This is a genomic window from Paenibacillus terrae (assembly GCF_005217525.1).
GTDB classification, from domain to species: domain Bacteria; phylum Bacillota; class Bacilli; order Paenibacillales; family Paenibacillaceae; genus Paenibacillus; species Paenibacillus terrae_C.
The window spans coordinates 771-52,848 of sequence record NZ_PNXQ01000009.1 but is presented as its reverse complement, the minus strand read 5'-3'; the positions used below and the strand labels follow the sequence as shown (position 1 = coordinate 52,848).

Below are 52,078 nucleotides of genomic sequence, written 5' to 3'. Positions count from 1 at the left end.
ATTCGCTATATTCATCCCCATCATCATACCCGCCATATCCGAAGCAGCGCCGCCGCCTTTTACGTTGCCAGATGCAATACCGTCCGTCATTGTGACCTGTTGATACTTTTGCAAATTACCGATCATTTCATGAGAAGCCGTCTTCGTAATCATATCCTGAATTTCTTGAGGATAATTGAAGCTCATCACGTGAAAGCCTGTAATCGTCATCCCGTTGTCCATCACTTGCATATCCAGATCCTCTTGAATGCCTTTGGAAATATCGGAAGCATTCGCTTGCAGATTGAACATGTCTTTCCCTTCTCTGCTGATCCACTTCATTAACAACTGATCCAGCACAGAAGTAATCCGGATTTTAACATCCTCCACCAGATAGCTGTCTTTCATCCCGGCAACCTTATCTATGAGCGTAACATAATCGTCCACCTTAAAATTAAACGTGCCGTTGGCACGGATAGGCATCCCGCCCGGTAGCTGGGGAGTCGGGATCAACACCGGATTCTGCGTCCCCCATTTGACAGTAAACTCCTTCGTATTAACGAATAAAACCTCTACCCTCATACCACTGTTAAAGCCAAATTTAAACCCTTTTAACGTGGACAAGAACGGAATAATCTCAGAATCTATATTGTAGGATCCTTCATTCTCGAAAATCCCCTCGATCTTGCCGTTATTTACGAAAATCGCGTCTTGGCCGGAGCGGATCATTAACTTGCTTCCTTTTTTAATCTCACGGTTGCCCCATTTCCAAAAAATCATATCATCTCTAAATTCTTCCCACTCTACCACATTCGCAAATTGGTTTCTGAAGAATCCCATTCTATTCCCATCCCCTCAGTTAAAATGAACCTCTGCTGCCGCTATGCGAATGACCGCCACTGGTGGTTCCGCCCCCGCTTGAGCCGCTGCTACTGCTACTCTTTTCAATCTTCCGTTTCGTTGTTGTTGTGTGGAGGTATTGATCCCGATGCTCCAAAATCCCCGAAGTGCTGGCATCCTCATAGGTCTGCCGATTGACCGTAACACGGCCGCCGGAATTGGAAACCATCTTCCCCACGATAATCCCCGCCAATACCAGTGAAGCCACCAATTGAAACGCAATACTATAAAATATACTGTCCGGGTTCACCCCTGGTCGGATTCCCAAATACCTGTGCGCACTTAAAATATATTTTTGGAATGCAAGCTCATAGTTACTGCTCGTCAAGTACGGGCTAATCTCGTCACGTATTTTATCCAGTCTGTCGTCATCCAGATACCGCTCTGCTTTGTAAAATCCGGCCAAATAAATCTCTCTATTTCGCATGTCCAGCGTTAAAATAACCGCATTTCCATGAGACCTGTCATATCCAGGTCCATGATCATCATAAAAGTCCTGCGTCATTTTCATAACATCCATATTATCGGGGTTACTGGAGGTAAAAATAATAATATCCGTCTCTCTTTCGGCCCCGTATTGATTAGCCATCGTGTTCAGCTCATCATACTCTGTCTGATTAAGCAGACCCGCTTCATCATAAATCAATGGTTTCCATTCCGTTGTAGCCGCTTCGGCCTTTATTTCCACAGGAATGGCTAGAAAAGCAGCGAAGAAAAACAAGATTGCCAGGATCAGTCCAACCCTTTTCATTAAAACATCCCCCCCATAATCACCCAAGTGATTAGCTTCAATGAAAGGAAAGAGACACCGGAAATGCCTGCAAACCAGGCAGTCACTTTGAGCTTGCTAATCGGAGGCTTGCCAACTACCTTGCCCGTCTGACCGTTCATGGCAAACGTATGCTCCAACCTATTATAGTCATAGTGTATTACCCATACCGGGAGCAGGACGTAATCAGCTTGTTTTAATGTGGTATCAATTTGCTTATCCGTATAGTCCACAGCAGTATACTCTGACACCGATGACTGAATATAAGCATCAATATATTCCTTCACTTTTTCTTTCACTCGCGGGAAAAGCTCCTCGTCGTTATAACTGTATTTCTCCGCAATGTAGCCGGCGAGATACGGAGTTTTAAAGCTTTTTAGCTGATCGTATGGAAAAGGCTCCAATTTATCCATCAGCTCGTCGTTCATTTTCTCCGCGGCATCAATCGGAACCTTCACGTAATTGAGACGAATTTTCCGGTATACATCAAAATGCTGCGTTTCCGTATACTCGTAGTCCCCACTCGTATAGGTTCTCACTTTTTTGCCCTGACCCTGAACCTCAATTTCATTATGTAATTCATATAACCAAAAAGGCACATACATCCCGGTGATTCCCTTGATTCGATCTGCTGTCATGAACCGATTCGGCGTCAGACGGCCATTCTTACACCATTTTCGGAAGGCTTGCATAGCTTCTTCCTTACTGATCGAAAAAGGAATGACCTGCGCCGGGGCCAGTTCCCCAGTCAGTCGATCGCCGAGAACTACCGCTGATCCGCAAAAGCTGCAAACCGTGGCGCTTGTCTCCATTTCAGTCATAATGACTGCTCCGCAGCTGGTGCAATGATACTCCTGGGCCTCGTCTTCTAGAAAAACTTGATTCGTCAGAGGATCTGGAAAATACTCGATATTGTCCTTTCTTCCGCAACTATGACAGGATAACATTCCTGTTTCACTGTCAAAGACCATGCCACTGCCGCAGTTTGGGCATTTGTATTCGATAACCGGCATCTGCTCACCTCTATCATAAAGAACTGTTATTTCCGATCTTTCAGTTTTTCTTTGATTGCAGCCAATTCGTCCTCTGCACTCGTGCTTTTCTCATATTGTGCTAATAAATCATCCAGATCGTCCTGCGTCCCTGCTCTAAGCTCGGCTATAGCCATTGCTTCATCATAAGCCCGATTAACCTTCTCTTCCATAGCTTCGAATACGGAATCCTGACCGCCCATGGCGTTCAATGATTGCTGTACTTTGGCAACAACCATTTTCCCTTTTAGATTGATGCGCCGTGCTTCCAATTGGTCCATATCGGACACCAGTTTATCCTGCATTTGTTTCATACTTGCGGTGTTTGATGAAGCCAAGTCATAAGCGGTTTCGAATTGTCCCCGTTTCTCCACCTGCGTTACCTTTCTCTCCAGAAACTTTCGAGCGTTCTCGTCATTGCCAGCTTCCACTGCCTTCATAGCATAGTGCTGGAGCTTTTTGATCTCCGCTCTGCATTCATCCAAAGCTCTTTTCGCTCTTCTCTCATCCGCCAACACCGAAGCGGTTTCTGCTTTCACTCTGCCCAGGTCAATGTTCAGGTTCTGCATGTAATCGTCAATTGTCTTCTCCGGATCTTCCACCTTGTCTAATAAGGCGTTAACATTCATTTTCATAATATCCCTAAATCTCGACAGAATCCCCATCATGGTCTCCCTTCGAAAAGACTGCATTCCTACCATATAATACATCAAATTCGGAAAAAAGGGTTCAATTCCCTGACATTTGAGTGTTTGACCTACAGTCCATTTACAATCTAGTTCATGAAACAGAAAAAGCCCGCTCTCTGAGTAGGCTAATCAATTGGAGAGGAGTCTATCCTTCCGCATTATAATTCTTCATAAGCTTTGGGGTCCTGCCCCCATATCCGTCCTCACTGCTGAACTTCGAAATCACATTCATTTCCTCTTCCGACAACTCAAAATCAAAAATCTCCAAATTCTGAGTTTGGTGCTTTAAAGAAGAATGCCTTGGGACATCCTCTTTATTTCTTTAATCCTGATTCAGTACGAGCGAATTCCTTCGAACGCATTCATTACTAATTGTCGCACATAGGAATCGTCTAATGGATCACTAGTTACCAGCAATCGATAAAAAATCGGTCCGTAAATGAGATCTATACTTAATTCAATATCGAGATTTTTCTTCAATTCCCCGCGCTCCATCCCCCGCTCCAAAAGGAGCCTGGCTTCGAGTCGCCGAGGATGAAAATATCGGGTTCGATATGCCTCCGATAATCCTGAATCAAGCTGCCCCTCACCTATTAACTCTGTAATGATTTTACCCTCTCGACTTATTAAGAACCTTACTAAATTCGTGGCATGAATGAGAATATCATCTAGTACAGAACCCGTGTCGGGCACGGGCAATCTCGCTATGGTAGCTGATAAAAAACCATCCATCACCACGGCAGCCTTGTTAGGCCACCATTTATAAATGGTCGCTTTGCTAACTTTGGCTCGCTCGGCAATTTTTTCTACCGTAACTGCCCCAAAGCCATGCTCCAACAGTAGATCATAGGAAGCGTTAAGGATAGACTTTTGCGTCTCGACATTACGCGGACGTCCTCTTTTACTCTGCACTGGAATCCCCCCTTCCTCCATAGATGTAAGTAAACAAAAAATAAACTGTACGTTCAGTATATCAAATATTGAGAAAAAATAAAACGAATTTACCTATTTACAAAACCAAACGTTCAGTATATTATTTGATTATCAAATTAATGAACTATACGTTCAGTATTTATTTTCTCTGGTAGCACTGAAATAATGAGTGTTGTTGCAAATTACTAAACAAATCATGAGGAGGATTATCATGCAAAGAGAACAACAAACCATAGAAAGTAATCGTATTTCAAATTGGATGATGTTTCTGTTGGCGGCCGCATGCGGCCTGATCGTTGCCAATCTTTATTATGCTCAAACCCTGGTAGGCCCTATCCATGTTGCTATGGGCCTTTCTTCCACAGCAGCGGGCTTCATTGTCACTTTAACTCAAATCGGTTATGTTGTGGGATTACTGTTTATCGTACCGCTCAGTGACATTATTGAAAATCGACGCCTCATGGTCGTATCGTTAGTGATTACAGTCGGTGCATTGCTCGCAGCCGCATTCGCCCCCAATGCACCGTTGTTCCTGACCGCATCTCTGTTCATTGGAATTGGATCGGTGGTAGCCCAAATACTGGTGCCATATGCCACGTACTTAGCATCTGAAGAGCAGCGCGGCCGCGTTGTCGGGAATGTAATGAGCGGACTGTTGCTAGGCATTATGTTTGCACGACCAGTGGCAAGCTTTATAACCAGCATCTGGGGATGGCAAGCCATATTTATTTTGTCAGCGATTGTTGTGACGCTGTTGACGATTTTGCTCTCGCGAGTTCTTCCTGAACGCAAGCCTGCGCCTACGGTTGCTTACGGAAAATTAATTTTCTCTCTAGGCACTCTTTTAAAACAAACACCCGTATTACGCCGCCGCGCCCTATATCAAGCCTGTCTATTTGGAGCCTTCAGCCTATTCTGGACTGTCGTTCCTCTACGATTAGCGGATGATTTCGGAATGTCCCAGCAAGGTATTGCATTGTTTGCTTTAGTAGGCGTGGGCGGTGCAGTAGCAGCTCCGATAGCCGGAAGATGGGCTGATAAAGGCTGGAGCAAATTCTTAACCGGGCTAGCCATGATCATTGCCGCCTTGTCTTTTTTACTAATCTATCTTGTTCAAAACCATTCGACAATTGCTCTTATACTGCTCTTTCTTTCAGCGATTACACTGGATATGGCCGTATCGGGAAATCTTGTACTTGGGCAGCGTGTGATTTATTCCTTGGGAAGTGAAGCGAGGGGGCGTCTAAACGGACTCTTCATGTCTATTTTTTTCATAGGCGGTGCCATTGGATCATCTATAGGCGGTTGGTCTTATGCGCAAGGAGGTTGGAATTTCAGTGCTCTGATTGGAGTCGCGCTGCCGCTGCTAGCTTTGCTTTACTTTTTAACTGAGAAAGAAACGAATGAAGACGCACGAAAAAAAACTTCGACACAATAACCATACAACATAAAGTTAACCCCTGTTCGTCTGAGTAGTTAAAGATACACAAGACGAATAGGGGTTGTTGTGTTCTAAAGGTTCATAGTCTTTTATTTAAGTATTGCATCAATGGAATATGAGCCTGCCCCTGTCAATGCGATACCGACTACGACTGCAATCAGAACTAGCGGATATTCATAGCCATTAGCTGTTGCCCAAATCCCGTTTTGGCCGTGTACTTTGAAAATCGCCCCAAGCATAGTCAGGGTAATGAACAATGCAGCCAATGGAGTGAGTACTCCCAAAGCAAATAGGACTCCTCCCAGCAATTCCATCAACCCAGCGGACACGGCCATGAATACTCCTGGTTTAATTCCGACCGATTCCATCCAACCGCCAGTACCTTTTGGACCATAACCACCAAACCATCCAAAAAGTTTCTGAGCTCCGTGCCCAACCAACAACAGTCCAACCACCAAACGTACCAGTAACAATCCACTTGCCAACATAAAAATCACTCTCCATATCATATATTTTAAGATTATCAAATTTAAGATATTCAACAAAAAATTAAATTTATTGTTTAACTATTTGGGCCTGTTCTTTTTTCAGCTTTTCAGGAGTAATATCGTCTCCATGCGGATCATAAATAGTAGCATTCAGGAGAATGCTTTTTATAGAACCCCGGAAGATTTGAAGGTATTCTTTGCGAAGATCGTTTTGTTCAGTTATTTCAATTTCAGTTAACCCGACTTCTTTTGCTTTTTGAGCAAGCTGATTAATTCTTTTTAAAATTGCAATCATATCTATGCCTCCATATTTAATATTTTCTTAATCAGTTATATCTTTAATTTATTTATCTTGATATAAAGATATAATACTTTTCTATCCGTGTCAATACTTATTCAAAAGAAGAGAAGATCAACCCTTGGTTTGCCTTCAGAGATAAAATCCACCGCCGCAATACTTAGCCTATTTTAGGGAGGTAGTATGGACCCCAATCCATTTATGAGGTAGCATAGGCAACATCATATCAGCAGCTAAAACAAAAGGTTATCCTGAAACAGTCCTTTCCAACTGTTTCAGGATAACCTTTGACATATAGCTCCGCTGTTACACATGAATTATATCAGGTAAGACATTAGTCCAAGGAACCCACGAGATTCTTAACTTGTGGATGAAGGCTCAATGCATTCAGCATAATTGTTAGAGCCTCAGCGCGAGTGGCATTGCCCTGTGGATCAAATACGCCATCACTCTTGCCAGTGATAATACCCGCTTCTGCGACATCCTTAATTGCGTTCGTTGCATAGGAGCTTGCACTCGATAAATCTGTAAAGTTACCTTTGGAATCATCTTTATTCACACTACTCAAATTCACAATACGGGATAGGATGATAACTATTTCTTCACGGCTAATCGTTTGGTTCGGTTTGAAGGTTCCGTCGCCATATCCACCAATTACTCCCGCGCTGGCGAGCTTCTCAATAGCTCCCTTAGCCCAGTGACTGCTGATATCGCTCATAGCTGCGGAATGGTCAGCATCGCCGCTAATATCGAATACGCGAGAGACAAGCATTGCGAACTCCGCACGTGTAATATTACCATTAGGCTTGAACTGTCCATTCTCATAACCTTTGATAAACTGCAATTTCACGAACGTATTGATCGCCTTTTCAGCCCAGTGCCCTTTAATATCAGCTAATTCAGTCTTAACATTTGCTTGCTTTGCTTCCGCTACCTTGGACTCAATAGCCTTAACTGAGCTTGCTACATTAACAATGCTGCTCTTGAATACATCAACAGTAGGCTGCGCAGGTTCAGGAGTTGGTGCCGGAGCAGGCGACGTGGTCTGTGTTGGCGATATAGTCGATGTAGAAGACTCAGATGATGTATCCGTTACGGATTTATCTCTGTTTCTGGATGGCGCTGTTGGCGTGACTTCCTTGGAGACAGCGGAAGCTGCACTGCTACCTGCACCATTTTCAGCTTTCACCGTAAACGTATACGTGGTGTCATTTGACAGCCCCGTTACCGTGATCGGACTTGCCGTCCCTATTGCGGTAATATTCCCTGGTGAGGCTGTGACCTCGTAGCGTGTTATTGGGCTTCCTCCATTTTCGACAGGGGTATTGAAGCTGACGGTCGCTTGTTTATCACCTGCTGTCACAGTTACATCCGTTGGCGATGACGGCACGGTTTTGGGCGTTTCGCTCACTTCATTGGAAGCAGTGCTTTCTCCTGCTGGATTCGTTGCTTGGACGACAAAATAGTATGTGGTGCCATTCGCCAATCCTGTTACATCATAGCTGTATACCGAACCACTTACCGTGGTTTCTTCTGCCCCATAAGCCCCGGAAGTCGTACTTTTGAATATTTTGTACCCCGTGGAATCGATCATCGGATTCCAAGTTAAACTTACTCGCGAATCTCCCGCTGTGGCGGGCAGCAATACCGGCACTCCAGGTACTGAAACTTGAGGCGTTGCACTCGCTTCATTGGAGTTGTCGCTGTTGCCTCCTGCGTTGCTTGCCTTGATTACAAAATAATACGTCACACCGTTCGTTAAACCTGTTTCCGTGTAGCTATAAGTCGCCCCGCTCACGGTCGCAACCGGAGTTGACTCGTAGGACCCCAATGTTGTTCCCTTGTAAACATCGTAGGTGACAGCTCCGGCAACACTGTTCCAGCTTAACGCTACTTGTCTGTTAATGGCTGTCGCTGTGAGTCCTGTTGGTGCCGCAGGCGGGTTAATATGTGGCTTTGCGCTCACTTCATTCGAGAAAGAGCTTTCCCCGTGTTCGTTATTAGACTTAACCGCAAAGTAATAAGTTGTACCATTGGTCAGCCCTGTTACTGTTGCAGTTGTGCCGTTGACTGTCGCTACCGGAGCTGCATCGTATATACCTGGCGATGTTCCTTGATACACTTTATAACTCGTTGCATTCAACACGCTGCTCCAGTTTAACGTTACTTGCTCATCACTTGCTGTAGCTGCAACGTCGGTTGGCGCATCCAGCGTGGTATTGTATAGTTGGAATTCTGTAATGTCAGGAAAAAAAGACCACGAATTAATCGTAACCTTCACATATCTTGCACTGACAACTTGAGGCAATGTTTTATTGATAGTTACACTAGTATTTCCAGATACTGTATCCAATACAGTCCAAGTTGAATCATCATTGCTTGTTTCTAATGTGATCGCACTGTTGTACCGATCTGACAATGTCTGTACCATATAACTATTAAATTGTGTTACCGAGCCTAAGTCAACCTTGAGCCAAGGAGAACCGCTTGCGGTTGAAGGTCCCCACTCACTACGTGGATTCCCGTCGACTGCATAACTTGGAAGAGAACCGAACCATATACTGCTAGCTGTTGCCGTTTTATTTAACGCCAAGTTAGTAGCGGCTGCATGTACAGGGGTCACTCCTGCAATAAGAAATAATACCAATAACGAAGAAATACACCGTCTAATCATCTGCTACTTTCACTCGCCTCTCGTTATATTCGATGATGAAGTTCATACGAGTTTCAATCGTCTCTCAACGCTTCTGCTACAGCTCCAATAATCTTCTATATCTTTCCTGCGCTATTTACCGTCGCTACTTACGTGTTGCTGCTCGTCCTGATTATAAATCGTGACTGAAACGCTCGATTTACCAGAACTCCGAACAGTATCGCTTGATTCACTCGCCCATATTGCCTCTCCCTCCTCATTGCAATAACATTCTATCAAACCGTTCTCACAAAATTCTCACAAAACCGCGAATGCTGTCGAAAAAACAAAAAGAGACTATCCCCTAATAGATTGTTCAACTGGGAATAGTCACTTTCTTATTTATCCAGTATTCAGTTTTCAGTAAAAACGGTCGGACAAGAACAACTTTGCCCACTATTTTACCCCCATACTTCGACTTGCCGACCTACTCCAAATATGACGCCTTCTGGCTTCTCAGCTCCTGCGGCGGCTCCAGCCCCAGCTCCTTGCGATAAGAAGCCTCGAACTGCGCGTAATGCCTGACGATTTTCTCCTTTCCCGGTAAAATACATCCCATTCCACCCTGTACGATTTGCCTTCCGGCATCCCGAAAAAGCCTCGGAGAAGCTGAGGCGACCTCTGGCACTATCACCGACCCAAAGCGGGAGGCGAGGCGCTTTAAAAACGCCAATCCGTTTCCATGTATTGCAATACGCTCAAGTCCTTTCAGTTCTCCTTTCCGACAACATAAAATTGCGAGGGAGTATCCGAAATATGGCGTCATGCAACAAGTCAAAGAGCAGGCCATTAATCCAGCTCCTGCCCATCATTTTCAATTCGGATATGACCACAATACAGACACTGATGGGTACAGTTCTGTGTCAAGGCAGGTTGGCCCTCAATCCTCATGTCGCTTTTTCCGTTCAGCCACGGCATGGTCAGGACAGGAACACACGGGGCTTTCTTCACACCATAGATGTCCACCATGTCACTGGCTTGCACAGCCGGGTTTAATAGACTGGAGCAGTTCCCAAAAGATTGGATGTTCACACCCGGTACATAATCTCCAATGTTCATTTGTGCTTTGTTTTTCACGTAGACCCCATGGCTAAAAGGCCGTTTCAAACGCGTAGGCTGCGTGCCATAACTACAGCTTAAAATTGCTCCTGCCACGACATAGCTCTTTTTCGCGCCGGTTCCCGGCTTCACTTGGGCTTCTTCCACCTTGCTCCATCCTCCTTAGTGCTCCATCTCGATTCGTTGTACTCGAATGCCTGTAAAAGATCGGCGTAGCAGACTTTCCGCCACAGCCAGATGGATATAGATATGGGGTTCGATCAGTCCCGCAATCCGAAAAACGGGCGATGGGATATCCCCCTGTTTGAGCACCAAATGCTTCAACGTATCATTGGGGTACCATTCCGTTTGTACGGACAGGCAATCCACCATCGGCGGATGAAGCACCCAGTACACGTCCTGTCTGGCCTGCTGGAAATCGGTAAGGATGGCCGCTTTCCATTCCAGTCCCGGCATATATTTCTCCAATAATGCTTTCAGCCGATCCGACACCAGCGGCAGAGGAAATTCCAAAAAATCCGGGTATATCGTTCGTTGATCAGTATGTACAGACAGAAAAAGAGGATCATCCTGCTGTTTCTGTCCCTGGGTCCCTGTCAGGATGTCTTCTACTTGCAAGGGAGAGAGCGCAGCAGGTTCTATCCGATGTTTTACCCGCTCATCCATCATCAGTCGGAAATATCTCAATGCAACCACTCCCTTTTCCTGCCATCCCTCGCCTGTGCAGATGTAGAAGGCTCCCCCCATGAAGGAGACTCAAGGGCTACACATTCCAATCCAATGGCCTGCCTACGCTGTTCGTCGGTAAACATCACGCCTTGTACATTCGCGCCCGTAAAATCGGCCCGGTTCAAATAGGCTCCCTCAAAGGAAGCACCTGACACGTCCGCTCCCGCAAAATAAGCATCTGTTAGATCCGCTCCGTTCAAGGATGCTCTTTGCAGCAGGGCATCTTGAAATACAGCTCCTCGCAGCTGTGCATCTTGAAAACGAGATCCTTGCAAGCTCGTCCCTGTGAAATCTACACCTGCAAACCCCAATGGCTCCCAATCTAAAGAAGCATCCGAGCCGTATCCGGCGTTGCCCATAACAACATCCAATATCGTTCCCTTCATCGAGCATCCACTAAAATCGGCTCCATGAAGCAAGCTGTATGTCAAGTCGATTCCATTGAGTTGACTTTCCTCCCACATTGTTCCAACCAAGACACAGCCATGCAAGCGACTATGTTCCATCTTGATCTGACGAAAGGCCGTATACCGAAAATCCAACTGGCTATAATCTCCGTCCGATAGCTGGATGCCCTCCAACGCCTGATAGCTGTAGGCTTGTTCTTCTTTTTCCTCCAGCCACGACTTGATTACGTTCGCATCCATCCGTCTGCGGTCTTCTTTATACACAGACACACTCTGATCCAGGTACTCTCCAACACGAATCTCGAATGTTTCTTCCCGCTCCAGTTCCTGAAACTCCGGTAAACACACCGCCTGTTTCATCGCCAAACGAATCATATTCACCACTAGCTCATGAATATGTACCGCTGCCTCCAGCATGATCTGCTCCCATTCCAGCTCTGTTAGAGAAATTTGTTGTTTCTCTACCTCCGTTCTCAAATGCTGCTGCAAATCACACCAATAGGAGAACGTCCACTCTGTATCATATTCGAATCGGATCGGTTCAGGATCAAGTACCCATAAGGCGTCCGCTGCCTCCACGAGATAAATAGGCTGCTCCTCCAGCCATGTGGTACGTAGCACGGAGTACGTGATATAACCGATCTTTCCTTTTCTTCCTTGAAGCTGCTCTTGCCGAATGTCCCGACAATATCCCTGAAACTCCTCTACACAGGCTTGAATCCGTTGTTCTTGCGTCGCCTTGAACTTCAGCGCCCAATCTCTGCGGATCAGAAACCACGCCTGATCCAAAATGGCTTGCCACTGCTGCGAGTCTAGCTCATCTATAGGCTTCTCCATTTGCTTTCATCCACCACCTAAAGCTCTTCATTTCATATCATCATGTTGCCGCCATTCAGCAGCCGCCCTGTAGCCTAATTCGACTTCACTTCGCTGCCCTTCATATCCGCTGATCCGCTCAATTGAATATGACTACCATTACAATCCATACGCAGCTCACTGCTTGCGGACAGACTCATCGTTTTCCCTGCCGAAAGGCTCAGATTGCCACCCGCCGAGATATTTACCTGCTTACTGCTCACGATATGAATACCTTCCTTGTCATCCAGCTTGATAAAAATAGCGCCGTCCTTCCCCGTCACGACCAGTTCATCCGGCCCCAAACGAATCTCCTTGCCATGAGGCGTTCGCCATATTTTCATCTGGGGATTGGAAAACTTGTTATGTCCGCTCCCTCTGCCTGCACGCCTGATCGCACTCCCCGCAATCCCATCTTCTTCACGACTGCCCGGAAAATACAACGATACGGAGTCTCCTTTTTCTGGCATCACGTACCAGCCTGTATGCCCTCCGCCACTATACACCGTCGAATAGTTGAACCAATGCGCCTTATCTTTATCCTGCTTCTCATCGCAATCCAGATGGATTCGCACCTGATCCTGACGCACGTCTACAACCACACCGCTTAACGAGGCTCCCGCCAGCTTTTCCTGGTAGTAGCTTTTTTGCCGTAAGCCTGTGTACGAGGCAAGTACATATTGATGCCGCAGCAGCCCTTGCCTCATTTCGGTATACGCCTCAATGATGTACAAGCTGTGTCCCTGAAAGGTCATCTGAGCTCCCAAATCCAGTACCTCGTCCGTTTCTACCTCATAGAAAATAAAATCATTTTCCGTCACCTTCGCCTGCTCATTTTCCTGAAAATAACGGAAAGGCAGCATTTGCTTGCGCACAGTATAACGGGTATGATCCAGCACCACCTGTGCAGGGCTATCCTCAATGCCAAAATAAAATTTTGGACTGTCAAAACGTGCCACAGGCATCAGGCTCGTATGATACCGGGAGGCCATACGTCTCAAGAACGCCCAGTCCGTCTCCTGATACTGGATGGCCAGCCTTCCGATTGGCTCTCCACCTGTCGCTCCATCAATCACATCCAGCCCTTCGTAGTCCTTGCCGATCTGCTCCAGCATCTGAGGAATGGTCATTTTTGTATATTGAAAAGAACGGGTACGCTGCTGGATATCCATCCGGTAGGTATGAGAAATCGCCTCCACCTCCAGATAGTACACGTCCCGCACGACCTTCACTTCGACCGACAGGGCAATCCCGCTGAACAGCGGCTTGCTTTCGCCCGTTTCATCCCGCTGGCTCACCTCGATGACGGTGTTCTTTTCAGTCGTTTCCACATAGCTGTCCTGCATCTCCTCGGGGATGATTCCTGTAAAATAGAGCCGGGTATGCTCGTTGATTTTTTTCGTGAGGGTAAGCTGCTCCAGATCGACCATAACATAGGGATATATTTGAATATTATCGTAGCCCAAACTCATAACGAATCCGCTCCTTTCTCATACGTGGGATGTGAGGGAATCGGCAGCCTATGGAGAGATTGCACTGTATTTTCTGCCACAGGCAACCACGCTTCCATATCCGATTCCATACAGTTAAATGTGCCCATTATCACCTGTCCTTTATGGATAAACAGCAGTATTTCATTGTACAAATTCATATCCACACCTGCTGCTACAAAACGAATAATTCCGATAGACAGCCCGGAACGATTCACGATCATTTCGGTACCGATCCAATTACGAACGGGTTGTACAGACCGCAGTACATCCGCCATTTGTTCTACAAATTCGGGAAGCTCGTCCACCTCCAAATCCGATTCTGTCGGATTAAAGGTGGTATTCACCGTTCCGTCCAAAGAGGTGTAAATAATCTGAGGACGATGTTCCGAAGGATATTTAAATCGGGATTGCTCAAGTGCCATCAAGCTAAAAGATTTGGGGATGCTAAACGCCATTTGTCCATCCAAAATCGTTTTCCATTCCAACGGGATCAGTTCATCACCCATCCGCAGCACCCTGTTTTGTTCAGCAACATAGTTATCCTGATCGGGTACAGCAGTATGAGATAGGTTCATATTTTCGTTATTAGATGCTACATCGTGGTTAAGCTTATTTTTGAGACTTAGGATATGCTCGTCCATATAATTCATAGAGGTAGTCCCTTCTTCTTAAAAAGATGAGAGTTTACTTCAAAATACGAAAGTAAGAGGGTATATTTAACAATAGCCCATCTTATGTATGTATCGGCCAGAATAGAGATTATGTTTACAGAAAGAACCATCCCAAGCGTAATTTTCAATGTATATTTCTGAAATTAATATGGAAAAGAGGATGATGTTCCTTTTCTTTTTAAGGACAAATTATCACCCCCTTTGAACCTAAAAAGCGACGGTACCGACGAAAGCGTCATTCTACGCCAACGTCGGTACCGTCGCTATTTTCTATAGAAATGGAGCAAATTCCATGTCAACCTGCTTGCCAAGCCTTCTTTCTACCTGCTCTATTCCCCTTCAAATTTAGCTTGTACAAATGAAAGGTCAATACCAAATGATTTGTATCCAGTGCATAAAATTTATAAGCCGAGTTTGTAGACATGATGTCTACAAGTCTAGTACAATTTGACTCTTAATAATTTCATGTCTACATTTGGTCTATATTTAACTCAATAAAAAGCAAAAACCCGCTCAGTGAGCGGGTTTTTTAGATGGAGGCGAGGGGAGTCGAACCCCTGTCCGAAGATAACGACACATAAGCTTCTACGGGTGTAGTGACAGTTTTGATGTCACCCTAGGAACTCCCCGTCACCGGATTCCCTTCGGGTCAGCCTGATTATCTTCTTCAGCTCACCGCAGGCGGAGATGAGACAGCGTATTCCACTATTTGTTAGCCCCTATCCCAGTCACATGGACGATGCTGAGTAGAAGCACGCACACAGTTTCTTAGGCTGCGAAAGCGTAGTTGTTTTGTTGTTTGCCGTTTAATAGGCTTTAGCGTTGATGAAGCGGACGCGTCCCCACTACCCGCTACCCATGCTCGAACTATCCCCGTCGAATCCATAAACGCCCCCTTATTATAAAAGGGCTCCACGGACAAATCCGGAAATACCGGAGCATAAGCATGCATGTAACTATATCGGAAGCTGAATCCTGAGATTCAACAGTCGAGCAAGCTCAGAAGTACAAAAACATTAAAACTTACTACTTCATTAGTATACCATATTACACATCATAACGGAACGGAATGAAGCTATTTAAGCTCCACAAAATAGCACCATTGCAGGAACAAGTAGCTTATTCACGTAATTTGTACCATACCTAATAATTCAAGTAACAATGGCAAACTCCAGCTCCAGCCTAATCATACGATGGCTTCACTTCGTCTACCGACTCCAAGCTACGCTAAATTATCTCGCAATTTTCTGCTTCTCACGCAAAGCGCGTTGGATATCACGCTGAGCATCACGTTTGGCCGCAGCATCACGTTTGTCGTACTGCTTTTTACCTCTACCGAGTCCAAGCAGCAGCTTGGCATAACCGTTGCGAACATAAATCTTTAATGGCACAATCGTGTAGCCTTCCTGTTTGGACAGACCAATGAGCTTGCGAATCTGCTCTTTGTGCAACAGTAGCTTACGTGTGCGTGTCGGATCGGTCGGATTGTTACGATTGCCTTGTTCAAAAGGACTAATATGCATGTTGTGGATGTGAATTTCAGCATTACGAATAGTTGCAAATGCATCGCTGATATTAGAGCGACCATTGCGCAAAGACTTAATTTCCGTTCCCGTTAACACCATGCCCGCCTCGTAGGTGTCCTCGATAAAATAGTCATGGGAAGCTTTTTTGTTCTGGGCGAGCACTTTCCCGTCTGCCTTCTTACCCATGAATACCACTCCTTGTTTCTAATATAATCTATTCTGCAAAAAAGAAAGCTCCACCAGCCCGTTCACTAAATAGCTGCAAATGAGCGGCTTAGAACTATATTGTAACAAAATCCAGACGGAAAAAGCAAGAAAGGTCAAGTCTTTAAAACGAAGCGGCCTCCGTCCAAAACATCAGACAGAAACCGCCGCAAATCCAAGCCTCAAATCAGCTTGCACTGACTCAAAAGCCCTACTATCCAACAAGCAAGCTACCGCCACTTACTTCTTCTTTTTCCGCACAAATCCAGCGGTGCTATTACCGCCACCACCACTGCCCTTGCTCTTTCGCTTACGACGTACAGCGCCGTCACCGCTCGGGCTGGCATCACTTCCTGGGGTAGCTGCTCCACCGATAAAAATACCGCTGGCTGACGTCTTTTTCTTACGTTTACCCGCACCCGCTGCTGGCGAGTTGTAGCCCCCCTTGCCGCTGCCAAAACCGAAACTGCTGGCTGAGCCCGCTCCTGCGCCGTTTCCGCCGCTACGGCCCGTACGACCTGTGGTACTAATAGCCCTGCCGCCTATGCCTGAACCAGCTTCTTTAGGCTTCCCAGCGGCGTCACGACCGCCTTTACGCTCCCTGCCAGCCTTGTCCTTGCCACCCTTACGGTCGCGCCCCTCATGGGGCTTCCCTTTACCTCGGCCCTCACCGCCACGCGCAAAGCCAACACCTGGCTTTGAACCACCCGTGCGCTCACGACGTTGCTGCTGCTTCATATCGACGAGTTCAAAATCAATCGTGTAATCTTCCATATTCACGCGCGCGACGCGAACCTTAATCTCATCTCCGATGCGGAACACCTTGGAGGTACGTTCACCGATCAACGCCATATGCTGCTCGTCAAAATGATAATAGTCGTCCGTAAGCGCACTCAGGCGCGTCAGACCTTCCACCGTATTGTCCAGCTCAATGAACATACCAAAACTGGTTACGCTGCTGATGATCCCCTCGAATTCCTCGCCGACCTTGTCCAGCATGTATTCAGCCTTTTTCATCTGCTCCGTATCACGCTCAGCATCCACAGCCACACGTTCACGTTCTGAAGATTGCTGCGCAATATCTGGCATCCGTGCAGTCAAATACTCCTGACGCTCGGCTGTTAAAGCCCCACCGTTTTCCAATACCTCACGAATGACACGATGAATCACCAAGTCAGGGTAACGGCGAATCGGCGATGTAAAATGAGAATAATACTCCGCCGCCAGTCCAAAATGTCCTGTCGACTCCGCATCATACTTCGCCTGCTTCATCGAACGCAGCATCATCGTGCTAAGCACCGTTTGTTCCTTCGTGCCCTGAATGTCTTCCAGCAACGTTTGCAGCGCACGCGGATGAATGGAGTTCCCCCGACCTTTAATCTGGTGTCCAAAATTGGCGGCAAAAGCCATAAAGTTTTGCAGCTTTTCCGGGTCCGGGTCCTCATGAATCCGATATAGGAACGGCACTTTGAGCCAGTGAAAATGCTCGGCTACCGTTTCATTGGCTGCCAGCATGAACTCTTCAATGATCTGCTCGGCAATCGTGCGCTCTCTTTTAACGATATCTACGGCCTTGCCTTCATCATTCACAATTACTTTGGCTTCATCAAAATCAAAATCAACCGCACCCCGGCGCATCCGGTTAGCTCGCAACTTCAAAGCCAGTTCCTTCATCGTGCGGAAGTCTTCAACCAGATCCTTGTACCGTTCCATCAGTTCAGCATCTTCCTCTTCGAGGATTTTGCGAACGTTAGTGTACGTCATTCGTTCCTTCGTTTTAATGACACTGGTGAAAACATCATGTTTTACGACCTTCATATGCTCATTAAATTCCATCTCACAGGACAAAGTCAGCCGATCCACCTGCGGATTCAAGGAACAAATCCCGTTTGAAAGCCGATGCGGAAGCATAGGAATAACACGGTCGACCAAATACACGCTACAACCGCGGTTATACGCCTCCTGATCCAGCTTGGAGCTCTCACGCACATAATACCCTACGTCGGCAATATGAACGCCCAGACGGTAGTTGCCGTTCGCCAGACGCTCTACATTAACCGCATCATCCAGATCCTTGGCATCCTCGCCATCAATCGTAACAATCGTTTTATCGCGCAGATCGCGCCGCCCCTGACGTACAATTTCTTCTTCCGTAATCGCATCGGGGGCCTTTTCCGCTTCCTCTGTCACTTCATCGGGAAAAGCTTCAGGAAGCTGATGCTTACGAATGACCGACAAAATATCGACACCCGGATCATCCTTGTGCCCCAGCACCTCCAACACTTCGCCTTCCGCCGCAGCTCGTCCTTCCGGATAGCTCACAATGCGCACAACGACTTTTTGACCGTTTACGGCTCCGTTGGAGCTGGCTTTTGGAATAAAAATATCCCGGTTAATGCGCTTATCATCCGGCAAAACAAAACCGTATGCTTCATGGCTCTGGAACACGCCTACCACCTGTAGCACTGCACGCTTCACGATCCGCACGACTTCGCCTTCCAAACGGCCACCCGAAGGTCCCTTCGACGTTACTCTTACCAGTACCGTGTCTCCATTCATTGCACTCTTCAAGTCATTAGCATGAATGTACACATCCGGGTGCTCCCGGTCTTCCGGGATCAGAAAAGCAAATCCCTTGGCATGAGCCTGCAAACGTCCGCGCTGCAAATCCATCCGTTCCGGCACACCATAGCGGTTCGTACGGGTCAGCAGAATTTTTCCGTCTTCCTCCAGCGCGTTCAAAAGCTTAAGGAATTCGCGAAAATCCGCTGCATCCTTAATTTCAAAATGCTGCTCAAGCTCCTGGTAAGTCATAGGTTTGTATGCGGTCTCGCGCATAAAATCAAGTAATTGTTGCTCTGTTATCATAATATCGTCCACCTCGGGTGACCTTTAATTTTCAGTAATAATCCGCATGTTCCTTGTTCCTGATACAAGGCTCTTTATATACTCATACCCTAGTATACACGAATTCAATCGACGGCATCCCTGCCTATCTAAAATCCAAAAAAAGCCCCCGTTTCCCGTGAAACGAAGGCTTAAGGTTATTATTTAGCTTATTTTGCAAAAAATGCAACCAAAACAGAAACGATCATAAAGCCCGCACCCAAAACAGCAGTCACGCGCTGTAAAATCAAATCCATACCGCGAGCTTTTGTCTTGCCGAACAGATGCTCAGCACCGCCAGAGATGGCACCGGACAAACCTGCACTTTTCCCCTTTTGCAGTAAAACAACCGCAATAACAGCAATCGAGAACACAACGAGCAGCACTTTCAAAAAGATTTCCATGAAAAATCCCACCTCCTGAGCTAATACATCCGTTTTGCAAAACAACACAGCCTCTTTTATGAAAACATGATCATATCATGTTATGAATAGCCGGAAATTAACGCAAAACACTATTTTTATTCTACCACAGCTTCCAGTAGATAACAACCAGCTATACCGATCACTTCATTAAGCCTTGCAAAAGAGTAAAACCGACATCGCATGGGCAAAAACAAAAAAACAGACCTGCTCACGTTAGCAAACAGATCTGTTTTGTAATTACGTAAAAGACTTCGAGCACTCAGACTGCGTGTTCTTGAATCACAGCCGCCTGACCACCGTCAGCATCTTTGCGTAATATTATTTTTTCAGGTTGTAGAAAGATTTCAGACCGTGGTATTGAGCCAGTTCACCCAGTTGATCCTCAATGCGGAGCAATTGGTTGTACTTCGCGATACGGTCAGTACGGGAAGGCGCACCTGTTTTAATTTGGCCTGCATTTGTTGCCACAGCGATATCAGCAATGGTGCTGTCTTCGGATTCACCGGAACGGTGAGAGATTACAGCTGTGTATCCTGCACGTTTAGCCAACTCGATAGCGTCGAATGTTTCAGTCAGCGTACCGATTTGGTTTACTTTGATCAGGATGGAGTTACCAATGTTTTCTTCGATACCTTTACCCAGACGCTCTGTATTGGTTACGAACAGGTCGTCACCAACCAATTGGATTTTGTTGCCCAATTTTTCAGTGAGCAATTTCCAACCTTCCCAGTCATCTTCGGAGCAACCATCTTCGATGGTGATGATTGGATATTTATCAACCCAAGAAGCAAGCAGGTCAACGAATTCAGCAGAGGTGAAGGATTTGCCTTCGCCTTCCAGTGTGTATTTTCCATCTTTGTAGAACTCAGTGGAGGCAACGTCCATACCGAGGAATACGTCAACGCCTGGTTTGTAACCAGCTTTTTCGATCGCTTCGATAATAGTGGACAGAGCTTCTTCGTTGGATTTGAAGTTAGGAGCAAAACCGCCTTCATCGCCAACAGCTGTGTTCAAACCTTTAGAGTTCAGTACGGATTTCAGGTTGTGGAAGATTTCCGCACCAATACGCAAAGCTTCTTTGAAAGTAGGAGCCCCTACAGGCAGAACCATGAACTCTTGTACGTCAACGTTGTTGTCCGCATGTGCGCCACCGTTAACGATGTTCATCATTGGTACTGGCAGTTGTTTAGCGTTAAATCCGCCCAGGTAAGTGTACAGTGGCAGACCCAGAGCTTCAGCAGCAGCGCGAGCTACAGCCATGGATACAGCTAGAATCGCGTTTGCACCCAATTTACCTTTGTTATGTGTACCATCAAGCTTGATCATCAATGTGTCAATTTCCACTTGGTTTACAGCATCCAAGCCGATAACCTCAGGAGCGATGATTTCGTTCACGTTTTTAACAGCCTGCAGAACGCCTTTACCCAGGTAACGGGATTTGTCGTTATCGCGAAGCTCTACAGCTTCGTGAGCGCCTGTAGAGGCACCGGAAGGAACGATGGCACTACCGATAGCACCGGATTCCAGATATACTTCCACTTCAACAGTTGGGTTACCACGGGAGTCGAGGACTTCGCGAGCGTACACGTCAGAAATAATAGTCATTTGTACTTAATCTCCTTTGTCGATCATGATTTATTGGTCAAGCCTATACTTATTAAATCAAGCTTACTTGCGGGATGCAATCATAGATTTTCCTGTCATTTCCGCAGGCTGCGGAAGTTGCATCAAATCCAGAAGCGTCGGAGCTACGTCAGCCAATATTCCATGCTCACGCAAAACGATATTTTCATCAGTCAAAATGAACGGAACCGGGTTAGTTGTGTGAGCTGTGAACGGACGTCCCTGCTCGTCAATTTCCATATCCGCATTACCATGGTCGGCAATGATGATAACAGTGCCACCTTTGGCTTTAACCGCATCTACAACACGTCCAACACATTCATCCGTCGTCTCTACCGCCTTGATCGTTGGCTCCAGCATGCCGGAGTGTCCAACCATATCAGGATTGGCAAAGTTCAGGATAATCGCATCGTGCTTGTCAGCTTCGATTTCCTTAACAGCTGCATCTGCAACCTCGTACGCACTCATTTCTGGCTGCAAATCATATGTAGCCACTTTAGGCGAATTGATCAAAATACGAGTTTCGCCAGGCAGCTCCACATCGCGTCCGCCACTGAAAAAGAAGGTAACGTGCGGATATTTTTCGGTCTCAGCAATACGCAATTGCTTTTTGTTGTTCTGCACAAGCACTTCGCCGAATGTGTTATCCAGGTTTTTCGGTTCGTAGGCAACGAAGCCTTCAACCGTTTCACTGAACAATGTCAGGCAAACAAAGTGCAGATCTTTAGGCAATTTCGGTCCACGATCAAAGCCACGGAAATCCGCATTCGTGAATACTTGAGACAATTGAATCGCACGGTCAGGACGGAAATTCAGGAAAATAACAGAATCATTGCTCTCGACCAGTCCCACAGGGCTTCCGTCGGCCTTCACAATAACCGTTGGCTCCACAAATTCATCGAATACTGATTTTTCATACGATTCTTTCAATGCTTCCATTGGATCTGTATATTGAGGACCTTCGCCGTACACGATTGCACGGTAAGATTTCTCTACACGTTCCCAGCGTTTGTCGCGGTCCATGGCATAATAGCGTCCTTGTACAGTCGCAATTTGGCCAATGCCGACTTCCTGAATTTTAGCGATCAGCTGCTGCATGAAGCCCACGCCGCTGTCAGGCATAACATCGCGTCCATCCATGAAAGCATGAATGTATACTTCTGTTAAGCCTTCTTTTTTCGCCAGGTCCAGCATAGCGAACAGATGGCTGATATGGCTATGCACACCGCCGTCGGACAGAAGTCCGTACAGGTGAAGTTTCGTGTTGTTGTTCTTGGCATGTTGCACTGCTTTAACCAGTGTTTCATTGTCGTAGAACTCACCTTCACGGATGGACTTCGAAATACGAGTTAAGTCTTGATATACAATGCGGCCTGCGCCGATGTTCAAGTGACCTACTTCGGAGTTACCCATTTGTCCTTCCGGCAGACCCACCGCTTCACCAGAAGCTGTCAGCGTTGTATGAGGATACTGTTTTAAATAACGGTCGTAATTCGGTTTGTTAGCCTGTGCAACCGCGTTGCCTTCCACGGTGTCGCGCAGCCCGAATCCGTCCATAATAATTAAAGCTACCGGTTTTGGTACTGCCATCTTACTTCGCCCCCTCAACAAGCGCGATGTAAGACGCTGGTTGAAGACTAGCGCCACCTACGAGTGCGCCGTCGATGTCGCTTTGGCCCAGGTACTCGGCCACATTTTCAGGTTTCACGCTGCCACCGTACTGAATCCGTACAGCATTGGCCGTATTTTCATCGTACAGTTCTTTCAGAAGACTACGGATGTAGGAAATCACTTCATTCGCATCCTGCGAAGTGGAGGATTTACCTGTTCCGATTGCCCAGATTGGCTCATAAGCAACAACGACTTGTGCAGCCTGATCCTTAGCCAAACCAGCAAAAGCTGCTACAGTTTGCACTTTTACAACCTCTTTGGTTTGACCCGCTTCACGGTCTTCCAGCTTTTCGCCTACACATACGATCGGAGTCAGGCCGTGGCGGAATGCCGCATGAACCTTTTTGTTTACCGTTTCGTCTGTTTCGTTGAAATACTCACGACGCTCGGAGTGCCCGATCACAACGTAGTCTACGCCCAGATCTTTCAGCATCCCGCCGCTGATTTCGCCTGTAAATGCGCCATCTTCTGCAAAGTGCAGGTTTTGTGCGCCGATTTTGATAGATGTACCTTTTACTGCTTCAACCAGAGCAGGAAGATTCGTAAATGGTGCGCAAATCACGCTTTCCACCCCTGCAACCTCTGCTTTGCCTTTGATCTCTTCGATGAAAGTTTTAGCTTCTGGTACGGTTTTAAACATCTTCCAGTTACCCGCGATAATCGGTGTTCTCAATGGTTTCAACTCCTAACTATTAGGTGCCCTAAAGCATTTATTATGCGCAGTACGTTTGATTACTTATCGTTGAGTGCAACAACACCCGGAAGTGCTTTGCCTTCCATAAATTCAAGGGATGCGCCGCCGCCAGTAGAGATATGGTCCATTTTGTCAGCCAGATGGAACTTCTCAGCCGCTGCCGCAGAATCACCGCCACCAATGATGGTGTATGCTTCTGTTGTTGCGCAAGCTTCCGCTACTTCACGCGTACCGCCAGCGAAAGGCTCCATTTCAAACACACCCATTGGTCCATTCCAAACAACCAATTTGGAGTTTTTGATCACATCTGCATAGATTTTACGTGTTTTCGGACCGATATCCACGCCTTCCCAATCTGCAGGAATACCGTCGATGTCCACAATGTTCGTGTTCGCTGTAGCGCTGAAATCGTCAGAAATAACGATATCTACCGGAAGATAGAATTTTTTGCCGAGCTTCTTCGCCTTTTCGATAAATCCAAGAGCTACATCGAGTTTGGATTCATCCAGCAGGGATTGACCCACTTCATGACCTTGAGCTTTAAAAAATGTATAAGCCAAACCGCCGCCAATGATTACGTTATCTGCAATGTTCAGCAGGTTGTCAATCACGTCGATTTTGTCTTTTACTTTGGAACCGCCGATAATGGCTGTAAAAGGACGATCTGGGTTTGAAAGAGCTTTACCGATTACAGACAATTCTTTCTCCATCAGCAAGCCGGAAACAGCCGGAAGAAGATGCGCGATACCTTCTGTGGAAGCATGAGCACGATGCGCTGCACCAAATGCGTCATTCACGAAAATGTCAGCCAGTTCAGCAAATTGCTTTGCCAGTTCAGGATCATTTTTCTCTTCTCCTGGATAGAAGCGTACATTTTCAAGCAACAGCACGTCGCCGTTTTGCAGTTCAGCTACTTTCGCTTTAACAGCCTCACCAACTGCTTCGTCCACTTTAACTACAGGCTTTTTGAGCAACTCAGACAAACGCACGCCAGCAGGAGTCAGACGCATGGATTCAACGACCTGACCTTTTGGACGTCCAAAGTGACTCGCCAAAATAACTTTTGCACCTTTTTCAATCAGGTAGTTAATCGTTGGCAAGGTTTCACGAATACGCTTGTCATCCGTAATTTTACCGTCCTCAACCGGAACGTTAAAATCTACACGAACAAACACCCGTTTTCCATTCAGTTCTATATCACGTACGCTTTTTTTGTTCATCTCCATATTCCTCCGCACCCTTTTAATTTTACGAAACAGGAATTTAAGGCACATTTTGATATATAAAGAGCGGAAACAATAACTGCTGTTTCCGCTCTATGATGTTGCGCGATAAGACTGTTCTTATTTAGCCAATTTAGCGAAGTATTCCAACGTACGGATCAATTGTGCAGTGTAGGACATTTCATTGTCATACCAAGCTACAGTTTTCACCAGTTGTTTGTCGCCAACAGTCAGGACTTTAGTTTGAGTTGCATCAAACAAAGAACCGAAAGTGATACCTTTGATGTCGGAAGAAACGATCTCGTCTTCAGTGTAGCCGTAAGTTTCAGGATCGGAAGCTTCTTTCATCGCAGCGTTGATTTCTTCAACAGTTACATTTTTCTCCAGAACAGTTACCAGCTCAGTCAGGGAGCCAGTTGCTACCGGTACACGTTGAGCCGCGCCATCCAGTTTACCTTTCAGTTCAGGAATTACCAGACCGATGGCTTTAGCAGCACCAGTTGTGTTAGGAATGATGTTTTCAGCTGCAGCGCGAGCACGACGGAAGTCGCCTTTAGCATGCGGAGCATCCAAAGTGTTTTGGTCGCCAGTGTAAGCGTGAATTGTAGTCATCAGGCCTTCAACGATACCAAATTTGTCTTGCAAAGTTTTAGCCATAGGAGCAAGGCAGTTTGTTGTGCAAGAAGCACCAGAGATTACAGTTTCAGTACCGTCCAGAATTTCATGGTTTACGTTGTAAACGACAGTTTTCATGTCGCCAGTAGCTGGAGCGGAGATAACAACTTTTTTAGCGCCGCCTTTCAAATGTTTCTCAGCAGCTTCTTTAGTTGTGAAGAAACCTGTGCATTCCAGAACGATATCTACACCCAGGTCTCCCCAAGGCAGTTCTTCAGGGTTGCGGTTAGCCAAAACTTTAACTTCTTTACCGTTAACTTTGAAGAAGCCATCGTGTACTTCTACTTCTCCTTGGAAAGTACCTTGTGTTGTATCATATTTCAACAGATGTGCCAGCATTTTGGAATCTGTCAAGTCATTAATTGCTACTACTTCAATACCTTCCACGTTTTGAATCCGGCGGAAAGCAAGGCGTCCAATACGTCCGAAACCGTTAATACCAACTTTAACTGTCATGAGTGAGTTCCTCCCAAAGTTCGTTTAGTTTAGTTTATATATTCAAGACAGACCCGAAAGCCCGTCAAGACAACACATTTAATCAATCCGCATTAACTTTTTAAATAACGGCTTACAATCTCGGCAGCAGCGCCTTCGTCGGTGACAAGAATATCTTCCTGCCCGAAACGCAGCACCGCATGAATAGCGGCCGCCTTGCTCTTACCTCCAGCTACGCCTAGAATCGTCTCGGTTCGCCTGATATCCTCCAAACGTAGTCCAAGCGTCAGCATTTTGTGAACCACAACGCCGTCTTCGTTAAAATAATAGCCAAACGATTCGGCAACCGCGCCCTCACTGCTGATCTGGGCAAAGGTTTCAGGGTCGAGCTTACGTCTACGTGCCATAGCTATGGCGTTGCCTATCCCGTGAATGATGATCCGACTCTCTCGAATCAGGCTTAAAATATCCTGAATATTCGTATCTTCAAGCAGGGAGTTGTAAGCATGATTGCTGAGCAAATCCGGTACATGGAGCAGACGGTATTGTGAGCCGACCTTACGAGCCATTGTGGAAGCAATTGTGTTCGCCTGCATTTCCATGCTTTCTCCCAAACCCCCACGTGCCGGTACGAACCATCCGCCCTTAAGTGGGCCATTAGCAGGTAGTGTCAGTTGGTCCGCCACGTCGGCAATCGTCGTGCCACCTGTTACAGCGACCACATCCTCGTCGTCCATAACACTCAGCAGCGCTTTTGCTCCAGCACGACCCAACTCCTGCTTCGTTAAAGGAGAAGCATCCGAATCCCCTGGAACGACAACCACCTTCCTCAAACCATAGGCTTGACGAATCTGATCCTCCAATTGGGACAGGCCGAACAAGTTGTTCGCAATCGGCTCCAGTTGTTCCAGCAGATCCAGTCCTGCTTTGCTCACCTTCATGCCCACACTCTCAATCTCAATCAGCCCTTGGGCTTTAAGAAGATCGGTCTCGGCGCGCAACACGCGCTCGGTCATGTCCAGTGAAGCCGCCAGCGTTCTGCGTCCAATAACATCGGACAACATAATCTGATGCAGGATTGTGTACCTTTTTTTCAAAACATCCATGAGGTCGGGCAGAAGCTGCTTCTGTATTTCTAATATCTTTCGCATGCTTTCCACTCCCGCACACTTCTAAGTTCTTTCTCTAATGCTATATCACTAACTGGTCTCAAAACGTCCCGGGTTAACTTTTTAAGTCCCACGTATATCTTACCCAATATTTGCTCCACATGCAAGTCTATCTGAACCTATATTTCTCAACTTTTTATGTGAATATGCGCACGTAATAAAAGCTTGCAATTCAATGCCGTATATCATATAATCATCTTTGTTTCCAATTAGCTGTGCGCCCGTGGTCCAACGGATATGACGTAGGCCTCCGGAGCCTGAGATCGAGGTTCGATTCCTCGCGGGCGCGCCATTTATATGATGTTTAAATTCTTCTATATACTGTTTTAACCAATAAGAGCGCAGAGGGCTCTTTTTTTTGACTATTAGTTTGACTTTCTTTGACTTTTTGTTTGAAATTGTTTATCATGTGGTTAATACGGTAACAGTTTATAAATAGGGACGTGTAATCGGCATGTCCACCAAATCCATTAACGATATTAAAGGGAGGTTTTTTGACGTGAGCTATGTTCCTATGGTAGTAGAACAAAGTAACCGCGGCGAACGCGCCTATGACATTTATTCCAGACTGTTGAAGGATCGCATTATTTTGTTGGGCTCGGACGTCAATGACGTTGTAGCCAACTCTATTATTGCGCAAATGCTGTTTTTGGCTGCCGAAGATCCTGAAAAAGACATTCACTTGTATGTTAACAGCCCTGGCGGTTCGATCACAGCCGGTATGGCCATTTTCGATACGATGCAATACATTAAACCTGACGTGTCTACAATTTGTGTTGGTATGGCGGCTTCTATGGGTGCGTTCTTGCTGAACGCAGGTGCCAAGGGCAAACGTTTTGCTTTGCCGAACAGTGAAATTATGATTCACCAACCATTGGGCGGTGCACAAGGTCAGGCAACGGATATCGAAATCCGCGCACGCCGCATTCTGAAAATGCGCGACAAATTGAACCGCATTCTTGCAGACCGCACAGGCCAACCACTGGAGCGCATTGAAAAGGACACAGACCGTGACTATTTCATGTCCGCAGACGATGCCAAGGAATACGGTATTATTGATAAAGTGCTAACTAGCTCTTCTCCAGAAGGTGTATAAGAGAACGAGTTATTGCCTCTGACTAGCTGGTAAACGGAAAAAGCTGCCCCGGATATTCGTATCTGGTAGGCAGCTTTTCTTGGTTATTGTTCATTTTGTATAGGTAATCCGACTATTATCCATTTGTACTATGGATTCTGTCCCGCGAAAGGCTTACCACCTTGAGGTAACAGTTGGCTAAACGAGTAGGTGAACTCAGGAATCCCATACGCATATGGTGTATATTCATATAGATCAAAAACAAGCGTCAAACCACTATTGGTTACATAAAAATTCGGATTAGCTGCAAGCTCCTTAAATCCACCGAAACCTCCTGCGTAAGCCTGAAGTGCATCAAATTTTTTCTTCAGGTCACTATTGAGGAACTTTTTGTAATTCGGGTTAGCTTTCAGCACGTCAGACAATTGAAGCATTTTGCCATCCGACAGCGAGAACGTATACCCTTTACGGACGGTCATGCCGTGCGCACCACCTGTATACGAGTAATCCTGCATAATTACACTCAAAATACCGTCCTTATTATAGGCAATTGCAAAATCATTGCCAAACTCATACGGTCTTTGCGCCGTAGCGCCTCCCTCAGCCACTTGCTTTTTGCCTGCTGCCAGCACTTCTTCCGCATGCTTTTTAAGCACACCGTTAATCGCCTGCTGAGCTTCGGCATTCAACCGGCTACCACTGATTTGCGGATATTTGACTTTGTAGGTCACCTCGGAGTCACTTGTAGCTGCAAGGGATTGGGAGGTAATCGTGATCGGATTCAGCTGGCTTTTGCTCAACGCTACTGTTTTCTCGGCTGCATTCCACTGAGCGTCTATTCCTAGATAGTCTTTCAGCAGACTCATAGGAATGTACAGTTTCCCGGCGATCTGTTTGGCATCCATATTGCGTGTGCTTATTCCATTGACATTGACATAGGAACCATCGGAGGAAGGGGACATGATGTATAGAATATTGTACCCACTGCCTACGGTATATGTCGCTGATTTGGTATCATAGCTCACCGGAATTCCCAGGCTGTCGCGCAGTGCTGCTACTGGAATGAGTGTGCTTCCGTTTACCTGGACTCCTTTGGCTGCCAACGTTTTACCGTTCCAATGGATAGAAATACCTGGCTGCTGTGCTGTAGCCTGTTGTTTGGATGAAGCCGCCTCACTATAGGAAACGGGAACAACTGTGACTCCTGCTAAAATTCCCGCTGCCAGCAGTGCGGAGCCCCATTTTTTCGTGTGCTTGTTCATATTAAGTATTCCTCCTGTTGTAGATGTGCGTACTCTATGTGTGTTGATTACTTTACTTATTATATCTATACCCCTATGTTCGTAGTTTACAATCTGTACACTCCCCGATTTCAATCTGTACATCTAGTAGGCGCCAGCTGTTACAGACTCATTACAAAATAGTTTCGGCTTATAAAAAAAGCCAGCAAGGCATCCTGCATAAAGCAGGCGCTTGTGGCTCCGTTATCATCTGTACGTTAGTTCAATTCGTATTGTGCCGACACTTGGACTTTCACAGTCACTTGACCAGATTGTATCTCTGTTCCACCATTTGTATCAAAGAGTGCCTTGCTCATAGCAGTCTCACGTTGTGTGAAGGTTTGGGCATCTCCCCCATCTACCGTTACGTTCAAGAGAGTTCCAAGCCCGCGTTTGGTTGCCTTGGCTACAGCACTGGCTTTGGATTGAGCATTTCCCAACGCCTTGGCAATCGCCTCTTCTTCATAAGCTGAAGAGTTTTCTACTGAAAAACGCACATTATCCACGTTGTTCGCTCCAGATTGTGTAGCCTCATCCAGTAACTGACCAATTTTATCCAAATTACGGTACTTGACGGAAAGTGTATGGTTGGCAATGTAGCCTTTGAGCTTCTGACCTTGTTTTTCATCGTAGGTATAGTTAGGCTGTACGTAGAACTGGCTCGTCTGTATGTCATCAGCACTGATACTCCACTTTTCTTTCAGCAGTTGTGTGACTTTACTTATTTTAGAGGCGTTGGCTTTTTGAGCAGCGGCTGCTGTATTTCCTTCAGATTGTACGCCGATGGATAAATAGGCAATATCGGGCTTAACCAATACTTCCCCGCTGCCGCTCACATTAATTACACTGCTAACCGTCGTAGCTGCTGACGCGGCATAGGCACGATCTGCTCCTGTCCATAATCCTCCCGCTACTACTCCTGCCAATAATGCTCCTGCCAGAACCGCTGTATTTGCAGCTTTTGTCCAATGTTTCATCATATTCGCCCTCTTTTCTTGATGATGTGTGTACCTTCCAGACGGAAACAAAGAGAAAAGGTTGCAGTTAGGCGTCACATTTTCCGAATAGAATACCATCACAGAATGTAAATTACTTGTAGCTTGGGCCAAACACAGTGTCGGTATTCAATGGGACCACATTGGATAAGCCCAACGGGGGGATTGCCCACTCTGTTTTTTCGGGTACAAAAAAAGCCCCAAAGGGGCTTTTCACTAAGAGCATATACCATATCACAAAACAGATGTTTGTTTATTGATTTTCCAGCTCTACCTTACTAACCAGACTTACTAAAGCGTTTACAGCCTGCTCGGCGTCCGCACCTTCAGCACTAATGTAAATTTCAGTACCTGTACTGATAGCAAGGCTCATAATACCCATAATACTCTTGGCATTAACCTTTTTGTCTTCTTTTTCCACAAAAATCTCGGATGAATATTTATTCGCTTCCTGTACGAACAACGCAGCAGGTCTGGCGTGCAGTCCTGTTTTCAAGCGTACGACTACCGGATGTTTTGACATGTCAGCTTACCCCCTCATCAAATAAATCTGGACACTACTTACTCCATTTTATTTATCACATTATAACATTAACCCGGGACAGACACTAGAAAAAAAACTAAAAAAACCGGGGCAGAAGCCCCATAGACACTCCTTTTATGGAATCAGGCCGTTTTCTCCCCTGATTTTGTCAGCCATCTCGTCAATTTTGCGAAGTCGATGATTGACACCCGACTTACTCACAACCCCTTTGAGCATTTCCCCGACTTCTTTTAAATTCAAATCAGGATGAGCGAGACGTATTTCCGCCACCTCGCGCAGCTTATCTGGCAGCGTATCCAGGCCAACTTCTCTCTCCAGTAGCTTGATATTCTCAATTTGCCGGACAGCAGCTCCAATCGTCTTGTTCAGATTAGCCGTTTCGCAATTAACAATCCGGTTCACGGAATTGCGCATATCACGCATGATGCGGACATCCTCAAATTTGAACAAAGCCTGATGCGCCCCAATAATGCTAAGTAGCTCAATGATCTTTTCGCCTTCCTTGATGTAGAGAATAAAGCCTTTTTTTCGCTCAATACAACGGGCATTCAGATGAAACTCATTCGCCAGATCGACCAGCGCCTGGCAATGCTCCTCATACATCGAGGAAATCTCCAAATGGTAAGACGATCCCTCCGGGTTGTTCACAGAACCACCTGCCATAAAAGCGCCTCGCAAATAAGCCCGCTTACAACAGTTTTTCCGAATGATATCCCGATTAATCCCGTCCGTGAACAAGAACCCTTCTGATACGATATAAAGATCCTTTAACAGCTCTTGTACACCGCTAGGAATGCGGACAATGTACACGTTATTTTTTTTCAGACGCATTTTTTTCCGTACAAGCAGCTCGATATGAACTTGAAAATGTTTTTTGATCAAGGAGTAAATCCGCCTTGCAATCGCGGCATTTTCTGTGGACACATCCAATATCACCCTTTTATTGGACAGTTGTACGGACCCGAGCATACGTATGAGCGCAGATAGTTCCGCTTTTTCACAGCAGGGCTGGCTTTCAATCATCGTAAGCTCTTTTTTGGTTTGTGCCGCAAAGGACAAGGGACTCACCTCCTTCTTAATATCCAGTTTTGTACCAATTGGTAAATGTGCTGGCTCAGTTTGTCGGCATCATGCCGTAAATAGGTGCGGAACAGAACAAGCGTATCTGCAACCACTTTATATCCCCGGTCGGTCAGCTCTCCCATGTCTACTTGAACTGGCTTGGCTCCCTGCTCGGCATACATTTCCTGTACTTGGGGCGGAATATCTCCATTATTGACAATTACATAATCAAACAAATGATGCCCTACATGCTCATAAATAGCCTGCAAGTGGTCTCCTACGGTATATCCATCCGTTTCACCCGGCTGAGTCATGACGTTGCAGACGAATATTTTGATGGCGTCAGATTTCACCACAGCCTCTGCAAGCTTCGGTACGAGGAGATTAGGCAAAATGCTGGTGTACAGACTGCCAGGACCAATCAGGATCGCATCAGCTTGATTAATGGCCTCTACAGCCTCAGGCAACGGCTCCACGTGAGTCGGTTCAAGAAAAACACGTTTGATTCTGCCGCCCGCTTCCGGGATTTTGGATTCACCGGTAACCACCGTGCCATCCTCCATTTCGGCACTCAGCACAACGCCTTCTTCAGCCGCTGGCAGCACACGCCCCCGTACAGCAAATACACGGCTAAGCTCACGCACCGCCGTCACAAAATCACCCGATATATCTGTCATCGCCGCTAAAATCAGGTTGCCCAGACTATGGCCTGCCAAGCCTGATCCTGCGCCGAAACGGTATTTTAGCATATCGGACATCACCGGCTCTACATCAGCCAGTGCAGTCAATACATTTCGAATATCCCCCGGAGGGGGCATTTGCAGCTCACTGCGCAATATCCCGGAGCTTCCGCCATCGTCAGCGACTGTAACAATAGCCGTTATATCCAGCGGCTTTTGTTTCAACCCCCGCAGCATGACGGACAAGCCGGTTCCGCCGCCCATAACAACAATACGAGGGCGCTCCCGTTGTGATCCGGTCTCTTTCATGTTTTCACCTCATTAATGCCGGTCGCGATCAGCATCCCGATGTGAAACAGAAACTGATTCTGTTTCACTGGCACCCAGCATTTTTCCTAAATATTCAGATATCGCGACAGAACGATGCTTACCACCGGTACACCCGATACCGATAATGACCTGGCTTTTGCCTTCCTTGCGGTATTGCGGAATCAAAAAATGTAACATATCCAGCAGCTTGGTCAGGAATGCCTGAGTCTCTGGCCATTTCATAACATAATCATACACATCACTATCCTGTCCGGTGTGTGGCCGCAATTGGTCCACATAGTGAGGATTGGGCAGGAAACGCACGTCGAATATGAGATCGGCATCAATGGGAATACCATATTTGAAGCCGAAAGAGGTAATGTTTACGGAAAGCATGCTGCTCTCCAGATGAGAAAATCGGGAAATAATCCGCGCCTTTAAAGTTGCAGGCTTCATCACACTTGTATCAATGACCTGTGTTGCCGAGCTTTTCAGCTCCTCCAGCATTTTGCGCTCCAGTCGTATTCCGTCCAGAGGCATACCATCCGGAGCAAGCGGGTGACGGCGACGGCTTTCCTTGTATCGCTGTACGAGAACACCGTCGTTGGCATTCAGGAACAAAATCTCACAATGAATCGTAAAATGATCCTTAATATAGTTCAATGATTCCGACAAAGCCGTAAAAAATTCTCGCCCACGCAAGTCAATCACCAGCGCCACTTTACCTATCTTACCGTTGGACTGCTCGATTAGTTCAGCAAACTTGGGAATCAGCACAGGCGGTAAATTATCAACGCAGAAGAAGCCCAAATCTTCCAGGCTTTGCACTGCAATGGTCTTCCCTGCGCCTGACATTCCCGTAATAATAATGAGTGTTGCCCACGGCGCAGCGTTTTTTAGGTTGTCTGTCATATGGACTTCCCTCTCCTTTTGCTTCAACACACTCTATGTCAGTAACCTATGGATCAGGAGCGCAGCAGCAAACCCGCTGCTCCTACGATACCTGCGTCATTGCCAAGCGCCGCCGGAACAATAGATACCCCTTGCTGGAGTGGCTCAGGTGTCAGTTTGGCATATACCAGACGCATCTCTTCGAACAAGAAATCGCCTGCTTTGGAAACACCACCGCCTACAATAAACAGCTCCGGGTTGAGCACGGTGGCAACCGCTGCCATAGATTTACCCAAATAAAAGGCAGCCCGCTTCACGATACGCAGCGCGACCTCATCTCCGGCCTTGGCTGCATCAAATACTTCCTTGGCTGCGATTTGATCTACCAGCGCCAGGGAAGTCCGATCTCCACGTTCCACAGCGTCATTTGCCATACGGATAATGCCCGTTGCGGAAGATACGGTTTCCAGACAGCCCATTTTGCCGCAGCCACACTGAATGGCCTCCAAATCCGGTACGACGCTAATGTGGCCAATTTCTCCGGCCATACCTGAGAAGCCCTGATAGATTTTCCCATTGATAATAATACCACCGCCTACACCCGTACCCAGGGTATAGCATACGCAGTTTTCTATGCCTTTGCCCGCCCCGGCCCAAGCTTCGCCAAGTGCAGCGACGTTAGCATCGTTGTCTATTTTTACAGGCTTGCCGATCCGTTCCTCCAACAGCGCACGAATCGGTACGTCACGAAAGCCAATGTTGGGAGCGAGAACTATAATACCTTCGCGAACATTCGTAAAACCGGCAACGCCCGCTCCGACACCCTTCAGTTGATCCCATTCATAAGGAGATTGCTCAACAATGTGCCGCACATATTTTTCGATATTGCTGATCACAACGTCTACGCCCTTAGCTGTTTCCGTTGGTCCTTCGTATGTGTGCAAAAGCTGTCCGTCTTCATTACAAATGCCCACCTTGATTGCTGTACCGCCCAAATCGACACCCACATAGATACTTTCAGACATGTTCCAAGCCACCTTTATGTTTACTTAAAAACTGTGTATGAAATATATGATTAAAATCTTGAACTTATAATAGTTACCTACGTTCCAACTATAATTGAAGCCCCCGTTACGGTCAAGGACACTTCCCTGTTGAAAAGTGCAGGATTAGCGGAATTTCAAGTCTCATATTCCATAAAAAGGAGAAAGCCTGTGCAGATGCAGCAGGCTTTCTCTTCCTGAATCTAAGACACGGCTTAACAGGGCCTACCCTAGCCCCTACCTTAGCCATACTGTATCCTGTAGCTTTCTTTATTGATCCAGTGTTTCGCTCCAGTCATGAACAGCGCTGCCTTCGAGATATTTCTCGCAGTCCATAGCCGCCATGCAACCCGTTCCCGCAGCCGTAATGGCTTGACGATAACGGTTATCCTGCACGTCCCCGCAGGCAAATACCCCGGGAATGTTCGTTTCTGTCGTTCCAGGCTTCACTTGAATATAGCCATGATCGTCTGTACTGATTTGACCATTCAGGAAGCCCGTATTAGGCGTATGTCCGATTGCCACGAAAACACCATCTGCCTCGATCAGCTCATCCTGATTCGTCTCATTATTGTGTACCTTCAAGCCCTTTAATCCCGTCTCTCCCGTTACGACCTCCAAAGGAGTCCGGTTTAACGCCCAATGTACTTTTTCATTTTCCCGTGCGCGATCCTGCATAATTTTAGATGCCCGCAGCTCATCGCGACGGTGAACCAAGGTTACACTGGAAGCAAACCGGGTCAGGAAGCTCGCTTCCTCCATGGCTGAATCGCCACCACCCACTACAATGATCTTTTTCTCACGGAAAAAGAAGCCGTCGCAGGTGGCGCAAGTGCTGACTCCGCGTCCTACATTGTCCTGTTCACCCGGAATACCGAGATATCTGGCGGATGCTCCTGTAGCAATAATCACCGACTCCGCCTCAATGATGCCTTTTCCCTCTACCTTCACTTTAAAAGGACGCTTGCTGAAATCCACTTCCTCTACCCAGCCGGAAGTAAATTCAGCGCCAAAGCGTTCGGCCTGCTTGCGCATGTTATCCATCAACTCAGGTCCGAGGATGCCCTGCTCAAAACCCGGAAAATTTTCAATTTCAGTCGTTGTGGTAAGCTGCCCGCCGGGCTGCATTCCCTCAATGATCAGTGGATTCATGTTTGCACGCGCCAAATAAATAGCTGCTGTGTAGCCTGCAGGACCTGTACCAATAATTATGGATTTATACATACGTTTGTTGCCTCCTTTAGGTGGTGTTTGGAGCAGGTATCAGACCTGCTTTTTAAACGTGGAAAGCGGCTGTTTCATCTTCTGCTTGATACCGCACACGCTGTCAATCTGGCGTGCATAGCGGCTTACGGTCGATACGGAAATACCATAACGGTCAGCTACTTCCTGATAGGTCACCGAATGATGATTCATTTTGGCTGTCAAGTATTCCAGCGCCGCTGCCCATCCCTCAGTATGCTGAACAATCGGGACCTCCGGGGCAAGCCGATCCAGATATTCCAGCCAAAGTGACCTCAAATCGCGCAGCATGACCGGATCGGACGGCTTGCTCATCACGCCAAGTACCTTATCCAGCACTGCCTGCCATTCTGGATGGACAGTTGAATGGGCAGGCACCTCATCTTCGGATACATGGTGAACCTTCTCTGACTCTGGTCGCAGAATTCGTTCCGTTTCCTGATTTATCTCCTGTATGTCCTTAACTGGCGGCTCCGTCAGCTCTTGCAGCACCTGCAAGGCGCGCCGTTTCAACTCGCCTTCCTGATCCGGGTCTTCTACGAAGGATTCCAATGCCTGCCGCACCTCATCGTCACCGATCAGGCTTAGCGCCTGAATGACTTGAAGCTGTGTTGCTCGATCGCCGTGGCGCAACGCCCAGAAGAAGGAAGACCGGATTAGCGGGTCCCGCTTCATACTGTCAGGCACCTGGTCAGCTCCGAACTTCTCCCACATGCGGAATTGTTCCTCAAAGGGGAGGTGGTAATGGTAGCTAAGCACTTGTAGCGGTGTACCCTCCTGCTGGAGCTCCTCCAGCCGGGACAGGAAAAACCGCGGAACTTCCGAGGAAGCATCCTGCTTTTGCAAATGCCCCCACAACCGCCGAGCTTCTGCATATCTTCCCGTATTGCTGGCAGCCACTGCCGTATAATGATACAGGGAGGCGTCATCATTATCCTCTCCGCCGCCTTGAAGCAACCTGCGGAAATGTCTGTAAGCCTCCTCATGACGTCCGAGAATCCCCATCGTAGTAGCCAGCTTGAATACCTGCTCCTCCTGAAATGGTATGGTGACCGTCAACGTTTGAATCAGACGATCCAATTCTGGGCCGCCGCCCTCATGCTGATAAAAGATCGCCAGGTTGCACAGCGCATGCAAATTACCCGGTTCATCCTCCAGCACCCGAAGAATGGTAGTCTTCGCATTTTGAAACAGTCCCATGTAGTAATACGCCAGCGCCAGATTGTTCCGCGCAGCGAACATGTCCGGCTGTTCCTCTGAAATTTGCTTAAGCAATTGGGCCGCCTGAGCAAACTTCCCTTCCTCCAGCAGGACACGGGCCTGATCATGCTCGACCACTCCCTGCCGGGCCTTAATGCGGTTCAGCTTGGTTGGACGGTCCAACTCATAATAGAGCAGCTCCATCATTTCCTCGGCTTCATCGAGAAACTGTCCTTCTTCGTCCTCCTCCAAATACGTGACCAAGGCTTTCTCCGCTTCTTCAAACTGCTCCATATTGGCGTAATTATTCGCCATATAGAAGTAACACTCTGTCATCGACGGGTCTACGTCGCTCAGAACAGAGGACAGGATCTCATTCGAACCTGCATAATCCCCCATCTCTGATAATATACCCGCCATATTGCAATGATTCACCGGATTATCCGGTTCATATTCAACGGCTTTGCGAAAATATTTCAATGCCTTGTCATAATGATTGCGATCAAGCGAGCGCACAGCTTTCTCAAAAAAGAAAGATGCGTCGAAACGCAAAACAATAATCTTAGGGCTAGGTCCCGAAGCTCGCAGATGTTTCCCTTTCATAAATAACAAAGGCACCTCCTTTAACTGTAACTGGCATGTTCATACCCTTCAGTATACCACAACTTCAAAACGACTTGACAGTAGGGTATACCTCATCCCAAAAAACGGAACCAGGCTCTGGCTCAGCCGCTGAAAAATGAGTGAATAAGCCAAATAGCCGCACGCGCCTTCATGTGTAAAAAGGCAGCGTTCGGCTGGTCATCGGGCTATATAGGCTATATTTAGGCAGAACATAGACATCAAAGCGTCAACGGCACCGTCGAGCGCTCACGCTGTCGGAATACGGCAAGCTCACGATATCCGACCTCATGCAAAAGCGCACGCGCCTTCTCCAAATGCTCGGACAGCTTCGCCGGATCATGTGCATCCGAACCTACCGTCAGCGGGATGCCCAGCGACAATGCCTCCTCCAGCATGCGTCGGCTCGGGAACATCTCCGCACAGGGCTTGGATAGCCCCGATGCGTTCAGCTCGATCGCCCGCCCGCTGCGGGCAACGGCCGATAGTGTGGAGCGCTCCAGCTCGCGCAGCTCCTCCGCTTCCTCCAGCTTCGGATAGTGGCCGAAGCGCTTAATGACATCCAGATGCCCCATGATGTCATACAATCCGGTAGCTGACGCTTTGGTAACTGCATCATAATAAGTGCGGTACACCTCCAGCACATTTTTACCTTCCCAATGGTGTACCTGGCGATAGTCCGTGACATCCCATTCACCTAGGAAATGGACCGAGCCAATCACATAATCCCACGGATATGCGGTGATGATGTCTTCGATTTCCCGTTCCCAGCCCTCGACGTAGTCGCCTTCCAAGCCGACACGAATGTCAATCTGTCCCTTATAACGTTCCTTTAGTTCCAGACATTCTTCCACATATCGGGGCAGCTCTTCCATAGGCATCGCCATCTCCGGGTAATAGTCGGCCGGATTTACATGCAGTAGCGGCATATGATCGGACAGGCCGAGCTGATCCAGTCCCAGCCGAATACCCTGCTGCACATACTCTTCCAGATTTCCTATCGCATGACCACAGCGGGTATGATGCGTATGATAGTCAATTTTCATGCGGCTCTCCCCTCTCTCAGCGCTACATCACCCATTTTAATCACGACGGGGACGCTCATGACGACGGTTCAGCTCAGCCAGCACATCATCCAGCGGTAGTTTGCGCTCTTGTAACAGTACCAGCAAGTGATAGATCAGATCACTGACCTCCAGACGAAGCTCCTCATTATCCTTATTTTTGGCAGCAATGATCGTCTCGGACGCTTCTTCGCCAACCTTTTTTAGAATCTTATCCACGCCTTTGTCAAAAAGGTAGGTCGTATAGGCCCCTTCAGGACGTGTCACTTCCCGCTCCTTAATGATTGCTTCCAATTGGGCAAGCACTTCAAAGCGGTCTGATGCCGCATGAGCCGTGCCCGTTTGAGTCGTCACTGACGCTTGGCCCCCGGCATTATCCTTAGCAGGAGCTACAGCTGTTCCTGGCACGGAAATATCACGGAAAAAGCAGCTCGTTTCTCCGGTATGGCAGGCGGGACCATTGGGAATTACACGGACGAGCAGAGCGTCACCGTCACAATCCAGCTGGATGGAGGTGATTTTTTGCGTATTCCCCGACGTTGCCCCTTTGTGCCACAGCTCCTGTCTGGAACGGGACCAAAACCATGTCTCTCCCGATTCCAGAGAAAGCTTCAGCGATTCTCGATTCATATAGGCCAGCGTCAATACTTGAAGCGTGGCATCATCCTGCACAATCGCCGAGACAAGCCCCGCTTCATTCCAGCGGATATTATCCAATACCTGTTCCAGAGATAGCTGCTGGTTCAATTCGTTGCTCATCGTATCTCCACTCCTCTGCGCTTCAAATCCCGTTTTAGCTCGGGGATTCCTATTTCTTTATAATGAAAAATCGTTGCCGCTAATCCGGCATCCGCTTTACCCGCCGTAAACACATCATAAAAGTGCTCCTGCTTGCCCGCTCCACCGGAAGCAATGACCGGAATACCCACGGTATCCGACACCGCAGAGGTCAGCGGCAGGTCAAAACCATCCTTGGTTCCGTCCGCATTCATGCTGGTCAGCAGAATTTCGCCTGCCCCCAGCTGTTCAGCCTCCTTGGCCCAGGCTAAGGCCCGAATGCCCGATGGCGTGCGCCCTCCGTGCGTATATACTTCCCACTCGCCCCAAGCCTCGTTGTACTTGGCATCAATCGCAACCACGATACATTGTGAGCCAAAGCTGCGCGCACCCTCCGCAATTAGCTGAGGGTTACGAACGGCCGCCGTATTAATACCGATTTTATCCGCCCCTGCACGCAGGATGCGCTTCATATCATCGACATGCGATATTCCGCCGCCCACGGTGAAGGGAATGGCAATTTCCCCGGCTGTCTGGCGAACTACCTCTTCCATAGTCGCACGACCTTCAACCGAAGCGGAAATATCCAGAAATACGATTTCGTCCGCCCCTTCCCGGTCATAAAGCGCCGCCAGCTCTACCGGATCGCCTGCATCACGTAAATTCACAAAATTGACGCCCTTAACTACCCTGCCATCCTTTACGTCCAAGCAGGGAATAATACGTTTAGCCAGCATGCCTACTCCCCCTATGCCTTTGCTACAGCTTGTACGGCGACCTGTAAATCAATGCTACCTGTATACAATGCCTTACCCACAATAGCGCCGCCTACACCTTTTTGCGCATAGGCACTCAACGTAATCAGATCGTCCATCTTGCTGACACCGCCGGAAGCAATTACGGTGCGTCCACTGCTTTTCGCAAGTGCCACGATCGCCTCCACATTAGGCCCCTGCATCATTCCGTCGCGGGAAATATCTGTGAAAATAAACGTTTCCGCTCCCTTGGAAGCCAGCTCCGCAGCCAATTCATCTGCTCGAACCTCCGAGGTTTCGAGCCATCCGCGCGTCGCTACATAGCCATTTCGTGCATCCAGACCAATAGCGATCCGGTCGCCGTAGGTGCCCAGCACCGCTTCCGTAAAAGCGCGGTCCTCAATCGCCGCCGTGCCCAAAATCACGCGGCTCACGCCCAGTGACAACAGCCGCTCCACATGCTCGCGCGTACGCAAGCCGCCACCCACCTGTACAGGGACCTGTACCGCAGACGCGATGCGTCCGATCAGCTCATCATTCACAGGTTGACCCGCTTTAGCACCGTCCAGATCGACCAAATGAATGTAGGAACCGCCCAAGCGCTCCCATTCCCGGGCCACCTCCACCGGATTTTCATTGTATATCGTCTCCTGGTTATAATCACCCTGCACCAGCCGTACACATTTGCCATCGCGAATATCAATCGCCGGATATATCGTGAACAAAGTATGACCCCCTTGTGAGCTTATTCAAAAATACCTGTGTGTAATTACGCTCGCTTTTCCGCCTCAGCCAGTTGCAAAAACTGACGAAGCAGTCGCATTCCCATTTCCCCGCTCTTCTCCGGATGGAACTGCATACCGTATACATGGCCTCTGCCTACGATAGCTGTTACCGGCCCGCCGTAATCGGTCACCGCCAGCAAATCGCTTTCTACCTCCGGCTTGGCATGATAAGAATGTACAAAATACACATGCCCTTCCTCCAAGCCTTGCAACAATGGATGTTCCGGCTGCGTCATGTGCAGACGATTCCAGCCCATATGCGGTACCTTTACACCCAGATCAGGAGCAAAGCGCACGACCTCTCCCGGCAAAATATCCAGCCCCTCATGGCTGCCATATTCTTCGCCACGAGTGAACAGCAGCTGCATCCCCAGGCAAACGCCAAGCAGCGGCTGTCCGGCGCTCGCAACCTCCTGAATGACTCGATCCAGGCCGCTGGAGCGCAAATGCTCCATAGCGTCTCCGAACGCCCCTACACCCGGCAAAATCACACCGCTGGCGGAACGAATCACCTTCGCATCTCCTGTCACTACAGCCTCATAGCCAAGGCGCTCAACCGCCTTGCTCACACTATGCAGATTGCCTCTGCCGTAATCCACAATAGCAATGGACATGGACTACAGCACTCCCTTCGTCGAAGGCACTCCCGTTACCCGCGGGTCAATGGATGTCGCTTCATCCAGCGCACGTCCCAGTGCCTTGAACACCGCCTCGATCATATGGTGGGTATTTTGCCCATAGTGAACAATGACGTGCAGCGTCATACGAGCCTCCAGCGCGAATTTCCACAGAAACTCATGCACCAGCTCCGTCGAAAAGCTTCCTACCTGCTGGGACGGATACTGCGCTCGATACTCAAAATGGGGTCGGTTACTTAGATCAATGACGACCTGCGCGAGCGCCTCATCCATCGGTACAAAGACGCTGGCATACCGCTTGATTCCTTTTTTATCGCCTAACGATTCCAGCAAGGTTTGCCCCAGACAGATACCAATGTCCTCTACGGTATGGTGGTCGTCGATATCAACATCCCCTCTGGCCTGTACGTTCAGGTCAAATTGTCCATGCTTGGTGAACAAATCCAGCATATGATTCAGAAAAGGAACATCTGTCTCAATTTCCGCTTGTCCTGTACCGTCTACCGCAAAAGATAGCTGAATATCCGTTTCGTTCGTCTTTCGGCTGACGCTGCCTGCACGCCCTGCTCCGTTATTTTCGTTCCCCATCGCCATCCACCGCCTTCTTCTCATTGTCCAATCGAACCTGTATCGCCCGTGCGTGGCCTTCCAACCCTTCATGCCGGGCAAGCTGCATAATCGTCTCTCCATTGCGCAGCAGCGCTTCCTTGCTGTAATAGATCATACTCGACTTCTTAATAAAATCATCAATATCGACCGGAGAAGAGAACCGCGCGGTTCCATTGGTCGGAATAATATGGTTAGGTCCGGCAAAATAATCGCCTACCGGCTCCGAGCTGTACGCTCCAAGAAAAATCGCTCCCGCATTTTCGATCAGACCGACATGCCCCATTGGATTCTCCGTCATGATTTCCAAATGCTCCGGGGCAAGTTTGTTCACAATCTGGATCCCCTCATGCAACGTATCCACGACAATAATCGCTCCATAGGCATCAACCGATGCAGCAGCAATATCTCTGCGCGGCAGCTCCGCCAATTGGCGCTGTACCTCGGCTGATACTTCTGCTGCCAAGCGTTGCGAGGGCGTAACCAGAATGGCCGAGGCCATTTCGTCGTGTTCTGCCTGCGAGAGCAGGTCAGCCGCTACATAAGAGGCATTCGCTGTATCGTCAGCCAGCACGACAATTTCACTCGGTCCTGCAATACTGTCGATATCCACCGCACCGTATACCTCGCGCTTCGCCAGCGCTACATAAATGTTGCCTGGGCCGCAAATTTTATCGACCGGTTCAATACTATCTGTCCCATAAGCGAGAGACGCAATCGCCTGCGCTCCGCCAACCCGGTACATTTCTGTCACACCCGCCTCTGCCGCAGCTACCAGTGTATATGGATCAATTCCCGCCTTGCCGCCTGTTGCCGGGGGTGTCACCATGACAATCTCCGGTACACCAGCCACCTGAGCCGGGATCACATTCATCAGCACCGAGGATGGATAAGCCGCTTTACCGCCGGGAACATACACACCTACCCGCTTTAACGGTCGGATAATCTGGCCCAGCAAGCTGCCGTCCGGCTGTAAATCCATCCACGAATTACGTTTTTGCTTCGTATGAAAAGCACGGATATTGTCCGCCGCCTCCCGAATAGCCTGCAAAAAAGAAGGCTCCACCTTGTCATATGCCGCCTTCAATTCTTCCTTCGTCACACGGAGCTGCTCCGCCGTCAGCGATACACCATCGAACGATTCCGTATACCGCAGTACAGCCGCATCTCCCTCCTGCCGTACCGAACGGATAATCGCACGAACGGCTTCATTTTGCTCAGGTGTACCGTAATCCACCTCGCGCTGGAGATTGAAATCACGGGCTGATACGATCTTCATTGTCCCTTCCCCCTTACTTGCAGCTTGCAGAATGTTCTATTCTCCTAATCATTGGCCTATTCCTTAGTCCTAGGTGCCACCGTAGTCGGAATCACTTGATGCAATCGGTCACACAATGCCTGAATCGGACCATTTTTCATCCGGTAGCTGACCCGATTGGCAATCAGCCGACTCGTAATATCCAAAATGCTGATCTGCTCGACCAATCCGTTCTCTCTCAAGGTCTGCCCTGTTTCCACCATATCGACAATCCGGTCTGCAAGACCGATTAACGGTGCCAGCTCGATGGAACCGTTCAGCTTGATAACCTCCACCTGCTGGCCTTGCTCCCGAAAATACTGGGAAGCCACATTCGGATACTTCGTAGCCACCCGCTGACGAATACCCGGCTGCCAATCCGGCAAAGCAATGACCGACATTCGGCAACGGGCAATCCCCAGATCAAGCAGCTCATACACATCCTTGTTCTCTTCCAGCAAAACATCCTTGCCTACAATGCCGATATCCGCAGCTCCGTACTCCACATACGTGGGAACGTCCACCGGCTTCGCCATAATAAACTCCATTCCCAGTTCAGGCAGCGGAATAACCAGCTTGCGCGTATCATCTACATCTACTGGAATAGGAACCCCCGCTCGACGAAACAGCTCGGAAGCCTGCTTATAGATCCGTCCCTTTGGCATGGCTACCTTCAACGTCTCCGTCATGGCAATTCCCTCCCTTGTACTGGTTGTCTTTCTTCGGCTGTGTAGCTGTAAACCTCTGCGTACAAATCCTGTTGCTCGCGGCGGCGATCCTCTGGGCCACCCGTCAGTCCTGTAACGACTGTCCGTCCTGCTCCTCGAAGTTGTGCAGCGGCGGATAATGCCTCTCTGCGTCCCTGCTCGTCATAACGAATAAGCACCGGGCGTTTCGCCTCGATCTGAATACCGTCTACGCCATCGACAATCCGGTTCGTCTTCAATGCAAATCCCGTCGCAGGCACGGAACGACCAAACTGCTGTAGCAGATTGTCATAGCGCCCTCCATTACATACGGGAAATCCGATTTCCGCCGCATAGCCCTCAAAAGTCATTCCTGTATAATATGAAAAATCCCCGATCATAGTAAGGTCAATTAGCACATGCTCAGACACACCGTAGCTCTCCAGCACTTCCCATACCTCACATAGATGTGCAATAGACTGGATCGTCTGTTGCTCTACACTAAGGCGAGTAGCCTGCTCGCAAATCTCTTTGCCCCCGCGAAGCCTAAGAATGGCCTCCAGCTTATCCCGATGTTCGGTAGGCAAACCCAAAGCCTCAATCGCTGTCCGGTAGCCCACCACATCACGGTTCAATAACAGTTCCTTTAACGCTTGCTGTTCAGCCTGTCGACCCGGAATGATTTCCTCGAACAGACCATTCAGGAATCCGACATGCCCCATGGCAATTTTAAAAGAGGACACCCCTGCCGCCTGCAACGATGCAATCGCCAATGCCACGACCTCTGCGTCAGCCTCAGGAGAGTCATCGCCCACCAGCTCCACACCCGTCTGGAAGAATTCCGCTTCTCTTCCCGCCTCTTCCTCAATCGCCCGAAATACATTTGCGTGATAGGAAAGCCGGAGTGGTACTTCCTCTTCCTTCAACAGCGACGATACCACACGCGCAATCGGCGCGGTCATATCAGATCGCAGCACCAGCGTAGTTCCCCGGTTATTGAGCAGTTTGAACAACTTCCGATCCGAAGTAGAACTAGCCACACCCACCGTATCGTAATACTCCATCGTAGGCGTCATAATCTGACGATAGCCCCAACGCTCCATACATTCGAGTACATTCAATTCAATCGTCCGCAGCTTCGACACCGCACGCGGAAGGTAATCCCGAACCCCTACGGGGATTTCAAATCCTTTTGGCTTGGACATCTCTATTCACCTCATGATTTCGCAATATCTTTATCATGGTAAAGTGCTAATAAACTAAAGTATATTCGATATATTATCATGCCTTGCCTGTGAACGTCAACCGAACGGATCAGCCCATTTTGGAGCAGCATTGCGAAACGATCTCCCCCTCTTTATTTTATCCATTGCAAAATTCATAAATCCTATAAGAAAAACATCTATCGACGTACTTTCACAGAAGCAAGGCCGTGCTTAGCGGAAGTTTTTCTTGCGATTAAATTATACAAAAAAACAACACAAAAAGGCCCCTTAATCCTTAAGGGACCCTTATTGTTATGCTATTAACTATACATCCGCACCCGACCGTCTTAACTCACGCAACGGATTACCTCCCACGAATGCCCCTGCCGGCACATCCTTATGAACAACTGCCCCCGCGGCTACTACAGCTCCATCACCTATGGTAACACCGGGCAGAATGGTCGTATTGGCGCCAATTAATACATTATTCCCGATCATTACTTTACCAATACGATACTCCTGTATGAGATATTCATGCGCCAGAATGGTCGTGTTATATCCAATCACCGAATTGTTCCCTATCGTAATATGCTCTGGAAAAAAAACATCCACCATCACCATCAGACCGAAGGCCGCATGCTGCCCTACCTTCATCCCAAGCACTCTGCGGTAAATGACATTCTTCCAGGATAGCACGGGACAATACCGGGCGATCTGTATAAAAACAAAGTTTTTAATCCCTTTCCAGCGGCTTACCGTCCGATAAATCTGCCACAGCGCATTGGGGCCTTCCACAGGATAGCGGTTAACCTTCCTCACGATACCTCGACACCTTGAAGCTCCAGCTTCAGTAAATCCCGCATATCATGCAAAATGTAATCCGGTCCATATCCCCGTAGAGTTTCTTCACCCTTCAGGGACCAGGCTACACCCGCCGATTTCACGCCTGCGGCTTGAGCCGATAGAATATCAAAAGAGCTGTCTCCAACCATCAACGTATGCTCCGCCTTGGCGTTCAAGCCAGCCAGCGCCTTAAGCACAGGCTCTGCGTGTGGTTTCGGATGCTCTACGTCGTCCACCGTCACAATATAGTCCATAGAGGAGGTCAGATTGAACAGATCCAACACACGAATCGTAGAGGGTCGTATTTTAGTCGTCACAACCCCCAGCTTAATTCCACGCGCACGCAGCTCCTGAATAACCTCGATGACATGCGGAAAAGGCTTCACCATTTGGTCGTGATGGAGCAAGTTATAGGCACGATAGCCTTTAACCAGCTCAGACACATCCTTTAATCCCGAAAAGGTACGAAGCTGGTCATCCAGCGTTCCACCCATATGAGGGATAATATGCTCCCGCGTCAGCGGGTCAGCGTCCGGGTGATTCAAAATGTGCAGAAATGTGCTGATAATCAGCTCATTCGTATCCATAATCGTTCCGTCCAGGTCGAATAAAATCGTGTTTATCATAGATGCTCCTTCTTGTCCTCGTCCATGTCTTCCTTGTGTAGCTTATCCGGCGCAGCCGTTGTCGGCGTAATCGTATCTTGACCCGGGCGAGAAGCCTGTTCCGGCGTCACGTCAGGCACCTGATCGACTCCTACCTTGCTGGAGACAATCGGATCGCTATATTTCGGAACAGATGCACCCTTACGACGACGAACCACAATGAAAATCACAGCAGCTACAACAATGAAGATAGGGAGCAGTTGCGAGATCCGTACATTACCGTAACTCGGGTCCAGATGCCCTGGTTCAAACCCCAGCCATACCATAGGAGACCACAAAGCATTCACAAAAGAAGCCAGCCAGTCTGGTCCCTGAAAAGCCAAACTATCCGTCCGTACACGCTCAATGAAAAAACGGCCAATCGAGTACCAAATGAAGTAAAACGCAAACATTTCACCTGCACGTACAAATTCCATACGTCGAATGACGAGCAACAGAATCACACCTACAATACTCCACAGGGATTCATACAGGAATGTAGGATGGTGAAACACCCCGTTAACGTTCATCTGATTCACAATGAAATCCGGCAGATGCAGTTGATTCCGCAAAAAGCCTTCTTCCGTCGGTCCACCGTAGGCTTCCTGATTGACAAAGTTACCCCAGCGGCCAATCGCTTGACCGATCAGCAGACCCGGCGCACAGATATCCGCAATCCGCCAGAAATTATAACCCTTATAGCGGAAATAGATGACTGCGCATATAATCGCGCCGATCAATGCGCCGTATATCGCAATACCGCCATTCCAGATTTTAAAAACATCCCATAGATTATCTCGATAGTCTTCCCATTTGAAGGCTACATAATAAATACGCGCTCCAATAATAGCCGAAGGAACACCCAGCAGCAGCATATCCATAAAAAATTCCTGTGGTATGCCAAATCTTTTACCTTCACGAATGGCGAGATATAAACCTACAAGCGCCGCCAGCCCCAAAATAAGCCCGTACCAATGAACCTTAATGGCCCCGATTGAAAAAGCAATCGGATTCAGCAGTAATGTTGCCGTTGACATATGTTTCTCTCACTCCTTGTTCTTCCTTGCAAACGACTGAACCTTAATCCATATCTTCCATATCTTCAGAAATTGTAGCAGTCAGCTTGTTCGTAAATTGCAGAGCTGCATTCACGCCCATTTGCTTCAAACGGTAGTTCATTGCCGCCACCTCAATAATAACGGCCAAATTTCGGCCCGGACGAACTGGAATCGTAACGAGCGGAACATCCGTGTCAATAATACGTGTTGTCTCTTCATCCAAACCAAGACGGTCATACTGCTTGTCCTGCTGCCATGCCTCCAGACGGACAACCAGCGTAATCCGCTTGTTGTTACGCACTGCACCCGCACCAAACAGCGTCATCACATTAATGATGCCTACGCCGCGAATTTCCAGCAAATGACGAATCAGTTCCGGCGCCGTACCATGCAACTGAAAATCGGACGTTTGCCGAATTTCCACTGCATCATCTGCTACCAGCCGATGACCACGTTTAACCAGTTCCAGTGCTGTTTCACTTTTACCAATGCCGCTACTGCCCGTAATGAGCATACCTACACCATACACATCACACAACACACCATGAATCGTGGCAGTAGGAGCCAGCTTTCTTTCAAGAAAACCCGTAATGCGGCTTGATAAAATCGTTGTGGCCATATTAGTTCGCAATACTGGGACATCCCGTTCAGCGCTTGCCTCCACCAGTTCTGCCGGTACTTCCAAACCGCGTGTGATGATGATACACGGAGTCAGCTCCGTACATAGACGCTGCATCCGATCCTTTCTTTCCTCAGGAGGAAGCATACCGAGAAAAGCCAGCTCAGACCTTCCCAAAAGCTGCACCCGCTCCTGTGTGTGATATTCAAAATACCCAGCCATCTCCAGCCCTGGACGATTCAAATCATCCACCGTGATCAGCCTACGCAAACCTTTCTCACCGGAAATAACCTCCATTTGAAATTGCTGTACAAGCTCAGATACCTTTACCTTTTTAGCCATCGTGTTCTCCCCTTCATCCTGCATGACCGGATTCTATACGTAATCTTATTTATGTAGCGTCACCCTATCAAACCATATAGCCCACTGCCAACTCATCCTGTGCCAGCCCAAGCCTCATCTTTTCAACATGATTTCGGGCTACCTGTGTTCATACTGAACCCAGACCCATACCAATGTACCCATCGTATCGGAATTTTCCAATGAATGCAATGCCGAAGCTGGAAGCTGTATGGGATATACAAAAAGAGCCGCCTTTCCCCAGCAGGGTAACTGCGACTCTCTTCTATAGATTGGACTTATTCGCCAACCAGAATGCTCAATTCCGATTCTTTATCAAAAATATGAACCTTGTTCATATCAACAGCCAACTTCACTTTGACACCATCACGAGTATTGGAACGTCCGTCTACACGGGCAATAATCGTATCATTTCCAGCGCCACTCAGGTACAACAGCATTTCATGACCGAGATTTTCGGTTACATCCACAGTGGACGTAAAGATCGAATTTGGGGAAGCCTCCAAAAATACGGGTTCTTCATGAATATCCTCAGGACGGATACCCAAGATAACTTCTTTACCGATATAACCCTTGGCTTTCAAAATCTGTCCCTTACCTTCAGGCACGAACAGATCCAGACCTGGTGCATTGAAATACAGTGCGCCGTCCTTCTCCGCCAGCTTACCTGTGATGAAGTTCATCGTAGGAGAGCCAATAAAACCAGCTACGAACAGATTTACTGGACGGTTGTACAGCTCATCCGGGGATGCAGCTTGTTGAATAATGCCATCCTTCATAACAACAATCCGGTCACCCATCGTCATCGCTTCGACCTGGTCATGCGTTACGTAGATAACGGTCGTTTCCAGACGTTTAGCCAGCTTCGTGATTTCCGCACGCATCTGACCACGCAGCTTGGCATCCAGATTGGACAATGGCTCATCCATCAAGAACACTTGCGGGTCACGTACAATCGCACGTCCCAAGGCAACACGCTGACGTTGACCACCTGATAGCGCTTTTGGCTTGCGATCCAGGAGATGCTCAATATCAAGGATTTTAGCCGCCTCACGTACACGCTTATCAATTTCTTCTTTCTTCACCTTGCGAAGTTTCAGACCAAAAGCCATGTTTTGGTATACGTTCATATGCGGATACAAGGCATAGGATTGAAAAACCATCGCAATATCGCGATCCTTTGGAGCTACGTCGTTCACAACACGATCTCCAATATATAATTTGCCGTCCGAGATTTCTTCCAGACCAGCGATCATACGGAGCGTAGTAGATTTACCACAACCGGAAGGACCGACCAATACGAGGAATTCTTTATCTTGAATGTCCAAATTGACATCAATAACCGTAGCTTTATCTGCACCCGGGTATTTTTTGAAAATATGCTCTAAGCGTACACCAGCCATAGCTTTTGCCTCCCCAAGATCAAGTTTTGAAATCGAATACATTTCTTACTTGTATCTTACCCTAGTACCCACTTCGTGGCTATTCGCAAACTGCACAAAAATGCTATTTCCTTTTTGTCACTTTGTACAATAGTAGAAAAAGCTTGACCAAAACCGCATCATTAAACGTCCGCACATCCAAACCTGTCTCCTGTTTAATTTTGTCCAAACGGTAAATCAACGTATTCCGGTGCACGTAAAGGCGCTTAGCCGTCTCACTCACATTACAATCCAGTTGAAAAAAGATATCCAATGTAGCCATCGTTTCAGCATCCTCCAATATGACGGACGACCGCATAACCTGCTCCAAAAACTGCATGCGTTGCTCCTTCGGAATACGGTTTAATAACCTCTCCAAATGCAACTCCCATGAAAAGTGAATATGCTCAGTTACATAAAAAATTTTCCCAAGATGGATCGTCTCCCATAACAAATTCAGCTCTTTGGGAAGACTTTGCAATAGTATAGACGGCTTGGATACCGCCAAATGAAATACACCTACCCACTCATTTGCGATAAGCTCGTATAAACCCAGGCTGAAAGCCGTAAGAACCTCCTCCAGCGATTCCGTGTAATCCGTATCCCTGGTTTCGACATCTTTATCCCGGTCGTCTTCCGTTCCCAACAGTAGTTCCCTTTTAGCCATAATCAGCCAAGACTGTTCATCCAATGGAGTAAGCAGCACATTCCCGCCAAAATAACTAGCTAACAATCGATGTAACTGTGTGTAGGCAATAGCACTCCCCTGTGTTCCTTCACCAGTCAGTACAATGGGGACCATATACGCCGACAACGAATCCCGAAGCCCGAACTCATCAGGAAGCTCTTCTTCATTCTGTAGGTTTCCAGCTTGCTGTATGAGCCATTGTCCAAAACGCTTCATTCGCTCTTCCTCAGCATAAACCGGGTTATCGGGCCGTTGCGTCCTCGTCCCATCCTGCCAGAATTGCTCCATGTTCCAGAGTAACGCTTCAATCAACTTCCGTTCCCGATCCGTCAAATGCTTCGCCTCTACCGCAAAGGCAACCAATTCTCCTGCTATCACACGGAACGGGAAATATATTTTGCTATCACGTACAAATGACTTATCCGGTACAGCCGATTCTGCTGACTGACCTTCTGCAATCATTTCCGGACACCAAGGCTGTATAGTAAAAGGTGCTTGAATAATATTCTGAAGCTGTTGCTGTATCCATTCCGTATCCAAAGCCACACGATCACCACTTCACTTTTTTTAGACTAACCTCTAAGCGAACATAATGAACCTATTATAACCTGTCGATACCTTAAAATAAAAAAGTTAGTAAGAAACATAACCTAAATCCATGCAAAAATGCAAACAAAAAAGCCATCAACTTATAGTTGATGGCTTTCGATGAGCCATGAAGGACT

The 52,078-nt window shown here is 47.7% G+C and carries 49 protein-coding genes, 1 tRNA gene and 1 other RNA gene; 3 read left to right on the top strand and 48 right to left on the bottom strand.

Features of this window, described 5'->3' with window-relative positions:
• From C1I60_RS07830 to C1I60_RS07805, 5 genes are all read right to left on the bottom strand, one after another.
• Window positions 1-819 (bottom strand): SPFH domain-containing protein (locus C1I60_RS07830; protein ID WP_252361624.1); only part of this gene is annotated, 819 nt, incomplete at its 3' end.
• A 19-nt stretch (window positions 820-838) separates the two neighbouring features.
• Window positions 839-1,630, bottom strand: a complete 792-nt coding sequence (locus C1I60_RS07825; RefSeq protein WP_137061217.1) for a TPM domain-containing protein — start codon at window positions 1,628-1,630, stop codon at window positions 839-841.
• Window positions 1,630-2,661: a TFIIB-type zinc ribbon-containing protein gene (locus tag C1I60_RS07820; RefSeq protein ID WP_137061216.1), complete on the bottom strand. Its 1,032-nt coding sequence runs from the start codon at window positions 2,659-2,661 to the stop codon at window positions 1,630-1,632. Before C1I60_RS07820 ends, C1I60_RS07825 begins: the two co-directional genes overlap by 1 nt.
• A 26-nt stretch (window positions 2,662-2,687) precedes the next feature.
• Window positions 2,688-3,344 (bottom strand): PspA/IM30 family protein, encoded by a 657-nt coding sequence (locus C1I60_RS07815; protein WP_137061305.1) that lies wholly within the window; start codon window positions 3,342-3,344, stop codon window positions 2,688-2,690.
• Window positions 3,345-3,701: 357 nt separating this feature from the next.
• Entirely contained in the window at window positions 3,702-4,280 is a 579-nt protein-coding gene (locus C1I60_RS07805; RefSeq protein WP_137061215.1) for a TetR/AcrR family transcriptional regulator, read from the bottom strand.
• A 232-nt stretch (window positions 4,281-4,512) separates the two neighbouring features.
• Between C1I60_RS07805 and C1I60_RS07800 the strand changes: the two genes are divergently transcribed.
• On the top strand, window positions 4,513-5,739 hold the full coding sequence (locus tag C1I60_RS07800) for an MFS transporter (protein ID WP_137061214.1): 1,227 nt from the start codon (window positions 4,513-4,515) through the stop codon (window positions 5,737-5,739).
• Window positions 5,740-5,831: 92 nt separating this feature from the next.
• On the opposite strand, the gene C1I60_RS07795 is transcribed toward C1I60_RS07800, so the two are convergent.
• From C1I60_RS07795 to C1I60_RS07710, 19 genes are all read right to left on the bottom strand, one after another.
• On the bottom strand, window positions 5,832-6,230 hold the full coding sequence (locus tag C1I60_RS07795) for a DoxX family protein (protein ID WP_137061213.1): 399 nt from the start codon (window positions 6,228-6,230) through the stop codon (window positions 5,832-5,834).
• Window positions 6,231-6,297: 67 nt separating this feature from the next.
• Window positions 6,298-6,525 (bottom strand): DUF896 domain-containing protein, encoded by a 228-nt coding sequence (locus C1I60_RS07790; RefSeq protein WP_137061212.1) that lies wholly within the window; start codon window positions 6,523-6,525, stop codon window positions 6,298-6,300.
• A 337-nt stretch (window positions 6,526-6,862) separates the two neighbouring features.
• Window positions 6,863-9,151, bottom strand: a complete 2,289-nt coding sequence (locus tag C1I60_RS07785; protein WP_252361623.1) for an S-layer homology domain-containing protein — start codon at window positions 9,149-9,151, stop codon at window positions 6,863-6,865.
• 496 nt (window positions 9,152-9,647) lie between these two features.
• The gene (locus C1I60_RS24410; protein WP_212734447.1) at window positions 9,648-9,854 is read right to left on the bottom strand and encodes a hypothetical protein; all 207 of its coding nucleotides are present in this window, start codon (window positions 9,852-9,854) and stop codon (window positions 9,648-9,650) included.
• Window positions 9,855-10,009: 155 nt separating this feature from the next.
• Entirely contained in the window at window positions 10,010-10,426 is a 417-nt protein-coding gene (locus tag C1I60_RS07780) for a DUF4280 domain-containing protein (protein ID WP_134911626.1), read from the bottom strand.
• 15 nt (window positions 10,427-10,441) lie between these two features.
• A complete protein-coding gene (locus C1I60_RS07775) occupies window positions 10,442-10,948 on the bottom strand; it encodes a hypothetical protein (RefSeq protein ID WP_137061304.1) in 507 nt (168 codons plus the stop codon).
• A 14-nt stretch (window positions 10,949-10,962) separates the two neighbouring features.
• A complete protein-coding gene (locus tag C1I60_RS07770) occupies window positions 10,963-12,252 on the bottom strand; it encodes a pentapeptide repeat-containing protein (protein ID WP_137061210.1) in 1,290 nt (429 codons plus the stop codon).
• Window positions 12,253-12,326: 74 nt separating this feature from the next.
• Entirely contained in the window at window positions 12,327-13,742 is a 1,416-nt protein-coding gene (locus C1I60_RS07765; RefSeq protein WP_137061209.1) for a phage baseplate assembly protein V, read from the bottom strand.
• Window positions 13,739-14,413: a hypothetical protein gene (locus C1I60_RS07760; RefSeq protein WP_137061208.1), complete on the bottom strand. Its 675-nt coding sequence runs from the start codon at window positions 14,411-14,413 to the stop codon at window positions 13,739-13,741. The genes C1I60_RS07765 and C1I60_RS07760 overlap by 4 nt, the downstream gene beginning before the upstream one ends.
• A gap of 552 nt (window positions 14,414-14,965) precedes the next feature.
• Window positions 14,966-15,330: a transfer-messenger RNA gene (gene ssrA / locus C1I60_RS07755) on the bottom strand.
• Between the two features lie 336 nt (window positions 15,331-15,666).
• The gene (gene smpB / locus C1I60_RS07750; RefSeq protein WP_014279183.1) at window positions 15,667-16,146 is read right to left on the bottom strand and encodes an SsrA-binding protein SmpB; all 480 of its coding nucleotides are present in this window, start codon (window positions 16,144-16,146) and stop codon (window positions 15,667-15,669) included.
• 258 nt (window positions 16,147-16,404) lie between these two features.
• Entirely contained in the window at window positions 16,405-19,032 is a 2,628-nt protein-coding gene (gene rnr / locus C1I60_RS07745) for a ribonuclease R (RefSeq protein WP_137061207.1), read from the bottom strand.
• Window positions 19,033-19,220: 188 nt separating this feature from the next.
• Window positions 19,221-19,454 carry a preprotein translocase subunit SecG gene (secG, locus tag C1I60_RS07740; RefSeq protein WP_043922593.1) on the bottom strand — a complete coding sequence of 78 codons (234 nt, stop codon included), beginning with the start codon at window positions 19,452-19,454 and terminating at the stop codon, window positions 19,221-19,223.
• Between the two features lie 339 nt (window positions 19,455-19,793).
• The gene (gene eno, locus C1I60_RS07735; RefSeq protein WP_044645031.1) at window positions 19,794-21,080 is read right to left on the bottom strand and encodes a phosphopyruvate hydratase; all 1,287 of its coding nucleotides are present in this window, start codon (window positions 21,078-21,080) and stop codon (window positions 19,794-19,796) included.
• 63 nt (window positions 21,081-21,143) lie between these two features.
• Window positions 21,144-22,688, bottom strand: coding sequence for a 2,3-bisphosphoglycerate-independent phosphoglycerate mutase (gpmI, locus tag C1I60_RS07730; RefSeq protein WP_137061206.1), 1,545 nt, complete (start codon window positions 22,686-22,688; stop codon window positions 21,144-21,146).
• A gap of 1 nt (window position 22,689) precedes the next feature.
• The gene (gene tpiA / locus C1I60_RS07725) at window positions 22,690-23,442 is read right to left on the bottom strand and encodes a triose-phosphate isomerase (protein ID WP_044645033.1); all 753 of its coding nucleotides are present in this window, start codon (window positions 23,440-23,442) and stop codon (window positions 22,690-22,692) included.
• A 59-nt stretch (window positions 23,443-23,501) separates the two neighbouring features.
• Window positions 23,502-24,683 carry a phosphoglycerate kinase gene (locus tag C1I60_RS07720; RefSeq protein ID WP_137061205.1) on the bottom strand — a complete coding sequence of 394 codons (1,182 nt, stop codon included), beginning with the start codon at window positions 24,681-24,683 and terminating at the stop codon, window positions 23,502-23,504.
• A gap of 123 nt (window positions 24,684-24,806) precedes the next feature.
• On the bottom strand, window positions 24,807-25,817 hold the full coding sequence (gene gap, locus C1I60_RS07715) for a type I glyceraldehyde-3-phosphate dehydrogenase (protein WP_014279176.1): 1,011 nt from the start codon (window positions 25,815-25,817) through the stop codon (window positions 24,807-24,809).
• 92 nt (window positions 25,818-25,909) lie between these two features.
• Window positions 25,910-26,947, bottom strand: coding sequence for a sugar-binding transcriptional regulator (locus C1I60_RS07710; protein WP_137061204.1), 1,038 nt, complete (start codon window positions 26,945-26,947; stop codon window positions 25,910-25,912).
• 235 nt (window positions 26,948-27,182) lie between these two features.
• Between C1I60_RS07710 and C1I60_RS07705 the strand changes: the two genes are divergently transcribed.
• Both C1I60_RS07705 and clpP read left to right on the top strand, forming a co-directional pair.
• A tRNA-Arg gene (locus tag C1I60_RS07705) sits at window positions 27,183-27,257 on the top strand.
• Between the two features lie 207 nt (window positions 27,258-27,464).
• On the top strand, window positions 27,465-28,061 hold the full coding sequence (gene clpP / locus C1I60_RS07700) for an ATP-dependent Clp endopeptidase proteolytic subunit ClpP (protein WP_025686039.1): 597 nt from the start codon (window positions 27,465-27,467) through the stop codon (window positions 28,059-28,061).
• 128 nt (window positions 28,062-28,189) lie between these two features.
• On the opposite strand, the gene C1I60_RS07695 is transcribed toward clpP, so the two are convergent.
• The 24 genes from C1I60_RS07695 to C1I60_RS07580 all read right to left on the bottom strand — a co-directional run bounded on the left by C1I60_RS07695 (window position 28,190) and on the right by C1I60_RS07580 (window position 51,899).
• A complete protein-coding gene (locus tag C1I60_RS07695; protein WP_137061203.1) occupies window positions 28,190-29,302 on the bottom strand; it encodes a PdaC/SigV domain-containing protein in 1,113 nt (370 codons plus the stop codon).
• Window positions 29,303-29,538: 236 nt separating this feature from the next.
• Complete coding sequence (locus tag C1I60_RS07690; protein WP_137061303.1) at window positions 29,539-30,297, bottom strand: SIMPL domain-containing protein; 759 nt, start codon at window positions 30,295-30,297, stop codon at window positions 29,539-29,541.
• A 271-nt stretch (window positions 30,298-30,568) separates the two neighbouring features.
• Window positions 30,569-30,838: an HPr family phosphocarrier protein gene (locus C1I60_RS07685; RefSeq protein ID WP_007428150.1), complete on the bottom strand. Its 270-nt coding sequence runs from the start codon at window positions 30,836-30,838 to the stop codon at window positions 30,569-30,571.
• A 135-nt stretch (window positions 30,839-30,973) separates the two neighbouring features.
• On the bottom strand, window positions 30,974-31,918 hold the full coding sequence (whiA, locus tag C1I60_RS07680) for a DNA-binding protein WhiA (protein ID WP_014279171.1): 945 nt from the start codon (window positions 31,916-31,918) through the stop codon (window positions 30,974-30,976).
• 5 nt (window positions 31,919-31,923) lie between these two features.
• The gene (locus tag C1I60_RS07675; RefSeq protein WP_137061202.1) at window positions 31,924-32,910 is read right to left on the bottom strand and encodes a gluconeogenesis factor YvcK family protein; all 987 of its coding nucleotides are present in this window, start codon (window positions 32,908-32,910) and stop codon (window positions 31,924-31,926) included.
• A 12-nt stretch (window positions 32,911-32,922) separates the two neighbouring features.
• On the bottom strand, window positions 32,923-33,822 hold the full coding sequence (gene rapZ / locus C1I60_RS07670; protein ID WP_013308254.1) for an RNase adapter RapZ: 900 nt from the start codon (window positions 33,820-33,822) through the stop codon (window positions 32,923-32,925).
• A 53-nt stretch (window positions 33,823-33,875) separates the two neighbouring features.
• Window positions 33,876-34,826, bottom strand: coding sequence for an ROK family glucokinase (locus C1I60_RS07665; protein WP_137061201.1), 951 nt, complete (start codon window positions 34,824-34,826; stop codon window positions 33,876-33,878).
• A 288-nt stretch (window positions 34,827-35,114) separates the two neighbouring features.
• On the bottom strand, window positions 35,115-36,068 hold the full coding sequence (gene trxB, locus C1I60_RS07660; protein ID WP_137061200.1) for a thioredoxin-disulfide reductase: 954 nt from the start codon (window positions 36,066-36,068) through the stop codon (window positions 35,115-35,117).
• Window positions 36,069-36,107: 39 nt separating this feature from the next.
• Window positions 36,108-37,889: a tetratricopeptide repeat protein gene (locus tag C1I60_RS07655; RefSeq protein ID WP_137061199.1), complete on the bottom strand. Its 1,782-nt coding sequence runs from the start codon at window positions 37,887-37,889 to the stop codon at window positions 36,108-36,110.
• 239 nt (window positions 37,890-38,128) lie between these two features.
• Window positions 38,129-38,953, bottom strand: a complete 825-nt coding sequence (hisJ, locus tag C1I60_RS07650) for a histidinol-phosphatase HisJ (RefSeq protein ID WP_137061198.1) — start codon at window positions 38,951-38,953, stop codon at window positions 38,129-38,131.
• Between the two features lie 36 nt (window positions 38,954-38,989).
• The gene (hisIE, locus tag C1I60_RS07645; protein WP_137061197.1) at window positions 38,990-39,730 is read right to left on the bottom strand and encodes a bifunctional phosphoribosyl-AMP cyclohydrolase/phosphoribosyl-ATP diphosphatase HisIE; all 741 of its coding nucleotides are present in this window, start codon (window positions 39,728-39,730) and stop codon (window positions 38,990-38,992) included.
• Window positions 39,727-40,485, bottom strand: a complete 759-nt coding sequence (gene hisF / locus C1I60_RS07640; RefSeq protein ID WP_137061196.1) for an imidazole glycerol phosphate synthase subunit HisF — start codon at window positions 40,483-40,485, stop codon at window positions 39,727-39,729. Before hisF ends, hisIE begins: the two co-directional genes overlap by 4 nt.
• A gap of 11 nt (window positions 40,486-40,496) precedes the next feature.
• Window positions 40,497-41,228 (bottom strand): 1-(5-phosphoribosyl)-5-[(5-phosphoribosylamino)methylideneamino]imidazole-4-carboxamide isomerase, encoded by a 732-nt coding sequence (gene hisA, locus C1I60_RS07635; RefSeq protein WP_044645048.1) that lies wholly within the window; start codon window positions 41,226-41,228, stop codon window positions 40,497-40,499.
• Window positions 41,229-41,272: 44 nt separating this feature from the next.
• Entirely contained in the window at window positions 41,273-41,902 is a 630-nt protein-coding gene (gene hisH / locus C1I60_RS07630; RefSeq protein WP_137061195.1) for an imidazole glycerol phosphate synthase subunit HisH, read from the bottom strand.
• Window positions 41,903-41,905: 3 nt separating this feature from the next.
• Window positions 41,906-42,514, bottom strand: a complete 609-nt coding sequence (gene hisB, locus C1I60_RS07625) for an imidazoleglycerol-phosphate dehydratase HisB (RefSeq protein WP_137061302.1) — start codon at window positions 42,512-42,514, stop codon at window positions 41,906-41,908.
• Window positions 42,498-43,811 carry a histidinol dehydrogenase gene (gene hisD, locus C1I60_RS07620; protein ID WP_137061194.1) on the bottom strand — a complete coding sequence of 438 codons (1,314 nt, stop codon included), beginning with the start codon at window positions 43,809-43,811 and terminating at the stop codon, window positions 42,498-42,500. The genes hisB and hisD overlap by 17 nt, the downstream gene beginning before the upstream one ends.
• A gap of 56 nt (window positions 43,812-43,867) precedes the next feature.
• Entirely contained in the window at window positions 43,868-44,518 is a 651-nt protein-coding gene (gene hisG, locus C1I60_RS07615) for an ATP phosphoribosyltransferase (protein WP_137061193.1), read from the bottom strand.
• Window positions 44,515-45,720, bottom strand: coding sequence for an ATP phosphoribosyltransferase regulatory subunit (locus C1I60_RS07610; protein WP_137061192.1), 1,206 nt, complete (start codon window positions 45,718-45,720; stop codon window positions 44,515-44,517). Before C1I60_RS07610 ends, hisG begins: the two co-directional genes overlap by 4 nt.
• A 324-nt stretch (window positions 45,721-46,044) precedes the next feature.
• Entirely contained in the window at window positions 46,045-46,539 is a 495-nt protein-coding gene (locus C1I60_RS07605) for an acyltransferase (RefSeq protein WP_170970759.1), read from the bottom strand.
• Window positions 46,536-47,189, bottom strand: a complete 654-nt coding sequence (gene ppaX, locus C1I60_RS07600) for a pyrophosphatase PpaX (protein ID WP_137061190.1) — start codon at window positions 47,187-47,189, stop codon at window positions 46,536-46,538. Before ppaX ends, C1I60_RS07605 begins: the two co-directional genes overlap by 4 nt.
• Window positions 47,186-48,244, bottom strand: a complete 1,059-nt coding sequence (gene lgt, locus C1I60_RS07595; RefSeq protein ID WP_137061189.1) for a prolipoprotein diacylglyceryl transferase — start codon at window positions 48,242-48,244, stop codon at window positions 47,186-47,188. The genes ppaX and lgt overlap by 4 nt, the downstream gene beginning before the upstream one ends.
• A gap of 43 nt (window positions 48,245-48,287) precedes the next feature.
• Window positions 48,288-49,226, bottom strand: coding sequence for an HPr(Ser) kinase/phosphatase (hprK, locus tag C1I60_RS07590; RefSeq protein ID WP_134911655.1), 939 nt, complete (start codon window positions 49,224-49,226; stop codon window positions 48,288-48,290).
• A 296-nt stretch (window positions 49,227-49,522) separates the two neighbouring features.
• Window positions 49,523-50,647, bottom strand: coding sequence for an ABC transporter ATP-binding protein (locus C1I60_RS07585; protein ID WP_137061188.1), 1,125 nt, complete (start codon window positions 50,645-50,647; stop codon window positions 49,523-49,525).
• Between the two features lie 103 nt (window positions 50,648-50,750).
• A complete protein-coding gene (locus tag C1I60_RS07580) occupies window positions 50,751-51,899 on the bottom strand; it encodes a PucR family transcriptional regulator (RefSeq protein ID WP_137061187.1) in 1,149 nt (382 codons plus the stop codon).
• Window positions 51,900-52,078: the final 179 nt, after the last annotated feature.

Coding starts and splice junctions, on each gene's coding strand:
- ppaX (WP_137061190.1), bottom strand. CDS start 47,189: ATGATAAACACGATTTTATTCGACCTGGACGGAACGATTATGGATACG.
- rapZ (WP_013308254.1), bottom strand. CDS start 33,822: ATGACAGACAACCTAAAAAACGCTGCGCCGTGGGCAACACTCATTATT.
- C1I60_RS07685 (WP_007428150.1), bottom strand. CDS start 30,838: ATGTCAAAACATCCGGTAGTCGTACGCTTGAAAACAGGACTGCACGCC.
- gpmI (WP_137061206.1), bottom strand. CDS start 22,688: ATGGCAGTACCAAAACCGGTAGCTTTAATTATTATGGACGGATTCGGG.
- C1I60_RS07800 (WP_137061214.1), top strand. CDS start 4,513: ATGCAAAGAGAACAACAAACCATAGAAAGTAATCGTATTTCAAATTGG.
- hisF (WP_137061196.1), bottom strand. CDS start 40,485: ATGCTGGCTAAACGTATTATTCCCTGCTTGGACGTAAAGGATGGCAGG.
- C1I60_RS07665 (WP_137061201.1), bottom strand. CDS start 34,826: ATGTCTGAAAGTATCTATGTGGGTGTCGATTTGGGCGGTACAGCAATC.
- C1I60_RS07820 (WP_137061216.1), bottom strand. CDS start 2,661: ATGCCGGTTATCGAATACAAATGCCCAAACTGCGGCAGTGGCATGGTC.
- hisB (WP_137061302.1), bottom strand. CDS start 42,514: ATGGGGAACGAAAATAACGGAGCAGGGCGTGCAGGCAGCGTCAGCCGA.
- C1I60_RS07655 (WP_137061199.1), bottom strand. CDS start 37,889: ATGAAAGGGAAACATCTGCGAGCTTCGGGACCTAGCCCTAAGATTATT.
- C1I60_RS07720 (WP_137061205.1), bottom strand. CDS start 24,683: ATGAACAAAAAAAGCGTACGTGATATAGAACTGAATGGAAAACGGGTG.
- lgt (WP_137061189.1), bottom strand. CDS start 48,244: ATGTCAACGGCAACATTACTGCTGAATCCGATTGCTTTTTCAATCGGG.
- secG (WP_043922593.1), bottom strand. CDS start 19,454: ATGGAAATCTTTTTGAAAGTGCTGCTCGTTGTGTTCTCGATTGCTGTT.
- C1I60_RS07585 (WP_137061188.1), bottom strand. CDS start 50,647: ATGGCTGGTGTACGCTTAGAGCATATTTTCAAAAAATACCCGGGTGCA.
- hisG (WP_137061193.1), bottom strand. CDS start 44,518: ATGACGGAGACGTTGAAGGTAGCCATGCCAAAGGGACGGATCTATAAG.
- C1I60_RS07690 (WP_137061303.1), bottom strand. CDS start 30,297: ATGAAACATTGGACAAAAGCTGCAAATACAGCGGTTCTGGCAGGAGCA.
- C1I60_RS07765 (WP_137061209.1), bottom strand. CDS start 13,742: ATGAGTTTGGGCTACGATAATATTCAAATATATCCCTATGTTATGGTC.
- eno (WP_044645031.1), bottom strand. CDS start 21,080: ATGACTATTATTTCTGACGTGTACGCTCGCGAAGTCCTCGACTCCCGT.
- C1I60_RS07695 (WP_137061203.1), bottom strand. CDS start 29,302: ATGAACAAGCACACGAAAAAATGGGGCTCCGCACTGCTGGCAGCGGGA.
- rnr (WP_137061207.1), bottom strand. CDS start 19,032: ATGATAACAGAGCAACAATTACTTGATTTTATGCGCGAGACCGCATAC.
- C1I60_RS07815 (WP_137061305.1), bottom strand. CDS start 3,344: ATGGGGATTCTGTCGAGATTTAGGGATATTATGAAAATGAATGTTAAC.
- hisJ (WP_137061198.1), bottom strand. CDS start 38,953: ATGAAAATTGACTATCATACGCATCATACCCGCTGTGGTCATGCGATA.
- hisIE (WP_137061197.1), bottom strand. CDS start 39,730: ATGAGCAACGAATTGAACCAGCAGCTATCTCTGGAACAGGTATTGGAT.
- C1I60_RS07710 (WP_137061204.1), bottom strand. CDS start 26,947: ATGCGAAAGATATTAGAAATACAGAAGCAGCTTCTGCCCGACCTCATG.
- C1I60_RS07675 (WP_137061202.1), bottom strand. CDS start 32,910: ATGAAAGAGACCGGATCACAACGGGAGCGCCCTCGTATTGTTGTTATG.
- C1I60_RS07760 (WP_137061208.1), bottom strand. CDS start 14,413: ATGAATTATATGGACGAGCATATCCTAAGTCTCAAAAATAAGCTTAAC.
- C1I60_RS07825 (WP_137061217.1), bottom strand. CDS start 1,630: ATGAAAAGGGTTGGACTGATCCTGGCAATCTTGTTTTTCTTCGCTGCT.
- gap (WP_014279176.1), bottom strand. CDS start 25,817: ATGACAGTTAAAGTTGGTATTAACGGTTTCGGACGTATTGGACGCCTT.
- hisH (WP_137061195.1), bottom strand. CDS start 41,902: ATGTCCATTGCTATTGTGGATTACGGCAGAGGCAATCTGCATAGTGTG.
- hprK (WP_134911655.1), bottom strand. CDS start 49,226: ATGGCTAAAAAGGTAAAGGTATCTGAGCTTGTACAGCAATTTCAAATG.
- hisD (WP_137061194.1), bottom strand. CDS start 43,811: ATGAAGATCGTATCAGCCCGTGATTTCAATCTCCAGCGCGAGGTGGAT.
- smpB (WP_014279183.1), bottom strand. CDS start 16,146: ATGGGTAAGAAGGCAGACGGGAAAGTGCTCGCCCAGAACAAAAAAGCT.
- C1I60_RS07795 (WP_137061213.1), bottom strand. CDS start 6,230: ATGTTGGCAAGTGGATTGTTACTGGTACGTTTGGTGGTTGGACTGTTG.
- C1I60_RS07790 (WP_137061212.1), bottom strand. CDS start 6,525: ATGATTGCAATTTTAAAAAGAATTAATCAGCTTGCTCAAAAAGCAAAA.
- C1I60_RS07610 (WP_137061192.1), bottom strand. CDS start 45,720: ATGTCCAAGCCAAAAGGATTTGAAATCCCCGTAGGGGTTCGGGATTAC.
- C1I60_RS07775 (WP_137061304.1), bottom strand. CDS start 10,948: ATGATGGATGAGCGGGTAAAACATCGGATAGAACCTGCTGCGCTCTCT.
- trxB (WP_137061200.1), bottom strand. CDS start 36,068: ATGTATAAATCCATAATTATTGGTACAGGTCCTGCAGGCTACACAGCA.
- C1I60_RS07770 (WP_137061210.1), bottom strand. CDS start 12,252: ATGGAGAAGCCTATAGATGAGCTAGACTCGCAGCAGTGGCAAGCCATT.